Source organism: Streptomyces sp. NPDC002536 (assembly GCF_053594995.1).
Genome location: NZ_JBSFWU010000052.1, coordinates 1 through 53144, shown reverse-complemented (window position 1 = coordinate 53144; position 53144 = coordinate 1). Strand labels below are relative to the sequence as shown.

The following is a 53144-nucleotide window of genomic DNA, read 5'->3' as shown; positions in this document are numbered from 1 at the left end:
ACGCCCGGTTACATTCCGAACCCGGAAGCTAAGCCTTTCAGCGCCGATGGTACTGCATGGGGGACCGTGTGGGAGAGTAGGACGCCGCCGAACTAATTGTGATAGCCGTAGGCCCTGGTCTTTGACCGGGGCCTACGGCATTTTTGCGTTATGGCATCCCACATACGGCACGGCCGGCTCGCTCTCACCGTCAGCTTCTGTGTCCAGGGGGTCGTCTTCGCCCTCCTCGTCACCCGGATCCCGGCGCTCAAGGAGCAGTACGGGATGTCCGACGGGCTGTTACCCGTCTTCCTCGCTGCCGTGCCGGTCCTGGCCGGGGTCGGCAGCGTGGTCACCGGGCGCCTGGTGCGGAGAGTGCCGCCCGCGTACGTACTGCGCTGGGTGCAGCCCGTCGTCTGCCTCGCCCTGCCGGCGGTGGCCGCGGGGGACCGGCTGTGGCAAGCGGCCTGCGGGCTCGGGGTGTTCGGGCTTGCCGTGGGAGCGCTGGACGCGTCGATGAACATGCTCGGGGTGAGCCTGCAGCGCGCGTACGGGCGCAGCATCATGCTCGGCTTTCATGCCGCGTACAGCCTGGGAGGGATCGCCGGGGCGTCGCTCGCATGGCTGGGCGCGCACCAGGAGTGGTCGCTGGCCCGGCTGGACGTGCCCGTCGTGGCCGTCGTCCTGCCGGCGGCGTTGATCGCGAGCCGGTGGTACGTCGTCCGTACCGCCGAGGAGCCGGGCTCGGGACAAGGGGCGTCCGCACCGGGGGCCGTTCGCGGGCTGTTGCCCCTCTGCCTCGTCATGACCTTCGCCTATATCGGTGATTCGACGGTCTCCAACTGGAGTGCCACATACCTGCATTCGGTGCTGCACGGTTCCGAACAGCTCGCGACCGTCCCCTACAACGTCTATATGGCGACCACTCTCATCGGCCGTTCGCTCGGGGATCTGACGGTGCGGCGTTTCGGTGCGGTTGCCGTCGTCCGGGCCGGGGCCGTCGTCGCGGCGGGCGGTTTTGCCGTGGTGGCGGTGGCGCCCGGGGCGTGGGTGGGGATAGGCGGGTTCACTCTTCTGGGGATCGGACTGTGCGTCATCGTGCCGCAGATCTTCGCCGCCGCCGAGGACGACGCCTCCGTGGCCCGGCTCAATGTCTTCAACTACGTGGGATTCCTGGTCGGTTCGCCTCTCGTGGGTGCGGTGGGCGAGGCGTGGAGTTATCGCGGGGCGATGTGTGTGCCGATGACACTTGTTCTTGCGACGTTGTTGTACGTCCGCTCGTTCGGGGTGTTGTCCGACCGATACGGTGACGGTCATGAGCGGCCGCGCACAGCTGATGTGGGATGAGGCAGTAACGGGCTACGACTTCGGTCCCGGGCATCCGATGGACCCGGTGCGGCTCGCGTTGACCATGCGATTGGTGGAGGCCTTCGGGCTGGACAAGGCGATGCGGGTGGTGGCGGCCCCGCCGGCGGGGGAGTCGACGCTGCGACTGGTGCACCGCGAGGACTACATCGATGCCGTGCGGGCGGCTTCGTCGGATCCCGGGGCCGTGCCGCATGCCGACCCTGCGGCCTTTCTCCCTTACGGGATCGGGACCACCGACGTGCCGGCCTTTGCGGGGATGCACGAGGCTTCGGCCCTGATTGCCGGTCAGTCGGTCGCCGCGGCTGAGGCGGTGTGGAGCGGGGAGGCGGCTCACGCGGTGAATTTCGCGGGCGGGCTGCACCACGCCATGCCGGGTGGCGCCTCGGGCTTCTGCGTCTACAACGACGCGGCCCTGGCGGTGGCCCGGCTGCTCGAGCTGGGGGCCGAGCGGGTCGCGTACGTCGATGTGGACGTGCACCACGGCGACGGGGTGCAGGCGGCCTTCTGGGAGGACCCGCGGGTGCTGACGATCTCGCTGCACGAGCACCCCAGGACCCTTTTCCCGCAGACCGGTTGGCCCGAGGAGACGGGTGCCCCGGGTGCGGAGGGCAGCGCGGTGAACGTGGCGCTGCCGGCGGGGACGGGGGACGCCGGGTGGCTGCGGGCGTTCCATGCCGTGGTGCCCGAGCTGCTGGCCGCCTTCCGGCCGCAGGTGGTGGTGAGCCAGCACGGCGCCGATACGCACTTCGACGACCCGCTGGCGCACCTGGCCGTGTCGCTGGACGCGCAGCGGATGGCGGCGGAGGCGTGCCATGCGCTGGCCCATGAGCATGCCGAGGGGCGCTGGGTCGCGCTGGGCGGGGGCGGGTACGCGGTGGTGGAGGTGGTGCCGCGGTCGTGGGCGCATCTGGTGGGGATCGCGGCCGGGCGGCCGGTGGATCCGGAGACCGTGCTGCCGGAGGAGTGGCGGGGTGAAGTGTTCCGCCGGACGCGGGAGTTGGGGCCGTTGCGGATGACGGACGGGCGGACGCCCGTGTGGCGGGACTTCGGGGAGTCGGGGTACGACCCCGCCGATCGCCTGGACCAGGCGGTGCTGGCCACGCGCCGGGCCGTGTTTCCGGCGCACGGGCTGTGGCCGTAGATCATGGGAACCCCGACCACCGACGCCCTTCGCGCGCACCTTCTCTCCGCGCGGCTTGCCGGGGTTGTGGCGACCTCGCGGGAAGGGAGTCTCCAGCGGTACCGGGCGTTCGCCGCGGGGGATCCGCGGGTGCTGATCGGTCTTGAGCCTGAATGTGACTGGCGCTTCGAGGACTTGTTGCGTCTGATGAGCAACAGGTGTGGGGTTTCGGCCGATCCCCAGCACACTTCCGGGCAGGATGTGATCGACCCCGAGCGGACGATCGTGGCACTCGGTGCCTTCGCCGAGCGGCTCGGCGCGGTGGCCGAACGGCGCGGCGCGGTGCTGCTCGGGACCGGTCACCCGCACCGGCTCCTGGACTTCTACGCCGGGTTGGCCGTCGGCCTCTCGGCGGCGGGATGCGAAGTCCTCACCCCGGCGCAGGGTCGAAGTGTCGACATAACGACCCGGTTCGGGGTACGCACTTACAACCTTGACTACGTCCGAGGAGTCGCGCTGATGCGTGAACCCGGCGCGCGGGCGTCGGGGAGTGAGCCGGGCGCGCATACGCATTCACCCCTCCCGGTTCGGATCGCCCTGGCCGCTGCGGCCGAGGCCGGCGGACCCCTGCCCGACCTGGTCATCGGGGACCACGGGTGGCTCTGCGGGGCAGGTCAGCTGGGCATTGAGGCGATCGGTCCGGCCGACGCGGACGACCCTGCTCCGTTCGTCGGGGAGGCCGAGGGGAGGGTGTCGGTCGTCGTTCCGCTTGATGACACTGTGCGGTCTGATTACTACCGACCGCTTACTCGCTATGTACTCAATCGAGCGTGTCTGTCACAGTAGGCGGCCGATGGCTGCTCCTCTTCCCCACTCGCATCACCCGCCCCTACTCTGGGGAGTGAGCGCGCAGCGACGAGGAGTCACCGGAGGGGAAGCCGGTGCGCGTCATGTGCGGAAGGTTCAGGTGTGTCATGGCTGCTGGCGAAAGGCCTCTCAACGAGGTCGTGTTCCTGACCGTGGCGGAAGTCGCCGCGGTGATGCGAGTGTCCAAGATGACCGTGTACCGCTTGGTGCACAGCGGTCATCTGCCGGCGATCCGGGTGGGCAGGTCCTTCCGGGTCCCAGAGCAAGCGGTGCACGAGTACCTCCGGGAGTCCTACGTGGGGGTGGAAACAGCCTGACGGGGGCCTCGGATTACGCTGTTCGCCCGGTGCCGGGTAGGCTGGCCCGATGTAGGTCGTGTGGGCTCGGACGCCCCGCACCGAGTGAATCGATGTAAGCGAGGGTAGTCGTGGGCTCTGTTATCAAGAAGCGGCGCAAGCGGATGGCCAAGAAGAAGCACCGCAAGCTGCTCAAGCGCACGCGCGTTCAGCGTCGCAACAAGAAGTAAGCGGCTCGCCGCTGTGCTCGTCCCGCAGCCCTTCCACCGTTCACGGTGGGAGGGCTGCGGTGCGTTGCAGTGAGTGATGCCTTCGCTACGGCTTGAAATGTCGCTCCGCGCAGCGGGCGGTCATCACAGTGCAACAACGACCCGCTACGGTGGCCGCGGCAGGGCACTTCTGGTCGGGTGAGGGTGGAAGGAAGGCGCTGATCTTGGGCAAGGTCGTGCTCGTCACCGGAGTCGCGCGGCAGCTGGGCGGCCGGTTCGTCCGCCGCATCCTGCGCGAGCCCGACGTCGACCGGGTCATCGGGGTGGACGCAGTGCCACCCGAGCACCGCCTGGGCGGGGCCGAATTCATACGGGCGGACATCCGCCACCCGACGATCGGCAAGCTCCTGGCCGAGCACGCCGTGGACACCGTCGTCCATATGGACGTCAGCGCCACCTCGCTGGCCAAGCGGGGCAGCCGGGCCGTGGTCAAGGAGACCAACGTCATCGGCACCATGCAGCTGCTCGGAGCCTGCCAGAAGACCCCCTCCGTCAAGCGGCTCGTGGTCAAGTCGAGCACCAACGTCTACGGTTCCGCACCCCGCGACCCCGCCGTCTTCACCGAGACCACCCCGCCCAAGTCCCTGCCCAGCGGCGGCTTCGCCAAGGACACCGTCGAGGTCGAGGGCTATGTGCGCGGCTTCGCGCGCCGCCGGCCCGATGTGGCCGTGTGCGTCCTGCGGTTCGCGAACATCCTCGGGCCCTGTGCCGATTCGCCGCTCGCGGAGTACTTCTCGCTGCCCGTGCTGCCCACGGTCCTCGGCTTCGACCCCCGGCTGCAGTTCGTCCACGAGGACGACGCGATCGAGGTGCTGCGCATCGCCACCGGCGAGCCGGCCCGCTCCACGCTCAACAGCGGCACCTTCAACATCGCGGGAGACGGCGTTCTGCTGCTCTCCCAGGCCGCCCGGCGGCTCGGGCGCCCCACCCTCCCCTTCTTCCTGCCCAGTGTCACCTGGGTGGGCTCGGTGCTGCGCTCCGTCGGGGTCCTGGACTTCTCGCCCGAGCAGATCCGGCTGCTCACCCACGGGCGGGTCGTCGACACCGCGCAGATGCGCGAGACGCTGGGCTTCCACCCCCGCTACTCCACTGCGGACGCCTTCGCGGACTTCGCCCGCAGCCGCGGCCCGGGGCTGCTGCCGCCCGAGACCCTCGCCCGTACCGTCGACCGGATCGCGGCGCTGGTGCCAGCCGGCCGCGGCCAGAACTGAGGAGCGCACCCACCATGGCGGATGCGAAGGTCATCCCGTTCGGCGACGACCCACGGGCCAAGCGGAGGCCCAAGCGGCCCGTGCGGGCCCGGGCCGGCCGGGCGACCGCGCCGCTCGCCCCCGTACCTGCGCAGCGGGACGAGCCGCAGGAGTCCGCCGACGTGCAGCCGGCGCCGTCCGGCGCGGTGCAGGCCCCGGAGGAGGGCGGCTGGGACCGGCGGCTCGCGCACGGGCTGAGCTTTCTGAGGCGGCGGATCACCGGCGAGTACGAGGTCGACGACTTCGGCTTCGACGAGGAGCTCACCGAGCAGGTCGTGATGTCCGCGCTGCGGCCGGTCTACGACAAATACTTCCGGGTCGAGGTGAAGGGCCTGGAGAACATCCCCGACAAGGGCGCGGCGCTGATCGTCGCCAACCACTCCGGGACGCTCCCGTGGGACGGCCTGATGCTCCAGGTCGCGGTCCACGACCACCACCCGGCCGCGCGGCACCTGCGGATGCTCGCCGCGGACCTGGTCTTCCGGCTGCCCGGCGTCAATGAGATCTCCCGCAAGCTCGGGCACACGCTCGCCTGCGCGGAGGACGCCCAAGTGCTGCTGGAGCGCGGTGAGTTGGTGGGCGTGATGCCGGAGGGCTTCAAGGGGATCGGGAAGCCCTTCTCCGAGCGGTACAAGCTGCAGCGCTTCGGCCGGGGCGGGTTCGTCTCCACGGCACTGCGTGCCGGGGCGCCGATCGTGCCGTGCTCGATCGTGGGGGCGGAGGAGATCTACCCCATGGTCGGCAACGCGAAGACGGTGGCGCGGCTGTTCGGCTTCCCCTACTTCCCGCTGACGCCGACCTGGCCGTGGCTCGGCCCGCTGGGGCTGATGCCGCTGCCGACGAAGTGGACGATCCAGTTCGGCGAGCCCATCCCCACGGACGGCCACCCGGCGGAGGCCGCGGACGACCCGATGCTGATGTTCAACCTCACGGACCAGGTGCGGGAAACGATTCAGCACACGCTGTACAAGCTGCTCGTGCAGCGGCGGTCGGTGTTCTTCTGAGTCCGAGGGAAGAACACCGACCGCCGCTCGGCGGGCCGCTCTCTGCTTGTCTTCCTACTTGTCCTCCTGGCCGTGGATGCCCAGGCCCGGCAGGACGTCCGGGGGCAGCAGCGGCGGGATGACGATGGGCGGCTTACCGGACTGCTTGCCGTCCTTGCCCGGGGAGCCGGATGGGCCCGAGCTGTCGGGCGCGGGCTGCAGCAGGCCCGTACCGCCGAGGAGCCCCTCGCCCTCGTCGTGACTGCTCGGGGCGGACGAACGGGGGCTGCTGCCGGGGTGCTTGCCGTCGGTCGTGGACGGGGACTGCGGGGCGGGCGCGGAACGGCCCGCGCTGCCTCCGGCGTGCGGTGAGGCGCTGCCGCGGTCGGGAACCGCGTGCCTGCCCTTGGGCTGGTGCAGCAGACCCTGCAGCGGCTCGACCTCATCGTCTATGGCGGTGAAGACCGAACTGACCCTGTCCCCCACGTCGGTGAGCGGGAGGGGCAGCCGCTCGCGCAGCTGGCTCCAGCCCTCGCGGTGCGAGGCGGCGAACGAGGACAGCCGCCGGATGGGACCCAGGGAGCCGTCGCGCTGGTAGGCGGCGTGGAGCAGGCGGTGGCCCTCGGCCGCGTCCTGCTGCATGCCGAAGAGGGTGCGGCGGATCTCGTTGAGCGACTCGTGGTCGAGGTGCCCCGAGCGGCCGCGCTCCATGAGGCGGCGGGCCTCGGCCAGGCGCGTCGACGCCTGGTCGAGGAAGAGGCCGCCGCGGTCGGCGTCGCTGTCGGCCATGCCGAGTTTGAGGTCCTCGATGCCGCGCTTGAGCCCGTAGAGGGTGTCGCCCGGCAGGGCGTTGGAACTCGCCGACGCCACACCGCCGAACGCGCCCGCCGCCACGCCCACCGTGAGCCCGCCGGCGGCGAGCCCCTTGGACCAGCGCGAGCGCGGCCGGAGCCGGCCCAGCGCCCGGTGGGCACCGCGGCCAGCGCCCTCGCGCGGCTGGGGGACCGTGGTGCCGCCGCCCGCGAACTGGCTCTCCATGGCGGCGATCAGCTGAGCCCGCTGAACGGTTTTCACCTCGGGATCCAGCTCGGGGGCGGGCAGCTCACCGAGCCCGCTCGCCAGGGCCAGCAGCCGGGCCTGCCCGGCATCCTCCGCCGGTGGTCCGGGCCGTGCGGCCGCAGCGCCCTGGAGATCCTGGTCCTCCAGGGCCTGGGCGAAGGCGTTCGCCCGCCGGTGCGCCGAAACATTCGCGATCACGGGCGGCACCTCCTCTCGTCATGACGGTCGACTCCCCTGGACATCAGTAGGGTTGCACGCCTTGAGAGTGTCCACTCGAACGAGTGAGTAGACAGAGGTTGGGCGCGACCTCGGGAAGCCTGCATCCCGGACAACGAGTGGCGCGGCAGTCGGGTTACGCGGACGCGGGGACCTCGGGAAAGCGGTCGGGGTCGGGGGGAGCGGCGCACGGGATCAGCGGGCGTCGTCCGGCAGGAGTCTGGCCAGGGTGCGCACGGCCCGGTACTGCAGCGTCTTGATGGCACCCTCGTTCTTGCCCATCACCCGGGCGGTCTCGGCGACCGAGAGGCCCTGCAGGAAGCGGAGGGTGACGCACTCCTGCTGCTGCGGATTGAGTTTGCGCACGGCCTCCAACAGGGCTGCGTTGGAAAGGGATTCGAGGACGGAGTCCTCCGGGCTGCGCTCGACCTCGTTGGCATCGAGCATCTCTCCCGTGGTCACTTCGAGCCGGAACCTTGACGACTTGAAGTGGTCGGCGACGAGGTTGCGGGCGATCGTCACCAGCCAGGCGCCGAAGTCCCGGCCCTGCCAGGTGAAGGTGCCGATGCGGCGGAGGGCGCGCAGGAACGTCTCGCTCGTGAGGTCCTCGGCCGTGGCCCGGCCGCCCACGCGGTAGTAGATGTAGCGGTAGACGGTGTCGGCGTACTGGTCGTAGAGGCGGCCGAAGGCTTCGGCCTCGCCGGCCTGGGCGCGCTCGACCAGGTCCAGCATGCGTGCGCTGTCGCTGTCGGCGCTGGGGCGGCGGGTGGTCGTGGTCGTGGCGGCGGCACCGCCGCGGCGGGCTCGTCTGCCGACGGCCGCGCTGCTCTCGGCGAGGGCGTAGAGGGGACCGGCCGGGCCGCCGTTCCCTACGGCCGGGCCGGGTGTGGCGAGGGCGGGGACGGCATACGCGGTGGGGACGAAGCCGCGCAGACGGTCGACGACCGCTGCGCGCAGCGTAGCCAGGCCCGAGGCGTCAACCCCGACGTGTGGGTACACGGGACTCCCAGAGGCAGAGCTTCCATCACGTGCAGTGCGGGACCGTTCACTCGCCGTGGGGACAAGTGGGTACCGGTTTGCGTCTGAGGAGAATAACCCTTCGTACAGGCAGCGCTACACCGAGTTGCTCAAATCATCGTTTCCATGCGTTCTGGGCTCGATTACTGCTCGATCAAATATCGAACTCTGAACGGAAGTTGACCGGATTTGCCGATGGTGTGGCCGATTCGGCAGCGTGTTGTGGCAATCCGGACACGCCAGGACTGTCGTGGGCCATGTGGGGGTATGACAACAGGATTGCCTGCGGGGTGAAATCGGTTACGGCCCGTGGCGAGGAGGCGCGCCGGGGCTGTCGCCCGATGTGGTGACGGGGGGCAACGCCGGGGGGACGGGCCGGAGTTGCCCGTCCGTCATGGGCCCGGGGTCAGCGACGGCGCCTGTGCAGGGCGACGGCCGCCGCGGCGCCGCCCGCGAGGGCACCCACGGCCGCAGCCGCGGGAATGCCGACCTTCGCGGCCTTGCGGCCGGTCCGGTAGTCGCGCAGCCGCCAGCCGTGTTCGCGCGCGTGCTTGTGCAGCCGGCCGTCGGGATTCACCGCATAGGGGTGCCCGACGATCGACAGCATCGGGATGTCGTTGTGGGAGTCGCTGTAGGCGGCGCAGCGGGACAGGTCCAGGCCCTCGGCGGTGGCCAGCGCGCGGACGGCCTCGGCCTTGGCCGGGCCGTGCAGCAGCTCGCCGACGAGCTTGCCGGTGTAGACGCCGCCGACGGACTCGGCGACCGTGCCCAGCGCGCCGGTCAGGCCCAGCCGGCGGGCGATGATCGTGGCGGTCTCCACGGGGGCGGCGGTGACGAGCCAGACCTTCTGTCCGGCGTCCAGGTGGGCCTGGGCGAGGGCGCGGGTGCCGGGCCAGATGCGCTCGGCCATGTACTCGTCGTAGATCTCCTCGCCGATGCTCATCAGCTCGGAGACGCGGTGGCCCTTCACGATGGACAGCACGCTGTCGCGGGCGTCCTGGATGTGCTCGGGGTCCTCCATGCCGGCCAGCCGGAAATAGGCCTGCTGCCAGGCGAAGCGGAGCAGATCGCGCTTGCCGAAGAAGTGCCGCTTGTAGAGGCCGCGTCCGAAGTGGAACATGGCGGCGCCCTGCATCACGGTGTTGTCGAGGTCGAAGAAGGCGGCGGCCTTTTCGTCGCCCGCGACCGGGAATTCCGGCTCGGGCTGCTCGGGGGTCTCCGGCTCGAGCGGGGCGGACGCCTCGTCGCTCTCCTGGGCGGACTTGCGTGCTGCCTCCGCCGAGGCCTCGCCCGCCAGCACGCTGCGGGCGGTGGCGGAGCGCTTGCGGGAAAGGAGCCATCCGAGTGCGGCCATGCCGTGAGCATAGCCAGTTTGTTCGGGGTATCCGGAGCCGGGACGATGCGATGGCGTGAACACTGCGTATCCGTGGGGCTACCCGGCGGCTATCCCCCCAGTGCCTTGCGCAGCCTGTCCGGATTCACCCGCCAGAAGTCGTGCTGTTCACCGTCGACGAGGACGACCGGAATCTGTTCCCAGTACTTACGGTGCAGTTCCGCGTCCTGCTCGATGTCCTTCTTCTCCCAGCGCGCCCCCAGTTCGCCGCAGACCCGCTCGATGACGGCCTCGGCGTCGTCGCACAGGTGGCAGCCGGGCTTGCCGATCAGAGTGACGATGGAGTCGGCGGGGTTCTTGCGGGCGCTACGGCGCAGCAGCGGGCTCATGTCCGTCATTGTGCCGGGTGCTGCCGTGGGGCGGCTGTCGCGCCGGTGCCCCGTGGGGGCTCCCGCCGGCGTCCGGGACGGCGATTTCGGATGCCTGAGTCGACTATCATCGTGGGCGTTTTGTCCGGAGAAGAAGCAGCGTGGTGAGGAGTGGACGCCCGTGTCCCCGTCGACGCACCTGTGGTGCGCGTGCGGCCCGTGTGACGGTCGCAACGGCGCGGGCATTGGTTCCCGGATCGGGCCTAAAGGCCGCGTGAGCCCGGTCACTTTGCCCGGACAAAGCGGACACCATCTTTGTGCACGCGTTCACAAAGGCATAGCCTGCGTTCGACGGGGCGGTCCTGGGACGAGGCGCCGCCTGCAGCCCCGCTCTACCCGCAGGAGCACCGTGGCAACTGGCCGAACTCACCGACCGGCGACCCGAAGCCGAGGGATTCCCGAGGCCACCGTCGCCCGGCTACCGCTGTATCTGCGCGCGCTGACGGCGCTCTCCGAGCGCTCGGTCCCCACGGTCTCCTCCGAGGAGCTCGCGGCCGCGGCGGGCGTCAATTCCGCCAAGCTCCGCAAGGACTTCAGCTACCTCGGCTCCTACGGCACCCGCGGCGTCGGCTACGACGTCGAGTACCTCGTCTACCAGATCTCCCGCGAGCTCGGCCTCACCCAGGACTGGCCGGTCGTGATCGTCGGTATCGGCAACCTCGGCGCCGCCCTGGCCAACTACGGCGGCTTCGCCTCCCGCGGCTTCCGCGTCGCGGCCCTGATCGACGCCGACCCCGCCATGACCGGCAGGCCGGTCGCCGGGCTGCCCGTGCGGCACACCGACGAACTCGAGTCGATCATCACGGACAACGGCGTCTCCATCGGCGTCATCGCGACCCCCGCCGGTGCCGCGCAGCAGGTCTGCGACCGGCTCGTGGCGGCCGGGGTCACCTCGATCCTCAACTTCGCGCCCACCGTGCTCGTCGTCCCGGACGGCGTGGACGTCCGCAAGGTCGACCTGTCGATCGAGCTGCAGATCCTCGCCTTCCACGAGCAGCGCAAGGCCGGCGAGGAGACCACTGCGCCGTCCGGCGCCGGTGCCGCCGCCGCGGCGTCCGCGGCCGCGCGCCCGGCCGGGGGCGGCAGGAAGGGACCGGAGGGGGACGTCCCCGCCGTGATGCCGGCATGAGTCTTCTGGTCGTCGGACTGAGCCACCGCAGCGCGCCCGTGAGCGTGCTGGAGCGGGCCGCCCTCGCGCGCGAGACGCAGGCGCGCCTGGTGCACGACACGCTGGCCGCCGAGCCCGCCACCGAGGCGGCCGTGCTCGCCACCTGCAACCGCATCGAGCTCTACGCCGACGTGGACAAGTTCCACGCCGGTGTGGCCGAGCTGTCCACGCTGCTCGCCCGGCACTCGGGCGTCGGCCTGGAGGAGCTCACCCCGTACCTGTACGTGCACTACGAGGACCGGGCCGTCCACCACCTCTTCTCGGTGGCCTGCGGGCTGGACTCGATGGTCGTCGGCGAGGGCCAGATCCTCGGCCAGATCAAGGACGCGCTCGCCCTCGGCCAGGAGCTGCACACCGCCGGGCGGCTGCTGAACGACCTGTTCCAGCAGGCGCTGCGGGTGGGCAAGCGCGCCCACAGCGAGACGGGCATCGACAAGGCGGGCCAGTCCCTGGTCACCTTCGGCCTGGAGCGGCTCGCCTGCGGCGTGCCGGTGGCCGACTGGGTCGCGGGCAAGCGCGCCCTGGTCATCGGCGCCGGTTCGATGTCCTCGCTGGCCGCCGCCACGCTCGCGCGCGCGGGTGTGGCGCACGTGGCCATCGCCAACCGCACGCTGGAGCGGGCGGAGCGCCTGGCGGCGATCCTCACCGAGCCGGGTGCCGGTACCGCGGTCACCGCGTCCGCGGTGGAGATGCCGGCCGTCCCGGCCGAGCTGGCGCAGGCCGACATCGTGGTGTCCTGCACCGGCGCAACGGGCCTGGTGCTCACGGCAGATGAGGTGAGCGAGGCCCTGGCGGGCCGCGACGGCGCCGCACTCGCCCTGCTCGACCTCGCCATGCCGCGCGACGTCGACGCCGCCGTGCACCGCATCGGCGGCGCCCGGCTCGTCGACATCGAGACCCTGGCCGAGGCCTCCGCCGACGCACCCATGGCCGCCGACGTCGACCAGGTGCGCAGCATCGTCTCCGACGAGGTCGCCGCCTTCGGCGCCGCGCAGCGGGCCGCGCACATCACGCCGACCGTGGTCGCCCTGCGCACCATGGCCGCCGGCGTCGTGGCCGGCGAGATGGCCCGGCTCGACGGACGGCTGCCCGGCCTGGACGACAAGGAGCGCGCGGAGATCACGCAGACCGTGCGCCGCGTCGTCGACAAGCTCCTCCACGCGCCCACCGTGCGGGTCAAGGAGCTCGCCTCCACCCCCGGCGGCGCCGGCTACGCCGATGCGCTGCGGGAACTCTTCGACCTCGATCCGCAGGCCGTGGCTGCCGTCAGCCGTGCCGACTCGCGGACCTCACGGGAGCCGTCATGAACGACACCACCACACCGCTGCGCCTCGGCACCCGCCGCAGCAAGCTGGCCATGGCCCAGTCCGGGCAGGTCGCCGAGGCCGTGCAGCAGCTCACCGGCCGCCCCGTCGAGCTGGTCGAGATCACCACGTACGGCGACGTCTCGCGCGAGCACCTCGCGCAGATCGGCGGCACCGGCGTCTTCGTCTCCGCGCTGCGCGACGCGCTGCTCGCGGACGAGATCGACTTCGCCGTGCACTCGCTGAAGGACCTGCCGACCCAGCAGCCCGACGACCTCGCGCTCGCCGCGATCCCGGTCCGCGAGGACCCGCGCGACGCGCTGGTGGCCCGTGACGGGCTCACCTTCGAGGAGCTCCCGGACGGTGCGCGCATCGGCACCGGTTCGCCGCGCCGCATGGCGCAGCTCAACGCCTGGGCGCGCACGCTCGGCCGGCGCATCGAGACCGTGCCGATCCGCGGCAACATCGACACCCGGCTCGGCTACGTCGCCAAGGGCGAGCTGGACGCCGTCGTGCTCGCCGCAGCCGGTCTGACCCGACTCGGCAGGATCGGGGAGGTCACCCAGTTCCTGGAGACCGACGCAGTTCTGCCCGCCCCCGGCCAGGGGGCCCTGGCGATCGAGTGCGCCGTGACCAACGCACCCCTCGCCGCGATGCTCGCCGAGCTCGACGACCCGCACACGCGGGTCGCCGTGACCGCCGAGCGTTCCCTGCTCGCCGCCCTGGAGGCCGGCTGCAGTGCACCCGTGGGTGCACTGGCCGACCTGTTGGCCGTCGGGCAGGTTGTCACCGAAATGCGCCTGCGCGGCGTCGTCGGCACCACCGACGGCTCCACGCTGGTGCAGCTGTCCATCACCGGTCCCGTGCCGGCGTCCAGCGAAGAGGCAGTTGCCATGGGGCAGTTGCTCGCCGCGGAGATGCTCGACAAGGGTGCGGCCGGTCTTATGGGGGAGCGAGCACTTTGAACCCCACCGCCCCGAACCACCCCACGCACGGGCACGTCACCTTCCTCGGTGCCGGACCCGGAGACCCGGGACTGCTGACGCTGCGCGCCGTGGAGGCGCTGGCGGCCGCGGACGTCCTGATCGCCGATCCGCAGGTGCTCGACGTGGTGCGCACGCATGCGCGCGCCCATGTGGACATGCCTGCGCAGACGGTTACTGACGAGGCATCAAAAACCGCGGACATCCCCGTACTCAGGGACACGGCCAATCTTGTCATGTCGGCCGCGCGCAGCGGCAAGCGGGTCGTCCGTGCCGTGCTCGGCGACCCCGGGCTCGACGGCAACGCCGCCGACGAGATGCTGGCCTGCGCCGACGGCGGCATCACCTTCGAGGTGGTGCCGGGCGTCGCCACGGCCGTCGGCGTGCCCGCGTACGCCGGTGTGCCGCTGCACGACGGCCGGGGCGGTGACGTCCGCTTCGTCGACGCCCGCACCGCCACCTGCTGGAGCGAGGTCGGCGCGAGCGAGACGACCGCGGTCGTCTCCACCACGCTCGACACGGTCGTCTCCGCAGCCGGCGAACTGGTCTCCGCCGGACGCAAGCCCGAGACGCCGATGAGCATCACCGTCGCCGGCACCACCACCCGCCAGCGCACCTGGACCGCCACCCTCGGCACGGTCGCCCAGGTGCTCAAGGCCGCCAAGGTGCTGCCCTCGCCCGACGGCGGGCAGCCCGTCATAGCCGTGGTCGGCGAGCGCAGCGCTGCCGAACGGCGCGACCGGCTCTCGTGGTTCGAGTCCAAGCCGCTCTTCGGCTGGAACGTGCTCGTCCCGCGCACCAAGGAGCAGTCCGCCGCGCTCTCCGACCAGCTCCGCTCGTACGGCGCCGTGCCGCACGAGGTGCCGACCATCGCCGTCGAACCGCCGCGCACCCCGCAGCAGATGGAGCGCGCGGTCAAGGGCCTGGTCACCGGCCGCTACGAGTGGATCGCCTTCACGTCCGTCAACGCCGTCAAGGCGGTGCGCGAGAAGTTCGAGGAGTACGGGCTCGACGCGCGCGCCTTCGCCGGCATCAAGGTCGCGGCCGTCGGCGAGCAGACCGCGAAGTCGCTGATCGAGTTCGGCGTCAAGCCGGACCTGGTGCCCAGTGGCGAGCAGTCGGCCGCCGGCCTGCTGGAGGACTGGCCGCCCTACGACCCGGTCTTCGACCCGATCGACCGCGTCTTCCTGCCCCGCGCCGACATCGCCACCGAGACCCTGGTGGCCGGTCTGATCGAGCTGGGCTGGGAGGTCGACGACGTCACGGCCTACCGGACCGTGCGCGCCTCGCCGCCGCCGGCCGAGACCCGCGAGGCGATCAAGGGCGGCGGCTTCGACGCCGTGCTGTTCACCTCGTCCTCCACCGTGCGGAACCTGGTCGGCATCGCCGGCAAGCCGCACAATGTCACCGTCATCGCCTGCATCGGCCCCGCCACCGCGAAGACCGCGGAGGAACACGGCCTGCGGGTGGACGTGCTGTCGCCCGAGCCCTCGGTGCACAAACTCGCCGAGGCGCTCGCGGAGTTCGGCGCGGCCCGGCGCGACGCGGCCCTGGAGGCCGGCGATCCGGTCACCCGCCCGAGCGAGCGGCGGCCCGGATCGCGCAGAAGGGCACGGAGTTGAGCACCACGTACGGAACCTTCCCCGGATCGCGGCCGCGCCGGCTGCGCACCACGCCCGCCATGCGGCGCATGGTCGCGGAGCACCGGCTGCACCCGGCCGACCTGATCCTGCCCGCCTTCGTGCGGGAGGGCATCGCCGAGCCGGTGCCGATCTCCGCCATGCCGGGGGTCGTCCAGCACACCCGCGACACGCTGCGCAAGGCCGCGGTCGAGGCGCTGGAGGCGGGCGTCGCCGGGATCATGCTGTTCGGCGTGCCCGAGGACGCCAACAAGGACGCCCTGGGCACCGCCGGGACGGACCCCGACGGCATCCTCCAGGTCGCCATCCGCGACGTGAAGGCCGAGGTCGGCGACGAGCTCGTCATCATGTCCGACCTCTGCCTGGACGAGTACACCGACCACGGCCACTGCGGCGTGCTCGACGAACAGGGCCGTGTGGACAACGACGCGACGCTGGAGCGCTACGCCGAGATGGCGCAGGTCCAGGCCGACGCGGGCGTCCATGTGGTGGGCCCCAGCGGCATGATGGACGGCCAGGTCGGCGTCATCCGCGACGCCCTCGACCAGACCGGGCACGAGGACGTGTCGGTCCTCGCCTACACCGCCAAGTACGCGTCCGCGTTCTACGGGCCCTTCCGCGAGGCCGTCGGCTCGTCCCTCCAGGGCGACCGCAAGACCTACCAGCAGGACCCGGCGAACGCGCGCGAGTCGCTGCGCGAGCTGGAGCTGGACCTCGCCGAGGGCGCCGACATGGTGATGGTCAAGCCGGCGCTGCCGTACCTGGACGTGCTGCAGCGGGTCGCGGACTCCGTGGACGTGCCGGTCGCGGCGTACCAGATCTCCGGCGAGTACGCGATGATCGAGGCGGCGGCCGCCAACGGGTGGATCGAGCGCGACCGCGCGATCCTGGAGACCCTCACCGGCATCAAGCGGGCCGGCGCGAACATGATTCTGACGTACTGGGCGACCGAGGTCGCCCAGGGGCTGAAGCAGGGCCTGTAGCAGGGGCTGTGGGGGATGGCGGGCCGAAAGTGCCCGTCACCCACACAGGTTGAGTCTCCGGGAATCGGGCTTGATCCGGCGTTCGCAAACCAACATGACTACTGTGCGTGTCAGGATGCTTACGCTACGGAGGCGTGCATGAGTCATGATCCCGAACTCACGGATGACTGGGAGTACACGCTCCAGGTCCCTCCCGACCCCATGGCGCCGTGCATCGCACGGCGCACCCTGCGCACCATCTTCGAGGAACACGGGTTCCTCGAACTGGCCGACACCGCCGAGCTGCTGACCTCCGAGCTCGTCACCAACGCCTACCGCTACTCCGACGGCCCCGCCTCCGTCCGCGTCAAACGCGAGGGCGACCGCGTGCGCGTCGCCGTCTGGGACACCAACCCCCGCCTCCCCGCACTGGACACCGTCTCCCTCCCCGACGCCGAGACCGAGGCCGAACAGGGGCGCGGGCTCGGGCTGGTGCAGTGGTGCGCCGACAGCTGGGGCGGATTCGCCCTGCGCGACCAGCCCCAAGGACTCGTCGGCAAGCTCATCTGGTTCGAACTCGGTGCCGGAGCAAGTGCCGGTGTGCGACAGGGCCCTTCCCGATCCGGGAAGGGCCCTGTCGCATAAGGCGGTTGAGCAGACGGCTGTTACAGGCGCTCGGGCGTCCGCAGGCCCAGCAGCGCCATACCCTGCCGCAGGGTGCGCGCCGTCAGGTCGCACAGGAACAGGCGGTTCTCCACGAGCTCTGCCGACTCCGCCTTCAGCACCGGGCACTGGTCGTAGAACGTCGTGTACGCCGACGCCAACTGGTACAGGTACGCGGCCAGCTTGTGCGGCTCGTACGTCTCCGCAACGCCCGCCAGGGTCTCCGCGAACTCGTCCAGGTGCAGCGCGAGCGCCCGCTCCGCCGGGGCCAGCGCCAGCTCCGGGTGCGCCTTCGGGGCGACCTCGCCCGCCTTGCGCAGGATCGACTGGATGCGCGCGTAGGCGTACTGGAGGTAGACGCTGGTGTCGCCGTTGAGCGAGACCATCTGGTCCAGGTCGAACTTGTAGTCGCGGATCGCCGACGTCGACAGGTCCGCGTACTTCACCGCGCCGATGCCCACCTGCGCGGCACGCTCGGCGATCTCCTCCTCGGAGAGGTCCCGGGCCTTCTCGCGCACCACCGTCGCCGCGCGCTCCACGGCCTCGTCCAGCAGGTCCACCAGACGCACCGTCTCGCCCTCACGGGTCTTGAACGGCTTGCCGTCCTTGCCCAGCACCGTGCCGAACGCCAGCTGCACGGCCTTCACTTCACCGTTCAGCCAGCCCGCCCGGCGGGCCGTCTCGAAGACCATCTTGAAGTGCAGCGACTGCCGCGCGTCCACCACGTAGATCAGGGTGTCCGCGCCCAGCTCCTGCACCCGGTTGCGGATCGCCGACAGGTCCGTCGCCGCGTAGCCGTAACCGCCGTCCGACTTCTGCACGATCAGCGGCACCGGGTTGCCGTCGGGGCCCTTGACGTCCTCGAAGAACACACACAGCGCGCCCTCCGAGCGCACCGCGACACCGGACTCCTCCAGCAGCCGGCACGTCTCGGCGAGCATGTGGTTGTAGCCGGACTCGCCGACCACGTCCGCGTCGTCGATCGTCATGTCCAGCTTGTCGAAGACCGAGTAGAAGTAGATCTTCGACTCGTCGACGAACCGCTGCCACAGTGCGAGGGTCTCCTCGTCGCCCGCCTGCAGGTCCACCACGCGGCGGCGCGCACGCTCCTTGAAGTCCGCATCCGTGTCGAACAGCGCACGCGAGGCCTTGTACAGGCGGTTGAGGTTGGACATCGCCTCCTCGCCCGCGGCCTCGGCGCCCTCGTGGTCCAGCTCGTGCGGGTGCTCCAGCAAGTACTGGATGAGCATGCCGAACTGGGTGCCCCAGTCGCCGATGTGGTGGCGGCTGACCACCTTCTCGCCCGCGAACTCCAGGATCTTCACGACCGCATCGCCGATCACCGCCGACCGCAGGTGACCGACGTGCATCTCCTTGGCCACGTTCGGCTGGGCCCAGTCGATGACGGTCGTGCCCGGCTTCTCCTTCACCGGCACGCCCAGGCGGTCGTCCGCGACCCGCGCCGCCAGCGTCTCGGTGATCGCCCGGTCCGAGAGCGTGATGTTCAGGAAGCCCGGACCCGAGACCTCGATCTCCTGGATCAGGTCACCCGCCGGCAGACCCTCGACGACCTTGGCCGCCAGCTCCCGCGGATTGCCCTTGAGCTTCTTCGCCAGCGCCAGCATGCCGTTGGCCTGGAAGTCCGCCCGGTCGCTTCGTCGCAGCAGCGGGTCGGCGGAACCGGCCTCCGGCAGGGCGGCCGAAAGGGCGTCCGAGATGCGCTGCTGGAGCGTGGAAGCGAGAGAGGGAACCGAAGCCATGGGTATGGGTGCCATTCCGGTAGACGGCAGTCTGGTGATGGCACCGAGTATCCCACGCGCCCACCACGGCACCCCGGGAATTCCCGGCCCCCCGGGCAACCCCGGAACCCGTGCCGCCGTCTGGGACAATGGTCATGCCAGGACCGTCAGGAAGGAAGTGCCGTGGCTCAGGTGCAGAGCAATGAGGCCGACTGGGTCTCCCGATTCGCCGACGAGGTCATCGCCGAAGCGGAGCGCCGTGCCCCCGGCAAACCGATCGTCGTCGCCTCCGGCCTGTCGCCCTCCGGTCCGATCCACCTGGGCAACCTGCGCGAGGTCATGACCCCGCACCTGGTCGCCGACGAGATCCGCCGCCGCGGCCACCAGGTCCGTCACCTGATCTCCTGGGACGACTACGACCGTTACCGCAAGGTCCCGGCCGGCGTCCCCGGCATCGACGAGACCTGGGCCGCCCACATCGGCAAGCCGCTCACCTCGGTGCCCGCCCCGGCCGGCTCCGAGTACCCCAACTGGGCCGAGCACTTCAAGGCCGCCATGGTCGCCTCGCTCGCCGAGCTCGGCATCGAGTACGACCCGATCAGCCAGACCGAGCAGTACACCTCCGGTGTCTACCGCGAGCAGATCCTGCACGCGATCAAGCACCGCGGCGACATCGACGCGATCCTCGACCAGTACCGGACGAAGGACAAGGCCACCGGCCAGCCCAAGGCCAAGCCGCAGCAGAAGCCCGTCGACGAGGCCGAGCTGGAGGCCGCCGAGGGCTCCGGCGCCGCCGCCGAGGACGACGGCAGCGCGGGCGCCGCGGGCTACTTCCCGTACAAGCCCTACTGCGGTGCCTGCGAGCGCGACCTCACCACCGTCACCGGCTACGACGACGCGACCACCGAGCTCGCCTACACCTGCGTGTGCGGCCACTCCGAGACCGTCCTGCTCAGCGAGTTCAACCGCGGCAAGCTGGTCTGGAAGGTCGACTGGCCCATGCGCTGGGCCTACGAGGGCGTCGTCTTCGAGCCCTCCGGCGTCGACCACTCCTCGCCCGGCTCCTCCTTCGTCGTCGGCGGCCAGATCGTCCGCAAGGTCTTCGGCGGCGAGCAGCCCATCGGCCCGATGTACGCCTTCGTCGGCATCAGCGGCATGGCCAAGATGTCCTCCTCCAAGGGCGGCGTCCCCACCCCCGGCGACGCACTGAAGATCATGGAAGCGCCGCTGCTGCGCTGGCTCTACGCCCGCCGCAAGCCCAACCAGTCCTTCAAGATCGCCTTCGACCAGGAGATCCAGCGGCTCTACGACGAGTGGGACAAGCTGGAGAGCAAGGTCGCCGACGGCACCGTGCTCCCCGCCGACGCCGCCGCCCACAGCCGCGCCGTGCGCACCGCCGCCGGCGAGCTGCCGCGCACCCCGCGCCCGCTCCCGTACCGCACGCTCGCCTCCGTCGCCGACATCACCGCCGGCCACGACGAGCAGACGCTGCGCATCCTCAGCGACCTCGACCCCGAGAACCCGGTCACCGGCCTCGACGAGGTCCGCCCCCGGCTCGACCGCGCCGAGCACTGGATCAACACCCAGGTACCGGCCGAGTCCCGCACCATCGTCCGCGACGAGCCCGACACCGAGCTCCTCGCCTCCCTCGACGACCAGGCCAGGGACTCCCTGCGCCTGCTGCTCGAGGGCCTCGACGACCACTGGTCGCTCGACGGGCTCACCACGCTCGTCTACGGCGTGCCCAAGGTCCAGGCCGGCCTGGAGCCGGACGCCAAGCCCACCCCCGAGCTCAAGGTCGCCCAGCGGTCCTTCTTCGCCCTGCTCTACCACCTGCTGGTGAGCCGGGACACCGGCCCGCGCCTGCCCACGCTGCTGCTCGCCGTGGGCGCCGACCGCGTGCGCAAGCTGCTCGCGGTCTGAGCAGCACGAACCCGAGCAACACGAAAGGGCCGCCCTTCGGGGCGGCCCTTTCGGCTGTCCTGCCGGCTACTTCTTGTTGGCGTTGCCCACCGCCGTCACGGCCTGCTTGGCCGCGTCCTGGGCGTTCTTCGTCATGTCGCCGGCGTCGGGCGTCTTCGCGCCCTCGTAGCCCGCGCCGCTGTACTTCACGGTGATGACGACGTTGGCCGTGCGGGCCACGACCGTCTCGTTCTGGAAGTCGTTGTCGTCCTTCTTCGTCTGCGACGAGATGGTGGTGGCCTCGTCGCCGATGCCGGACGTCTTCTCCGACTTCGCGTCCTTGGCGCCGTCCGCCGTGGTCGCCGCGGTCGCCTGCTTCGCGGCGAAGTCCGTGGCGCGCTTCTCGCCCGTGCCGAGGGTGGGGTCCGAGGCGAATCGCTTCAGCGAGACCGTCAGCGAACGGAACTGCTGGTTCTTGACGTCCTCGGAGTTCAGGCCGCTCCAGAAGCAGCTCGCCGAGTCGTTGACGTCGCTGGAGGGTAGTGCCTTGCCCTCCTTCTTGTCGGCCTTCGGCACCAGATTGTCGATGGCCTTCTCGTCGAGGGTCTTGCAGACCTCCGGCAGCTTGGCGAACGCCGCCGCCTTCACCGTCGGCGTGGCGTTGGGCGTCGCCGACTGCGACGGCTTGCCCGATTCCTTCTTCTCGCCGCCGCCCCCGCCCGACGAGCAGCCGGTGGCGACGAGCATCACCGGTACTGCGGCGCAGGCGAGGATTCGGGCGAGTCGCGGGGCTGTACGTCGGTGCATGGGTCCTTCGCTCATTCGATGGGGGATGTGGCGTGGGAGTTGTCGCGTGGGAGATGTCGCGTCATGCGGCACGGTACGCGGCCCGCGCCCGGCGCAGGCCCGATCGGGGCGGTACTCGCCGGGGCGGTGCGCCGAAGTGCGCTAATTGCCGAAGTGCCCCGCATCGAGCTCACGGGCCAGGCCGTGCGCCTTGCCCTGCAGGTCCTGGGGGGAGGGCACGTGCTGCTTGTCCGTCGACCACTGGTCGTACGCGATCGTCACCAGCACGTTGGACGACCGGAAGACGACCGTCACGTCACGGTGCACGCCCGAGGCCGCCGTGGCCAGCCTGTCGTCGATGAACGCGTCGTCGCCGAGGTCGTCGAGCGTCCGGGGCGCGAGGGCCGGGTCGGCGGAGGGGGAGGCGGAAGCGGAGGCCGAGGGGGACGCGGCGGGGGAGGCCGACAGCTGCGGGCCGGGCGCATTGCCGGTGCTCGCACTCGGGGAGGGCGCGGAGGCGCTCGGGGAGGGCGAACCGGAGGCCACCGGGATGTGCGCGGCGGTCGACTGGCGCGCGTAGAGCTGCTGGGCGCGGGCCTCGTCGCTCACGCCCGGCTGGTACGACACCACGCGCTCGAAGTCGACCGACAGGTGCCGGGCGCCGTCCGGCGACTCCACCTTCCAGCTGCAGCCGACGCGGCGGTCGGTGTCATAGGTGATCGTGGGCTGGCCCTTGTAGATCTTGTCGGCGCCGGCATCGTCGTCGTCGGTCGCGGTCGCGCCGCCCGGCAGCATCCGGCGCAGTGTGTCGCGGTCGACGTAGCTGCACGGCTCGGGGAGGCTGTGGTACTTCCCCGGCTGCGCGGCGGGCGCCGAGGCCCCTGCGCGTCCCGGCCTGGCATCGTCGGTCCCGCCCGTGGCGCCGGACCTCGAGCTGCACCCCGCGAGCCCGGCCGCGAGCACGACCGCGGCCAGTGCGGCTGCCGGTGCGTACGCCCTGTGCTGCACTGTCCGTGGCTCCCTTCGCCCGAAAACTGGTTGCCCCCGCATGGCGGTGGCCGGGAACAATGTCTACCGCACGGGCCGCCGCGCCCGCCGGTTCGCTGTCGCGGATGAGCGGTTGGTCCGCCTTTTTGCTTTATCGACATTTTTCGGGGGAATGAGGAAGGTATGTCCTACACCGAGGTGCCCGGCGCCCGCGTGCCCATCCGCATGTGGGCGGATCCCGCCACGGTCGAGCCGGTCGCCATGCAGCAGCTGCGCAACGTCTCCACCCTGCCGTGGATCGAGGGCCTGGCCGTCATGCCGGACGTCCACTTCGGCAAGGGGGCGACGGTCGGCTCCGTGATCGCCATGCGCGGAGCGGTGTGCCCGGCTGCGGTCGGCGTGGACATCGGCTGCGGCATGTCCGCGGTGAAGACGTCGCTGACGGCGAACGACCTGCCGGGCGACCTGTCGCGACTCCGCTCGCGGATCGAGGCGGCGATCCCGGTCGGCTTCTCGATGCACGACGACCCGGTCGACCCGCGCCGGCTGCACGGGCTGCCGACGGCGGGGTGGGACGACTTCTGGGGGCGGTTCGACGGGGTCGCGGAGGCGGTCAAGTTCCGTCAGGGGCGGGCGCTTCGGCAGATGGGGACGCTTGGCGGAGGAAATCACTTCTGCGAATTTTGCATCGATGGCCAGGGGTCGGTCTGGCTCATGCTGCACTCCGGCTCCCGGAACATCGGCAAGGAGTTGGCCGAGTATCACATTGGGCGGGCTCGGAAACTGTCGCACAACCAGAATCTGGTTGATCGTGACCTCGCCGTCTTCCTGGCGGGCACCCCGGAGATGGCGGCCTACCGGCATGACCTGTTCTGGGCGCAGGAGTACGCGCGGCACAACCGCGAGATCATGATGGCCCTGTACAAGGATGTGGTCCGCAGGGAGTTCGCGAAGGCGAACGTTACATTCGAGCCGGTCATCTCTTGCCACCACAACTACGTGGCCGAGGAGACATACGAGGGTGTCGACCTGCTCGTGACCCGCAAGGGCGCGATTCGTGCGGGTGGCGGCGAGTACGGCATCATCCCGGGCTCGATGGGCACCGGCTCGTACATCGTGCGCGGCCTGGGCAACGAGGCGTCGTTCAACTCCGCGTCGCACGGCGCCGGTCGGCGCATGAGCCGCAACGCCGCGAAGAAGCGCTTCTCCGAGCAGGACCTGGCGGAGCAGACGCGGGGTGTCGAGTGCCGCAAGGACCGTGGCGTGGTCGACGAGATCCCGGCTGCGTACAAGCCCATCGAGCAGGTCATGGAGCAGCAGCGGGACCTCGTCGAGGTCGTGGCGAAGCTCAAGCAGGTCGTGTGCGTGAAGGGTTGACGGGCACGGGCGGCCGCATGGCCGCCCGGCCGATCAACACCGGGCCCGTTACGGCCAGTTGACACAACGTTCACTCCATCCCCCCTCCCCCCGACGCATACGCGCCCCGAGAGTCGGAATGGTCACTCTGTGGCTTCACCCGACTCCAGGGAGGGACATCCATGCCTGATCTGACACGCCGCAGACTTCTCGGTACGGCGGCGGGCGTGGCCGGTGGCGGTGCGGCGTTGGCGTTGTTGCCGCCCAGTGTGCAGCGGGCCGTGGCGGCGGGGGCCGTCGAGGGCGGTTCGCTCAAGGACGTCAAGCACGTGGTCCTGCTGATGCAGGAGAACCGGTCGTTCGACCACTACTTCGGCACTCTCAAGGGCGTCCGCGGCTTCGCCGATCCCCATGCGCTGAAGCTGCCGAACGGGCGCAGTGTGTTCCATCAGCCCGACAAGGAGAATCCGAAGGGCTATCTGCTGCCCTTCCACCTCGACACGCGCAAGACGAGTGCGCAGGCGATCCCGTCCACGAGCCACGAGTGGGGTGTGCAGCACGAGGCGTGGAACGGCGGGAGGATGGACCGGTGGCTGCCGGCGCACCGCAGACCCGATGCGGACGGGAAGGACGCCCCGTACGTGATGGGGTACCACACGCGCGAGGACATTCCCTTCCAGTTCGCGCTCGCCGAGACGTTCACCGTCTGCGACAACTACTTCTGTTCGGTCTTCGGGCCGACCTGGCCGAACCGGCTGTACTGGATGACGGGCACGATCGATCCGGGCGGCACCCGGGGCGGGCCCGTCGTCGACAACACCGCGCCGTCGCCGTACCGCTGGACCACGTACGCGGAGCGGCTGCAGGCGGCCGGGGTCAGCTGGCGCGTGTACCAGCAGGAGGACAACTACGGCACGAACATGCTGGAGGAGTTCCGGCAGTTCAAGCACCTCAAGCCGGGCAATCCGCTGTACGAGCGGGGGGTGCGCAAGACGCCGGAGGGGACGTTCGAGGAGGACGCCCGCAACGACCGGCTGCCGGCGGTCTCCTGGATCCTGCCGACGGGGCACCAGTCCGAGCACCCGGACTATCTGCCGGCGGCTGGTGCGGACTTCGTGGCGAAGAAGATCGAGGCCATCGCCGACAATCCGGAGGTGTGGCGGAAGACGGTCTTCATCCTCAACTACGACGAGAACGACGGCCTGTTCGATCATGTGCCGCCGCCGGTGCCGCCGAAGGGGACGAAGGACGAGTATGTGAAGGGGCTGCCGATCGGCGGCGGGTTCCGGGTGCCGTGTCTGATCGTCTCGCCGTGGACGGTGGGCGGCTGGGCGGCGGGGGAGGCCTTCGACCACACGTCGACGCTGCGTTTCGTGGAGCGGGTGACGGGGGTGCGGGAGCCGAACATCAGCGCCTGGCGGCGGCGGGCCTTCGGGGACCTGACGTCGGCGTTCGGGTTCGGGGCGCCGGCCGGGAAGGCGCCGGGCGTTCCGGGTGACACCGCGGAGCAGCTGCGGCAGGCGGAGTGGGAGGTCTCCCACCTGCCGAAGCCGAAGCTGCCGGGGGCCGACCAGCACGAGCCGCGGCAGGAGCCGGGGACCCGGCCCCGGCGGTGACGACCCCGTTCAGTCCGTCCGGTCCCGCTGTTCGTACTCGTGGCGCAGTTCGCGCCAGCGGTTGAGGGTCCAGCGGGACCAGTCGGCGGGGTGTCCGGCCAGGGACATGAGCAGGTACTCGAAGTGGTGGTGCCAGCCCGCGAGGCAGTCGAGGCGGTCGTCGGTGGTGCCGGTGCGCTCGTTGGTGAAGTGCAGCAGGGTGCCGCCGACGCTGGCGGGGGCGTGTTCGAGGTCGAAGCGGATGCGGCCGTGGACGGCGACGGTGTATTCGACGCGCCGCGGCGGGTCCCAGGCGGTGACGTGGCCGGGGGCGACCGTGGCCGTCCCCTCGGTGTCGGTGTTGAGCCAGCGCAGCGTGATGGCGCCGCCTTCGCGCTGTTCGAAGGGCTCGGCGGCGGCCAGCCAGGCGGGCAGGCCCTCGGGTGTGGCGATGGCCTGCCAGACCTGGTCCAGGGGGTACGGGAGCGACAGTTCGTACCGCAGGGTGTGGCTGTCGCCCTCCGTCTCGGACGTGCCGTACGGGGAGGGGATCTCCATGGTCCAGACCTACCATGCAGGCCTGGACCGCGCCGCTCAGACTCCGGCGTAGGAGTGCTTGCCGCCGAGGAAGATGTTCACCCCGTAGTAGTTGAAGAGGTAGCAGGCGAAGGCCAGCAGGGCGAGGTAGGCGGCCTTGCGCCCCTTCCAGCCGGCGGTGGCCCGGGCGTGCAGGTAGCAGGCGTAGGCGACCCAGGTGATGAAGGCCCAGACCTCCTTGGGGTCCCAGCCCCAGTAGCGGCCCCAGGCGGCCTCGGCCCAGATGGCGCCCGCGATGATCGTGAACGTCCACAGCGGGAAGACCGTGGCGTTGATGCGGTAGGCGAACTTGTCGAGCGTCGCGGCCGAGGGCAGGCGGGACATGACGTTGCCCCAGGCGCCGCCGGCGTCGCGGCTCACGGCGAGCTTGGCCTCGTAGCTGTCGCGGAAGAGGTAGAAGAGCGTCGAGACCGAGGCGACCCACATCGCGGCACCGCAGAAGATCGCACAGGAGACGTGGATCCACAGCCAGTACGAGTGCAGGGCGGGCACCAGCTGGTCGCTGGCGGTGTAGAGCACGGAGACGGCGAGGCCGAGGTCGAGCAGGATCGAGGTGACCAGCGGCAGGCCGAGCCAGCGGACGTTCTTCTTCGCGACGAGCAGTCCGAGGTAGACCGCGACGGCGACCGAGCCGAAGGTGGTCGAGAACTCGTACATGTTGCCCCAGGGGGCGCGCTGCACGGACAGGGCCCGGCTGAGCACGCCGCTCACGTGGAGGGCCCAGGCGAGGACGGTGAGCGAGATGGCGATGCGGCCGTAGAGGTCGCCCTGCTCGCTGGTGCCGGCGGCGCCGGGGCCGTCGGGGACGTCCCGGCTGCCGGGGGCGGAGCGGGTGACGACCTTGGGGCGCTCCAGGACGGCGGTGCCGCCGCCCTGTTCGGCGCTGCGCGTGGTGACGGTGACCGTGGTGGTCTCCTGCGCCTCGGTGGTGATGGCGGCTGCCGTGCGGCCGACGGCGCTGCGGCTGCCGAAGACCCACTCGGTGATGTGCGCGAGGAAGGCCAGGGTGTAGACGGCCATGGCCGAGTAGATCAGATAGTTGCTGAGGTGGGCCAGGTTCTCGTTGGTTGCGGCGGCGAGGGTCACGCGCGCGCTCCTTCGGACGGTTCGGCGGGGTCTGCGGAGTCGGTGGGCGCCGGGGAGCCGTCGGCCGCGACCGGGGCGTCGGGCTGCAGGGCGGCGGCGATGTCGGCGAGCTCCTCGGGCAGCTTGGCGGACTCGCTGCGGCCGAGGCCGGCGAGCTCCACGACGGTGCGGCCGTCGGTGCCGGGCAGGGCCCGGATCCAGACGCGGCGGCGCTGGACGAACAGCGAGCCGATGAGGCCGAGGACCGCGGCGACGGCGCCGGCGAGGGCCCACTCGTCGCCGGGCTTCTGGGAGACCTGGAAGGTGGCCCACTGCTTGATGCCGTCGAAGTGCAGGGTGCCGGCGCCGTCGGGCAGCGTCATGGTGTCGCCGACCGTGAGGAGCTTGGCGAACGGCGAGCCGTCCTTCTCCGTGTACTGCTTCATCTTCGACACGTCGAGCTGGTAGACGCTCTGCGGGACGCCGGAGTCGACGCCGAGGCTGCCCTTGTAGGCGGTGAGGACCAGGCCCGGGTTGTCCAGGGCGGGGAACTGGGACAGCATCGTGCCGGTCTTCAGGTCCAGGGTGGGGACGAAGTTGCCCTTGAAGCCGATCTGGACCTTGTTGCCGTCCTTGTCCCGCATGTCGGGGACCTTGGCGACGGTGGTCTCGGTGACGTTGCTGTCGAGGGGCAGCGCGGGCATCGGGCCCTTGAAGGCGACGTTGCCCCGGCCGTCGCGGAAGGTCACCATCGGCGCGTAGCCGTGGCCGATCAGGTAGACCTTGGAACCGGCCGTCTCCAGCGGTTCGTTGACCTTGATGGTGGCCTTGCGGGTGCTGCCGTCGGAGCCGTCCGAGTACGTGATGTGGGCGGCGTAGTCGCGCGGGGTGCCCTTCTGCGGGCCGGTGCGCTCGTAGCTCCCGGAGAAGCTGTCGAGGCTGAAGCTGAAGGGGTCGAGGTCGTCGGCGCGGAAGAGCGAGCCGGACTTGAAGTCGTCGTACTGGGTGAGGGTGTTGGCGAAGCCGTCCCCCTCGACGACGAGCTTGCCGCCCTCGGACTTCCACAGCTGTCCGGCGGCGAAGGCGAGCAGCAGGACGATGAGGGAGATGTGGAAGAGGAGGTTGCCGGCCTCGCGCAGGTAGCCCTTCTCGGAGGCGACGGCGGTCCCGGAGCGCTCGACGCGGAAGCGGCGGCGGCGCAGCACCTTCTCGGCCGCGGCCAGCACCTGCTCGGGTGCGGCGTCGGTGCGCCAGGTGGCGTGCGCGGGCATGCGGGTGAGCAGGCGGGGGGCGGCCGGGGGGCGGCCGCGGAGCTGGCCGACGAACTGCCAGGTGCGCGGGATGATGCAGCCGATGAGCGAGACGAACAGCAGGATGTAGATCGCGGAGAACCACACCGAGCTGTAGACGTGGAAGAGCTGGAGCTTCTCGTAGACCGGCGTCAGCGTCTTGTGGCTGTCCTTCCACGCCTGGGCCTTGACCTCGTCGACGCTGCTCTGCGGGACGAGGGAGCCCGGGATGGTGGCGAGGGAGAGCAGGAAGAGCAGGATCAGGGCGACCCGCATGGAGGTGAGCTGCCGCCAGAACCAGCGGGCCCAGCCGAGGCCCTCGCGGGCGGTCCAGGCCAGGGCGCCGAGGACGCCGGGCCTGCGGACGCCGCCGAAGGAGCCGGGCACGGCGGTGCCGGTGCCTCCGGCGGTGTCCTCGGCCGGGGCCGTGGACAGGGCGGCGCGTGCGGCGGTCTCGTCCGCCGCGGCGTTCGACGGGGCGTCGGTGTCTGCGGTGCCCGCGGTATCCATGGTGCTGTCGCTCCTGGCCATTGTCAGATTCCCGGGGTGAAGTTCGCGGTCCACGTCTGCATCTCCTGGACCATGCTGTCCCACACCCCTGTCACGAGGAGCACGCCGACCGCGACGAGCATCCCGCCGCCCAGCCGCATGACCCAGGCGTAGTGCCGCTTGACCCAGCCGAAGGTGCCGAGTGCGCGGCGGAAGGCCACTGCGGCGAGCACGAAGGGCACGCCGAGTCCGGCGCAGTACGCGACGGTGAGCAGGGCTCCCCGTCCGGCGCTGGCCTGGTTCTGGGAGAGGGTGAGCACGGCGGCGAGCGTCGGGCCGATGCACGGTGTCCAGCCGACGCCGAAGAGCACGCCCAGCAGCGGTGCGCCGGCGAGGCCCATCGTGGGTCTGGTGTGGAAGCGGAACTCGCGCTGTCCGAAGCGGTTGAGGACGCCCATGAAGGCGAGGCCCAGCACGATGGTCAGCGCGCCGAGCACCGTGTTGATCTGCTCCTTGTAGTCCTGCAGCGTCTGCCCGAAGTAGCCGAAGGCGGCGCCGGAGGAGACGAAGACGGCCGTGAAGCCGAGCACGAAGAGCGAGGCCCCGGCGACCATCCGGCCGCGCCGGGCCTCGGCGAGGTCGGTGCCGCTGACGCCGGTGACGTAGGAGAGGTAGCCCGGCACGAGCGGCAGCACGCACGGGGAGAAGAAGGAGATGAGGCCGCCGAGCACCGCGACCGGCAGGGCCAGCAGCAGGGCGCCGGACAGGACGGTGTGGTTGTACCCGTCGGAGGCGGCAAGGGTGATCACGGGAGCCACGGAGGTCACCGGGTCACTTCTCCGCGATCAGCGGGTCGAGCGTCTCGCGCAGCTCGTCCTCGCCGAGGCCCTTGAGCGCCCGGGCGGCGATCCTGCCGTTCCGGTCGATGAAGATCGTGGAGGGGATGGCCTGCGGGTTGAGGCTGCCCTTGGGGAAGCGCAGCAGCAGCTTGCCGGAGGAGTCGTGCAGGCTCGGGTACGGGACCTCGAACTCCTTCTCGAAGGCGATCGCGGTCGCGGGGTCGGGGTCGCGGGTGTCGAGCCCGACGAACTGCACGCCCTTGTCCTTGTAGTCGTTGGCGACCTTCACGAGGTTCTTGGCCTCGGCCCGGCAGGGCGAGCACCACGAGCCCCAGACGTTGAGGACGACGATCTTGCCCTTGAACTCGGGGTCCTTGGCGACGTCGAGGTCCTTGCCGTCGAGGGTCTTGCCGGACAGGTCCGGGGCGTCCTGCCTGCCGTCCTTGTCCTTGACCAGTTCGACGCCGCCCGAGCCCTGTACGAACTGCGTCTGTCCGCCGCTCTTGGGGCCGCCCGACCCGCAGGCGGTGAGCACGAGGGCGGCGAGGGCGGAGCCGGCGGCCAGCAGGGTGGTACGACGGCGGGAAGGGTGGCGTCGAAGGGCGCGGCAGGCACTCATGTGAAAAGTTTCGCATGGGCGATTCGGGGATCTTCCGCGCCCCCCTCACCGGCTCTTCAGTGGCCTGCGGCACTCCACTTCTCGCCGACCTCCAGCGTGCGCAGGTGCTTCATGACCTTCGGGTCCTGGACGTCGAGCCAGTCGACGAACTGCCGGAAGGAGACCAGCCGCACGTCCTTGTGCCGTTCGTCGGCGATGTGTTTGAGCGCTTCTTCCACGGCGTCCATGTAGATTCCGCCGTTCCAGTCCTCGAAGTGGTTGCCGATGAAATAGGGCGCCCGATTCGTTTCGTACGCCCGCTCGAAACCGGAGATGAAGGAATCCGTGGCCTGCTGCCGCCAGTTCGGATAGTGGTCGGTGCGGCCGTGCAGGCTGTTCTTCGACTGGTTGGCGAGGATGTTGTAGTCCATGGAAAGCACCTCGAAGGAGTGACCCGGGAAGGGGATCTGCTGCAGCGGCAGGTCCCAGATCCCGTGTCGTTTCCGCGGCCAGATCTGTTCTCCGCCGGGGTTGCTCGCGTCGTAGCGCCAGCCGAGCTTCCGGGCGACCGGCAGCAGACTCTCCTGGTTGAGCAGGCAGGGGGTGCGGCCGCCGACGAGTTCCTCGCGATAGTCGAAGGGCAGCGGTTCGACGTCGGTGAATCCGGTGTGGGTGCGCCATTCGGTGACGAAGGAGACCGCCTGTTCGATCTCCCATTCCCAGTCCTCGGGTTCCCAGTGGGCGACCGAGCCGCGGCCGGAGCAGAAGTGGCCGTTGAAGTGGGTGCCGATCTCGTGCCCCTCCAGCCAGGCCGCACGGATGTTGCGCAGGGTCTCCTTGACGTGCTCGTCGGAGAGATAGCCGATGTCGGAGGCGCCGCGGGGATTGTTCGGGGGGCGATAGGCGTGTCGTCTGTCCTCGGGCAGGCAGTAGATTCCGGAGAGGAAGAAGGTCATCCGGGCGCCGTGATTCCGGGCCAGTTCCCGGAAGCGCGGGAAAAGGCCGTTGCCCACTTCTCCGGCGCCGTCCCAGGAGAAGACGACGAACTGCGGCGGTCTCTCGCCCGGCTCCAGCTGTTGGGGCGGGGGCGGCTGATTGGGCTGTTCGGCGAGGACGGCCGCGGAGCCGTCGCCGATCCGCCGGGGCTTCGCGCGGGTGCTCGGTTTTGCGGCGGGGCCGTCGGACAGACCCGCCGTACATCCGGCGACCGCCGGTGCAACGGCCGCGACCGCTCCCCATCCGAGGAGATCCCGCCGGCTGATCCCGCCCATGTCGCTCTCCCTCATTGCTCCCTGTGTCGCCCATACAAGACGACTTCGGGTGAGAGGGCGCGTCGGAATACGGCAAACGCCGGACGGTCTGCTATTGCAGCCCGTCCGGCGTCTGTCTGCGTCTTCCGGTGAAAACGGCTCAGGCGCCGAACGCCTTGGCCCCGCCCTTCACCGGCTTGGCGCCGGCCAGGAGATGAGCGGGCACCAGATCGCGGGCCGGCTCGCTGTAGCCCACCGAAACGATCTTGTCGCCGCGGTAGGTGAAGGTCGTCAGGCTCGCCAGCGTGCACTGCCGCTTGCGCGGGTCGTGCCACAGCCGCCGCTTCTCCACGAAGCTGCGCACGATCCAGATCGGCAGCTGGTGGCTCACGCACACCGCCTCGTGGCCGCGGGCCGCGTCGCGCGCCCGGTCCAGCGCGGCCATCATCCGCACGACCTGCTCGACGTACGGCTCGCCCCAGGACGGGCGGAACGGGTTCGTCAGGTGCCGCCAGTTGGCGGGCTTGCGCAGCGCGCCGTCGCCCACGCCGAAGGTCTTGCCCTCGAAGACGTTCGCCGCCTCGATCAGCCGCTCGTCCGTGGCCAGGTCCAGGCCGTGCGCCTTGGCGATCGGCGTGGCCGTCTCCTGGGCGCGCTCCAGCGGGGACGCCACCACGTGCGTGACGTCCCGGTCGGCCAGGTGCTCGGCGACCCGGTCGGCCATCTGCCGGCCCAGCTCGGAGAGGTGGTAACCGGACCGGCGGCCGTAGAGCACGCCCTCGGGGTTGTGGACCTCGCCGTGCCGCATCAGGTGCACGACAGTGATGTCGTCGTTGCTCACTTCGCCTCCTCCGTCGCCTCGGCCGCCGCCCGGGCGGCGGCCGGCAGTGCCGCCGCGATCCGCTCGACCGCCGCGCTGTCGTGGGACGTCGAGACGAACCAGGACTCGAAGGCCGACGGCGGCAGGTACACGCCGTTCGCCAGCATCGCGTGGAAGAAGGCGGTGAAGCGGAAGGACTCCTGCTCCCGGGCCTCGGCGTAGTTCGTCACCCCGGCCTCGGTGAAGAAGACCGAGAACATGTTCCCCGCGGTCTGCAGCCGGTGGGCCACGCCCGCCTTGGTGAGCGCCTCGGTGACCAGGCCGCTGATCTCCGCCGAGACCGCGTCGACCTTGTCGTACGCCGCGTCGTCCAGCAGCCGCAGCTGCGCCAGGCCCGCGGCCGTGGCGACCGGGTTCCCGGAGAGCGTGCCCGCCTGGTAGACCGGGCCCGCCGGGGCCAGGTGGGCCATCACGTCCGCACGGCCGCCGAAGGCCGCCGCCGGGAAGCCGCCGCCCATGACCTTGCCGAAGGTCATCAGGTCCGGCGCGACCCCGTCGATCCCGTACCAGCCCGCCTTCGAGACGCGGAAGCCGGTCATCACCTCGTCGGAGATGAACAGCGCGCCGTTCTCCGTGCAGGCCGCCTTCAGGCCCGCGTTGAAGCCCGGCAGCGGCGGGACCACGCCCATGTTGCCCGGCGACGCCTCGGTGATCACGCAGGCGATCTCGCCCGGGTGCGCACGGAAGGCCGCGCGCACCGCGTCGAGGTCGTTGTAGGGGAGCACGATGGTGTCCCCGGCCTGGGCGCCGGTGACGCCCGGGGTGTCGGGCAGCCCGAAGGTGGCCAGGCCCGAGCCGGCCGCGGCCAGCAGGGCGTCCACGTGGCCGTGGTAGCAGCCCGCGAACTTGACGACCTTGGCGCGGCCGGTGAAGCCGCGCGCGAGCCGGATCGCCGACATGGTCGCCTCGGTGCCGGAGGACACCAGGCGCACCTGCTCGACGGGCGCGATCCGGGCGACGATCTCCTCCGCCAGGGCCACCTCGCCCTCGCCGGGCGTGCCGAAGGAGGTGCCGCGGGAGACGGCCTGCTGCACGGCCGAGAGCACCTCGGGGTGGGAATGGCCGAGAATCATCGGTCCCCACGAACACACGAGGTCCACATATTCCCGGCCGTCCGCGTCGGTCAGGTACGGGCCGCTGCCGGACACCATGAACCGGGGCGTACCGCCCACGGCGCGGAACGCGCGCACGGGAGAGTTCACGCCACCGGGCGTGACGGCCGCCGCGCGGTCGAAGAGCGTCTGCGAGACTGGGGCTTGGTATGGGTACGGGTAGCTCACACCAGCCATGGTCTCAGAGCGGTACGAGCGGTTGCGTCCGGGCGTTTCGCACGTCGTGCACGGGGGAGGTCTCTGAGACGATGATCGGGTTGCGCGGCGGGGGCTGTGCTGGCTGAAAAAGCGGTCGGGTGGAGATATGCATCGCGGTGGCGGATTGGGCGAGGGCACCGATGACCTGGGGCCCGAGCGCGCCGAGCAGACCCGCAGGGGACGGCACCGGCGCGCCGGCGGCCACGAGGAGCAGAGCCCGGAGCCGGTCCCCGGGAGCACGGCAGGCACGGAGAGCACGGAAAGCAGGAGTGGCCGGGTGGGGGTGACCTACAAGTACTTCGGGGCCCCCAACGGTGCGACCGCTGCCCGCGTCCCCATCTCCATGCGCCCCGAGGAACTCGGCGGTGACGAGCTGGGCATGGGCGGCATGTTCACCAGGATCAAGCCGGAGACGGTGGCCGCCATGGTCCTCACCGGCATCGAGGGCATACCCCTGCACAAGGTTCCCCCGCTCGAACTGGTCGTCCTCCACCCCGACTACGCGGTGGTCAAGCTGCCCATGACCGTCGTCGACCCGCTGCGCGGCATCGGCGAGGAGGCGGTCGGCGCCGCCGCCTTCATCTGGTCCACCGTCCCCGACCGGGGCGGTCCGCGTGACGCCTTCACCGTCTACAAGCTGCTGCACGAGTGGCAGGACTTCTCGCACCGCCTGCATGAGGCGGGACATCAGCCGTATTGCCTCGTCTGGCCGTAGCGGTTCGTCTGCGGCTCGTTCGTGGTTGCTCGCGCAGTTCCCCGCGCCCCTTCGGGGCACGGAACCGATTAGCCTGCCCGGCATGCTTGCCGCACGCTCCATCGCCCTCTTCGTCCTCGCCGCCCTCCTCGAGATCGGCGGAGCCTGGCTCGTCTGGCAGGGCGCCCGCGAGCATCGCGGATGGGCGTGGATCGGGGCCGGGATCGTCGCGCTGGGTGCGTACGGATTCGTCGCCACGCTCCAGCCGGACGCCCACTTCGGCCGCATCCTCGCCGCGTACGGCGGGGTGTTCGTCGCCGGCTCGCTGGCCTGGGGCATGGTCGCCGACGGGTACCGGCCCGACCGCTACGACGTGATCGGCGCCCTGGTCTGCCTGGCGGGCGTCGCCGTGATCATGTACGCGCCGAGAGGGCGCTGACGGCTTATCCTGCGAGCGATCACGCGCGAATGCGTCCCGCCGTCCCCAGGAGGCCCGTTGTGAGCACCCGTACCGCCGTCATCACCGGCGCCAGCAGCGGCATCGGCGCCGCCACCGCGCGGCAGCTGGCCGCCGCCGGGTACCGGGTCGTGCTCACGGCGCGCCGCGAGGACCGGATCCGGGCGCTGGCGGCGGAACTGCCGAACGCGGTGGCGCAGGTGCTGGACGTGACCGACCGGGCCGCCGTCGACGCCTTCGCGGCCTCGCTGGACCGGGTCGACGTGCTGGTCAACAACGCGGGCGGGGCGATCGGTGCGGACCGGGTGGCCGACGCCGATCCGGCCGACTGGCGCACGATGTACGAGACCAACGTGCTCGGCGTGCTGAACGTGACGCAGGCGCTGCTGCCCGCACTGCGGGAGAGCGGCGACGGGACGGTGCTCGTCGTCTCCTCGACGGCGGGGCTCTCCACCTACGAGGGCGGGGGCGGGTACGTCGCCGCCAAGCACGGTGCGCATGTGATCGCCGAGACGCTGCGGCTGGAGCTGTGCGGGGAGCCGGTGCGGGTCGTTGAGGTCGCGCCCGGGATGGTGAAGACCGGTGAGTTCGCCCTGACCCGCTACCGCGGGGACGAGGAGAAGGCGGCCGCGGTCTATGCGGGCGTCGCCGAGCCGTTGACGGCCGAGGACGTTGCGGAGACGATCACCTGGGCGATCACTCGCCCGTCCCATGTGAACATCGATCTGCTCGTCGTCCGCCCCCGTGCCCAGGCGTCCAACTACAAGGTGCACCGCGAGGGCTGAGGGCCGACGCCGGGCCGCACGACCGAGGAGCCGTCCTGCCATGCGCGTCATCGACTTCGATCACCTCGTCCTCAACGTCTCGGACGCCGAGCGGTCCCTGGCCTTCTACTGCGGCCCGCTCGGGCTGGAGCCGGTGCGGGTGGAGGAGTGGCGCGCGGGGCAGGTGCCGTTCCCGTCGGTGCGGGTGAGCCCGACGACGATCATCGACCTGGTGGAGGGGCCGCGCGGGGAGTCCAACGTGGATCACCTGTGCCTGGTCGTTGAGCCGCTGGACTGGCAGGGCGTGATCGATGCGGGCGTCTTCGACGTGGTCCGTGGGCCGAGCCACAACTTCGGTGCCAGGGGAATGGCGGAGTCGCTGTACGTCCGGGACCCGGACGGGAACGTGGTCGAGCTGCGGTGGTATCCGCAGGACCGGGTGGGCTGAGCGTTCGGGTGCGGGTCGTTCGTGGTTGCTCGCGCAGTTCCCCGCGCCCCTGACGGGGCGCGTCCCGTACCGCCTCAGTCCTTGTCCTTGTCCAAGGACCGCAGGAAGTCCGGGTTGTCGTCCGGCGCGACCCACTGCCGTTCGGTCGCCCGTGCCGGTGCACGGCGCGGGCGGCCCGCCGCCAGCCACGCCACCGGGCCCACCAGGACCTCGCCGAAGAGCAGGATGACGAACACCCAGGCGATCTTCGGCAGGCCCCGCACCTCGTTCTCGGGGGTGTTCAGGCAGTCCACGAAGGCGTAGATCCACAGCGCCAGGATCAGCAGGAACGGCAGATACCTGAGCATGGAGGCGGCCCCCGGAGTGCGGTGCTGCGGGGCCGCGCGGCAGCCCCAGTGACGGGTCCAGGGTAGTGCGTGCTCGATACTGGAACGCATGGCTTACGACGATCTGCGTTCGTTCCTCAGGGCGCTGGAGCGCGACGGTGACCTCAAGCGCATCAAGGCCGAAGTCGATCCGTACCTGGAAGTCGGGGAGATCGTCGACAGGGTGAACAAGGCCGGCGGGCCCGCCCTGCTCTTCGAGAACGTCAAGGGCTCGGCCATGCCGCTCGCGATGAACGTCTTCGGTACCGACCGGCGGCTGCTCAAGGCGCTCGGGCTGGCGTCCTACGACGAGATCTCCGAGAAGATCGGCGGTCTGCTCAAGCCCGAGCTGCCGCACGGCTTCACCGGTGTCCGCGAGGCCTTCGGCAAGCTCGGTGCGATGGCGCACGTGCCGCCGCGGAAGGTGAAGGAGGCGCCCGTCCAGGAGGTCGTCCTCACCGGCGACGACGTCGACCTCGACCGGCTGCCCGCGCTGTTCACCTGGCCCGAGGACGGCGGCTCCTTCTTCAACCTCGGCCTCACGCACACCAAGGACCCCGAGTCGGGCGTCCGCAACCTGGGTCTGTACCGCCTGCAGCGGCACGACAAGCGCACCATCGGGATGCACTGGCAGATCCACAAGGACAGCCGCAACCACTACCAGGTGGCGGCCCGGCGCGGGGAGCGGCTGCCGGTCGCCATCGCCTTCGGCTGCCCGCCCGCGGTGACGTACGCGTCCACCGCGCCGCTGCCCGGCGACATCGACGAGTACCTGTTCGCCGGGTTCATCCAGGGCAAGCGGATCGAGATGGTCGACTGCAAGACCGTTCCGCTGCAGGTCCCGGCCAACGCCGAGGTCGTCCTGGAAGGCTGGCTGGAGCCCGGGGAGATGCGGCCCGAGGGCCCGTTCGGCGACCACACCGGCTTCTACACGCCGCAGGAGGACTTCCCTGCGCTGACCATCGACTGCGTCACCATGCGGAAGCGTCCGCTGCTGCAGTCGATCGTGGTCGGGCGGCCGCCGACGGAGGACGGCCCGCTGGGGCGGGCCACCGAGCGGTTCTTCCTGCCGCTGCTGAAGGTCATCGTGCCGGACATCGTGGACTACCACCTGCCGGAGTCGGGCGGCTTCCACAACTGCGCGATCGTCTCGATCGACAAGAAGTACCCCAAGCACGCGCAGAAGGTGATGCACGCCGTCTGGGGTGCGCACATGATGTCGCTGACCAAGCTGATCATCGTGGTCGACGCGGACTGCGACGTCCACGATCTGCACGAGGTGTCCTGGCGGGCCCTCGGCAACACCGACTACGCCCGTGACCTCACCGTCGTCGAGGGCCCGGTCGACCACCTCGACCACGCCTCCTACCAGCAGTTCTGGGGCGGCAAGGCGGGCATCGACGCGACCGCGAAGTGGCCCGAGGAGGGCTACACGCGCGACGGGGGCTGGCCGGAGATGGTGCAGTCGGACCCGGACGTCGCCGAGCGCGTGACCAAGCGCTGGAAGGAGTACGGGCTGTGACCGCCCCTGCCGCTGCAGTGCCCCAGCCGGGGCGCACGAAGGCCTTCCTGCGCCTGGTGATGATCGAGCACTCCGTCTTCGCGCTGCCCTTCGCGTACATCGCCGCGCTGACGGCGATGTTCCAGAGGAACGGCACGGTCGACTGGTGGAAGCTCTTCCTCGTCACCGTCGCGATGGTCGGCCTGCGCACGTTCGCCATGGCGTGCAACCGCATCATCGACCGCGAGATCGACGCCCGTAACCCGCGCACCGCGAACCGCGAGCTGGTCACCGGTGCGGTGTCGGTGCGTTCGGCGTGGACGGGTGCGCTGGTCGCCGTGGTGTTCTTCATCGGCGCGGCCGGGCTGCTGAACCCGCTGTGCCTGGCGCTGGCGCCGATCGCCGTGATCCCGATGGTGGTCTATCCGTACGGCAAGCGGTTCACCGACTTCCCGCACGCGATCCTCGGTCTGGCCCAGGCGATGGGCCCGGTCGGCGCGTGGCTGGCGGTGACGGGGTCGTGGTCCTGGGAGGCGGTGATCCTCGGGCTCGCGGTGGGCATCTGGATCGGCGGCTTCGACCTGATCTTCGCGTGCCAGGACGTGGCCGCGGACCGCGCGCACGGGGTGAAGTCCACCCCGGCCCGCTTCGGCATCCCGGCCGCGCTGCACGGTGCGCGGGTGTGCCACGTCATCACCACGGCGCTGCTGGTCTGGTACGGCGCGGCCATCCATGCGGGCATCTTCTGGTGGGTCGGCCTGGTGGTGGTCGGGGCGGCGTTCGGCTACGAGCACACGATCGTGCGGCCGCACGACCTGTCGCGGCTGAACAGGGCGTTCTTCACGGTGAACGGTTTCGTCGGGATCAGCCTGTTCTTCTTCGCCCTGCTCGACCTGGTCGCCCGCGGCCTGGGCTGGTAGGTCCGGACCTGCACCGGCCGCGGGCCCCGCGGCCGGACGGTTAGGCTCATCGCGTGGAGCCGTACGAACACACAACGCGACGTCAGGAACGCCGGCCCTGGGTGGTCGGCGTGTCCGGCGCTTCCGGCACGCCGTACGCGGCGGCCGTGGTGCGCGGGCTGCTGGAGGCCGGGGAGGCCGTGGACCTGGTGGTCAGCCGGGCCGCGCGGCTGACGTTGCTGGACGAGACCGGGATCGGGTTCCGGGACGCGCACTGGCGGGACGATCTGCGGGAGTGGCTCTCGCGGGGGGCCGACGGCAAGCCGTTCCCGTTCGACGACGACCTGTCGGACGTGCGCCACTGGGCGGCCGGCGATCTGGCCGCCGGGCCGTCGTCCGGCTCGTACCCGGTGAAGGGGATGCTGATCGTCCCGGCGAGCACGGCCTGTGTGGCCGGAGTGGCGCTGGGACTGTCGAAGGATCTGCTGCAGCGCACCGCGAGCGTGACCCTGAAGGAGCGTCGGCCGTTGATCGTCGCGGTGCGGGAGACGCCGCTGAGCGGTCAGACGCTCAGGCAGCTGGTGGCCCTGGACGAGGCGGGCGCTGTGGTGCTGCCCGCCTCTCCGGCGTTCTATGCGGGGGCGACGCACATCCAGGATCTGGTGGATTTCGTCGCCGGGCGGGTGCTGGACGCGGCAGGGGTGCCGCACCGGCTGTACCGCAGGTGGAAGGGAGAGCTCGGTGGCTCACGGACCCTCGGGGAGGGTTAGCCCTTCTTGGCGCGCAGGGTGCGGAACTTCGACCCGGTGCGGCGCTCGGTCGTTGCGGACTTGTGGGCACGCGAGCGGTTGGCCAGGTCCTGCAGCTCGCGCATGCGGGCGTAGGCCATCTCGATCGAGTACACGGGGACTCCACTCCTGAAGGATCGACGTTGATTCTCTGAGCTGATGAAAGATTTGCGGGGTATTGAGCCCCGTACGCCTTAGATTCTACACGCAAGACGGCAAGTTCGCTGATTATTGAAAGGTGCCAGGCTATGGACGCGGTGGACAGGCAGCTCATCCAGGCCCTGCGGGAGAACGGCCGGGCCTCGTACGCGGAGCTGGGCCGGCTGGTCGGCCTCTCCGGGCCGAGCGTCACGGACCGGATCAACCGCCTGGAGGCGGCGGGCGTCATCACGGGCTACCGCGCGACCGTCAACGCCGCGTCGCTCGGTCTCGGGGTCACGGCCCTCATCGGCATCCAGCTCTCGGACGCCGCGGACCACGAGGACGTGGCGCGCCGGCTGCGCGACCTGGAGGAGATCGAGGACTGCTGGTTCATCGCCGGCGACGACTCGTACATGCTCAAGGTCCGCATCGGGGACGTGGACGGCCTGGAACGCACCATCCGCCGGCTGTCGGGCACCAAGGGCGTCGCCCGCACCCGCACCACGATCGTGCTCTCCACCAAGTGGGAGAACCGGGTGGGCGAGCTGCCCGAAGAGGTCTGAAAACAGGGGAGTAGTCTCGACGGGGTTGCGCATCGGAAGTGACCCGGAAAGACATCGGAGAGGCGGACGCGGCATGGACGTGGGGCTCAAGCGCGAGCTGGAGGAGAAGGTCCGCGCGGGCGAGCGGCTGACCCGCGAGGACGGCATCGCCCTCTACGCGTCCGACGACCTGGCCTGGCTGGGCGGCCTCGCCCACGAGGTGCGCACGCGCAAGAACGGTGACGTCGTCCACTTCAACGTCAACCGGCACCTCAACATGACCAACGTGTGCACCGCGTCGTGCGCGTACTGCTCGTTCCAGCGCAAGCCGGGCGAGAAGGACGCGTACACCATGCGCATCGAGGAGGCCGTCCGCCTCGCCAAGGCCATGGAGAACGACAACCTCACCGAGCTGCACATCGTCAACGGCCTGCACCCGACGCTGCCGTGGCGCTACTACCCCCGCTCGCTGAAGGCGCTCAAGGAGGCCCTGCCGCAGGTCTCCCTGAAGGCCTTCACCGCGACCGAGATCCACCACTTCGAGAAGATCTCCGGGCTGTCCGCCTCCGAGATCCTCGACGAACTGATCGACGCCGGGCTGGAGTCGCTGACCGGCGGCGGCGCCGAGATCTTCGACTGGGAGGTCCGGCAGCACATCGTCGACCACGAGACCCACTGGGAGGACTGGTCGCGCATCCACCGCCTCGCGCACGAGAAGGGTCTGAAGACCCCGTGCACGATGCTCTACGGGCACATCGAGGAGCCCCGCCACCGCGTGGACCACGTGCTGCGGCTGCGTGAACTGCAGGACGAGACCGGCGGGTTCCAGGTCTTCATCCCGCTGCGCTACCAGCACGACTTCGTGGACATGAAGGACGGCAAGGTCCGCAACCGGCTCCAGGCCCGGACCACCATGGCCACCGGCGCCGAGGCGCTGAAGACCTTCGCCGTCTCCCGGCTGCTCTTCGACAACGTGCCGCACGTCAAGGTCTTCTGGGTCATGCACGGCGTCCAGACCGCCCAGCTCGCGCTGCAGCACGGTGCGGACGACATGGACGGCTCGGTCGTCGAGTACAAGATCACGCACGACGCGGACAACTACGGCACGCCCAACAAGCTGACTCGCGACGATCTGCTGGAGCTGATCCGCGACGCCGGCTTCCGCCCGGTCGAGCGCAACACGCGCTACGAGATCATCCGCGAGTACCCGGGCCCCGACGCGGAGCGGCGCGAATCGCCGCAGCCGATGCGGGTCTGAGACGGCTTGTGTTTGACTGGAACAGACCGTTCCCCATGAGCCCGAGAAGAAGGTCCCGTCCGTGAACAGCAACAAGTTCGCATCGCTCCGCTACACCGCGCTGCGCGTGGCCTTGCTCGTCGCCTGCTTCGGGGTCGTGTGGGTGCTCTGCTACTTCCACGTCATCCCGCTGGGCGTGGGCGGTTCGAACGTGTTCTGGATGGTGCTCCTCGCGCTCGTGATCTCCGCACCGCTGAGCTTCGTGCTGCTGCGCAAGCAGCGGGACGCGATGTCGGTGCAGATCAGCGAGCGGGTGGACCGCGCCAAGGCCCGCCTGGAGGCCAACGCGGGCCAGGAGGACGGGGCCTGACCCGTCCGGCCCCGGGGGTGTAACCCTCGTCACATCGTATGTGCGCATGCCGCGCCCGGAGTTTCCCAACTCCGGGCGCGGCATGCGGCGTTTTGGGCGATTCGAGAGTCCTTTGCGGCCCCTGATCCCAAAGTAATGCTTTGAGGTGCTCAAAGTGCGGGTGTTAACGTGTTCGACATGAAGACAACAGCAGCGCACCGCATCCCCACGGGCCCCCGGCTCGTGGCGCGCCTGCACGTCGATCTCTGCCGCTGCCTCTCCGCGGCCTGTTGCAGCCGCTGACGTCGCTCTTCCCCTGACTTCCCGTCTGCATCCGGAGTTCTCCGTTGTCCTCGACGCCCTCGTCCGCCCTGCGCGGCCGCATACCCAAGGTCCCGTTCTGGGCCCAGATCCTGCTCGCCCTGGTGCTGGGCGCCCTGCTCGGCTGGGTCGCCAAGAGCGGTGACGTCCACTGGCTCCAGGTGACCCTCGACAAGATCGGCAGCCTCTTCGTCCAGCTGCTGATGGTCGTGGTCGCCCCGCTGGTCTTCTTCGCCATCCTGGTGTCGATCACCAATCTGCGGAACGTCGCCAACGCCGCCCGGCTGGCCACCCGCACCCTGATGTGGTTCATGATCACGTCGCTGATCGCGGTCAGCATCGGCCTGGCGATCGGCCTGCTCACCCACCCCGGCTCCGGCACCGGCCTGACCGCCGCCGACGGCGCCGAGCCCAAGAAGCACGGCTCCTGGCTGGACTTCATCACCGGCATCGTCCCCACCGACGTCATCACGCCGTTCACGCAGCTGAACGTGCTGCAGATCGTCTTCATGGCCGCCGTCGCCGGCGTCGCCGTCCTGCAGATCGGCGAGAAGGCCCAGCCGCTGCTGACCTTCTCCGAGTCCGTGCTGGAGCTGCTGCAGAAGGTCCTGTGGTGGGTCATCCGGCTCGCCCCGCTGGGCAGCCTGGGTCTGGTCGGCCGGGCGATCTACAAGTACGGCTGGGACCTGATCGGCAAGTACGCGACCTTCACCGCCGACATCTACGTCGGCTGCGCCATCGTGCTCTTCGGCGTCTACCCGCTGCTGCTCGCCACGGTCGCCAAGGTCAACCCGCTGCAGTTCTTCAAGGGCGCCTGGCCCGCCATCCAGCTCGCCTTCGTCTCCCGCTCCTCCGTGGGCACGATGCCGCTGACGCAGAAGGTGACGGAGCGCCTCGGGGTGCCGAAGGAGTACACCTCCTTCGCGGTGCCGTTCGGTGCGACGACCAAGATGGACGGCTGCGCCTCCATCTACCCGGCCATCGCCGCGATCTTCGTGGCGCAGGTCTTCGGCGTCCCGCTGCAGCTGCGCGACTATCTCCTGATCGCCTTCGTCTCGGTCATCGGCTCGGCCGCCACGGCCGGCCTGACCGGTGCCACGGTGATGCTGACGCTGACCCTGTCGACGCTGGGCCTGCCGATGGCGGGTGTGGGTCTGCTGCTGGCGATCGACCCGATCGTGGACATGATGAGGACGGCCACCAACGTGGCAGGCCAGTCGGTCATCCCGATCATCGTCGCCGCGCGGGAGAACATCCTCGACCGCCGGGCGTTCGAGACGGCCGACGGCGCCAACCTGGAGGCGGAGCCCGCCCCGGTCGCCGCGTAGCCGTTCCGCGTAGTCGTTCCGCTACGGCTTGATCTCCACCCTTGACGTCCCTCCGCTCCGTGACATTACCTGTCGGTAATGTAGCGGGGGCGGAGGGACGTTTTGTCGTGACTACTGCACAGAAGGCCAGGCCTGTGACCACGGGCAAGGCCAAGCGCATGCCCCGGGCCGTACGCGAGCGCCAGATGCTCGACGCCGCCGTGGAGGTCTTCGCCCGGCGCGGCTACAGCGCGGCCTCGATGGACGAGATCGCCGAACTGGCCGGGGCCTCCAAGCCCTTGGTGTACCTCTACCTGAACTCCAAGGAGGAGCTGTACGGCGCCTGCATCCGGCGCGAGTCGCGGGCGCTGCTCGATGCCGTGCAGTCCGCCGCGGACCCCGAGGACTCCGCCGACCGGCGGCTGTGGTGCGGGCTGCGGGCCTTCTTCGCGCACACCGCCGCGCATCCCTCGGCCTGGGCGATGCTCAGCTGCCAGGCGCGCATCCACGGTGAGCCGTTCGCCCTCGCCCTGGCCGAACTGCGCCAGGAGATCGTCGACTTCGTGGCCCGGCTGATCGCGGCCGCCGGCGGGGATCAGGAGCGGGCCGGAGCGCCCCTGGACGCCCAGGAGGTCTCCGGCCTCGCGCACGCCCTCGTCGGTGCGGCCGAGTCGCTGGCCGGATGGGCCAACACCCGTGCGGACGCCGCCCCTCCCGCGAAGGAGACGGCGGCGACGCTGATGAACGTGACGTGGGCGGGGCTGGAGAACCTGCTGAACGGGCAGCGCTGGGCGCCCGTCCGTCCGTGATCCTCCCGGGGCCGCTCAGCGCTCCGTGCCGGGGCGGCGGCGGGCCAGCAGGACGCCGGTGCCGCCCAGGACGCCGGCCGCGGCGAGGGCGCCGCCGATGAGGGCGGGGTCGGTGTCCGCCGAGCCCTGACCGGGCGCCTCGCCCGCGGCCACGCCGCCCTTCGGGAGCTTCTTGCCGGTCGAGGGGGACGCGGTGTCCTTGGCCTGCTCCTTGTCCTTCGAACCGCCCGTCGTGGACTGGGTGATCCTGCCGGTCTTCTGGTCCAGCGTGACCTTCAGGCCGCCGTCGAGGGCGAGGGAGGGGGACGAGGCGGTGAGGGTGCCGAAGACGAAGCCGTCCGGGCCCGTGACGACGGCCTTGTACGAGCCGTCGGCGAGCTTGGTGATCACGGCGTACTTGCCGTCCTTGAGCTGGACGGTGCGGGAGGACGTGTCCTTCTGCTTCTCGTCCTTCTTGTCGTCGCCCTGGGTCTTCGCCGGCTTTGATGCCGTCGCGGAGCTGCTCGGGGACGAGTCCGTGCCCGCGGCGAACGCGGCGGTGGGGGCGGCAACGGCGCCGGTGAGGACGGTTGCGGCTATGGCGGTGCGGAGGGCGGTGCGCCGGTTGGTGTGCATAAGGCTCTGCGTCTCCTCACGGAGTGGGGGGTGTGACGCGGACAACGCTATTTCGGGCGCAATGCCGCACGGATCGGCAAAAAGGGCAGGCGTGTGCTGGCCGTAAGGACTAGAGGCGGGGTGGAGGAGGCGGGCCTTCAGGCGTACATTCACCGGGAAATTACCGCTGAGTAAGGCAACTTGTGGGTCTCTGGAACAGGAGCCGCACGTGTCCGTACCGCACAGCGTCACCACCCCCGCGCTCGTCCCGCCGCGGACGACGGCCGTCGACGGCACCGTCCGCGAGGCGCACGTCCCCCCTCTCGCCCCGCCCGTCCGGCAGGGTTCGCTCGGCGACCTGCCCTTCCTCAACGCCGCCGAGGCACCGCTGGACGTCGTCCTCGGCCGCAAGCAGGACGACGGCACCTGGCGCGACGTGACCGCCGCCGCCTTCGCCGCCGAGGTCGCCGGCGTGGCCAAGGGCCTGATCGCCGGAGGGCTGCAGCCCGGCGACCGGCTCGCGATCATGGCCCGCACCCGGTACGAGTGGACCCTGCTGGACTGCGCGGGCTGGGCCGCGGGCCTGGTCACCGTCCCCGTCTACCCGACCTCCTCCGCCCTGCAGGTGCGCTGGATCCTCCAGGACTCCGGCGCCGCCGCCATCGCCGTCGAGGGTGCCGAGCAGGCCGCACTCGTCGAGGGCGAGCGCGCGCAACTGCCCCGGCTCGCCCACGTGTGGCAGTTCGACGGCGGATGCATCCCGCAACTCATGGACGCCGGGCGCCCGTTGCCGGACGCCGCCGTCACCGAGCGGCGCGCCGAGCGGCGCCCCGAGGACGTCGCCACCCTCGTCTACACCTCCGGCACCACCGGGCGTCCAAAGGGCTGCGTCCTCACCCACGCCAATTTCTTCGCCGAGGTCGACAACACGACCGAACTGCTGCACCCGATCTTCACGTCCGTGAGCAGGGAGCCCGCCTCCACCCTGCTCTTCCTGCCGCTCTCGCACGTCTTCGGGCGGATGGTGGCCGTGGGCTGCCTGCGTGCCCGCGCCCGGCTGGGCCATGCGCCGTCCCTGCGGACCGAGGAACTGCGCGCCGATCTGGAGGGGTTCAGGCCGACGTTCCTGCCCGCCGTCCCCTACGTCCTGGAGAAGGTCTTCAACAACGGCAGAGCCACCGCCGAACGGCTCGGCCGCGCCGCCGTGTACGACAGGGCGGCCGCCGTGGCGCGGGAGTACGGCGAGGCCGTGGAGGCCGGCCGTCACGGCACCGGACCCGGGCCCGGACTGCGGCTGCGCGCCGAGCGGGCGTTCTACGACCCCCTGGTCTACCGGAAGCTGCGCGCCGCCCTGGGCGGGCGCGTGCGCTATGTCCTGACCGGCGGCTCACCGCTCGGCCGGCGGCTCGGCGCGTTCTACACGGGCGCCGGCATGGAGGTCTTCGAGGGTTACGGCCTGACGGAGACCACGGCCGCCGCGACGGTCACCCCGCCGCTGCGGCCCAAGCTGGGGACGGTGGGGTGGCCGCTGCCCGGGTGCCGGGTGCGCATCGCCGACGACGGCGAGGTGCTGCTGTCCGGGAGCCACGTCTTCCCCGGCTACTGGGACGCGGAACGCGGCGCGGCGGTGCCGTCCGCTCCGGGGGAGTGGTTCGCCACGGGCGACCTGGGGGTGCTCGATGCCGAGGGGTACCTGACGATCACGGGCCGGAAGAAGGAACTGCTCGTCACGAGCGGCGGCAAGAACGTGGCCCCGGCACCCCTGGAGGACCGGCTGCGGGCCCACCCGCTGGTGGGCCAGGCGATCGTCGTCGGCGACGACCGTCCTTATGTGGCCGCGCTGTTGACGCTGGAGCCGGACGGGCTGGCGCACTGGCAGAAGATGCGGGGGATGGAGGGGGTGCCGGTGGAGGAGCTCGTCTGCGACGCCGGACTGCGGGCCGATCTGCAGGAGGCGGTCGACGAGGCCAACCGGCTCGTGTCGCGTGCAGAATCGATACGGCGGTTTGCCGTGCTGCCGGTTGATTTCACCGAGGAGGCGGGGCATCTGACGCCTTCGCTCAAGCTGCGGCGCGCGGTGATCGCGCGGGACTTCGCGGAGGAGATCGAGGCGTTGTACGTCAACTGACGGCTGGCTGTGGCTGGTCGCGCAGTTCCCCGCGCCCCTTTGGGGCGCGGGGCCCGTAAGACTCAGCAGTTGCCCTCCGCCGGTTCCCCGGCAAAGCGGGCTGCAAGCCAGTTCGCCGCCGGCACCGACCCCGCCACCGCGCCCACCACATGTCCGGTCAGCGGCAGTGACCTCCAGCGCACCGTCGCGCCCTTGGCGCACCAGTCGGCGCGCAGCTGCTTGCCCACCGCGTACGGGATCAGTTCGTCGATCGCACCGTGGTACAGGTACACCGGCCGGTCCGGCGCGTGCGTCCCCAGCTGCGACAGGCGCAGTACCCGCTGCCAATCCGGTTCGTACAGCGGGTTCTTGACCGTCACGTCCGAGATGCGCTTGAAGAGCCCCGCCGCCGTGTTGATCACCACGCAGTGGTTCTTCAGGAAGTCCACGTAGGAGCGGCCGCGGTCGTTGAGGTACCGCTCCAGGTGGAGTTCGGGATAGGCCGCGTTCTGGCCCACGGCGGCCATGAGGATCAGGCCCGCGCCGATGTTGCCGTTGTTGAAGTCCGCGGTCTTGAGCAGGTCTGCCGGGACACCGCCGGTGGCCGTGCCCTTGACGTTCAGCTCGGGGGCGTACGAGTCGTGCAACTCGGCGGCCCAGCTGGTGGCCTGGCCGCCCTGTGAGTAGCCCATGATGCCGACGGGCGTGTCCGGACCGAGCCCGGTCCCGGGCAGTCGCAGCGCGGCCCGGGCCGCGTCCAGGACGGCGTGGCCTTCGGACGGGCCGACCGTGTAGGTGTGGTCGCCGGGGGTGCCCAGGCCCTCGTAGTCGGTGACGGCAACGGCCCAGCCGCGCCAGGTGAGTTGCTGGATCAGGTTGGCCTCGACCGTCGTCCCGTACGGGAAGCCCGCCGAGGGTGCGCAGGAGTCGGCCATGCCGACCGTTCCGACGGCGTACGTGACCAGCGGGCGGGGGCCCGTGCGGCCGTCCTGGGGGACGATCACCGTGCCCGACACGACGTTCGGCGTGCCCTTGGCCGTGGTCGAGCGGTAGGTGATGTGCCAGGCCCGGGTGTCGGTCGGCTGGCCGGGCAGCGGGTGGAAGGAGGTGGGCGCGGAGGCGACGATGTCGCCGGGCGTGCCGTCGGTGCCGACGGCGGCTGCTCTCGCCGGCAGGGCCGCGGGCAGGGCCAGTGGGACGGCCAGTGCGGCGACGGCGGCGAGGGTGGTGCGCAAGCGGTGCAGGGGCATGCGGCTCTCCCAACTGACCAGTGGCGCCATGCGAGTTGGGATGACCGTAATGTCCGGCGGGCGGGATCGATGCTGGTCGGAACGCTCAGATTTCCTGACCCCGGTACCCGCGGTACGCGCCGGGCGTGGTGCCCGTCCAGCGGCGGAACGCCCGGTGGAAGGCGGTGTCCTCGGAGAACCCGAGCCGCACCGCGAGCTGCGCGATCGGCTCCCGCCCCTCCGCGAGCCCGGCGATGGCCGCCTCGCGGCGCACCTGGTCCACCAGCCGCCGGTACGAGGTGCCCTCCGCCTGCAGCCGCCGCCGCAGCGTCGCCGGGCTCACCGCCAGCCGCTCCGCGATCTGCGCCACTTCCGGCAGCCGGGTCGGCCGCCCCTCGCGCAGCGCCCGGACGAACGAGCGGCGTACCTGTTCGGCGACGGTCGTGCCGTACTCGCGGCGGCTGAGCAGCTCGGCCGGGGCCCGGCGCAGCAGCTCCGCCACCCCGGTCTCGTCCCGCACCACGGGCGCCGCCAGCCATCGAGCGTCGAACCCCGCACCGGTGTGCTCCGCCCCGAACCGCACCGGGCAGCCGAACATCGTCCCGTAGTCCGCCGCGTAGGGCGGGGCGGCGTGTGCGAAGGCGGCCCAGTGCAGGACGATCCGGTGGCCGATCAGCCAGCTGGCCAGCCGGTGCCAGATGATCATCAGGCACTCCGCGAGGAAGCGGCCTTCGGCCCGCTCCCGCAGGTCGCTGCGGACCGCGAAGACGGCCTCCCCGCCGTGGTGTTCGAGGACCAGGTCCGGTCCGCCGGGGAAGAGCCCGTAGAACCGCGCGGCCCGCTCCAGCGCCGCGCCCAGGTCCCGGCAGCCGATGCAGGCGTGGCACATCATGGCGAACGTCCCGGGCCGGCTCGGCGCCGTGCCGAGCCCGATGAACTCGTCGCCGGTCGCCCGGTGCAGCCCGTGCACCAGCCGCGCGAACTGCTCGGGCGTCACGTGCGCCCGTTCGTCCCCCAGCAGCAGCGGCGCGATCCGCGCCTCCTGCAGCAGGGGCACGGTGTCGATCCCGAGCCGCTGCGCCCCGCCCAGCGCGGCCCGTACGCAGTGCACGGTGATCGTCCGCCCGCTCATGCGGGCACGGTAGCGCCGTTGGGCGTTCACGTCAGTGGCGCCGACCGTTCCTGAAACTCCGCCGGGCGGCGAGCGCGGAACGCCATGCGGCCGAAATCGATGTGTTGTGCGAACGTACGGCGAAAGGGGCAACAAAAGGAGGTACAAAAGCGTTCGGGAAACCAGTGAAAGCAGTGACGCCAGTGGGTGAATAGCAGGTAAAGCCGGAAAGTCGCCGCCCGCCCCGCCCGGGAAAAGGCAGGAGCCCTGCCCTCGCCGAAGCGGGGGCAGGGCTCCTTGGGTACTGCACGTAGACCGCGAACGGTCCGCAGGAGGTCAGCCCTGCGGAGTGACGTTCTCCGCCTGCGGGCCCTTCGGGCCCTGCGTGACGTCGAAGCTGACCAGCTGGTTCTCCTCGAGGGAGCGGAAGCCGGCGGCGTTGATCGCGGAGTAGTGGACGAAGACGTCGGGGCCCCCGCCGTCCTGGGCGATGAAGCCAAAGCCCTTTTCAGCGTTGAACCACTTCACGGTTCCGGTAGCCATAAGCCCTCCTATGGGCCAAAGGGTTGCCCTGCTCCAGAACCTGCGAGAAGTCTGAAAACTACAAAAGCCTGCGGGTCACATGCTCCGCAGGCTCTGTACTGCAAGGGAAACCAAACTGCAACTTGCGGCGAGCCTAGCACGCGGGCTTCTCGCGGGGAAAGAGTTGAAGATCACGCCCAAGGTGGGTTTTCGGGGCCGTCCCGCCGGAAAAGATCCCTCTTCGGTCCGGTGCGCGGGGGGACCCCGGCACAGCGCCCCCGAGGGGGCGGGGCTAGCCTCCGGATGTGGACAATTCAGCCTCGGATGTAGCGATCGCGGCGGACCCGCAGGACGGGCCCCCGAGCCTCCGCAGCCGCCCGCGCGTCGGCCACATCCAGTTTCTCAACTGCCTGCCCCTCTACTGGGGCCTCGCCCGGACCGGCACGCTGCTCGATCTGGATCTGACCAAGGACACCCCCGACAACCTCAACGACCAGCTGGTCCGCGGCGACCTGGACATCGCGCCCATCTCGCTGATCGAGTTCCTGAGGAACGCGGACGACCTCGTCGCGCTGCCGGACATCGCCGTCGGCTGCGACGGCCCCGTGATGTCCTGCATCATCGTCTCCCAGCTGCCCCTGGACCGGCTGGACGGGGCGCGCGTCGCCCTCGGCTCCACCTCGCGCACCTCCGTGCGCCTGGCCGAGCTGCTGCTCGCCGAGCGGTACGGCGTGCAGCCGGACTACTACACCTGCCCGCCGGACCTCGGCCTGATGATGCAGGAGGCGGACGCCGCCGTCCTGATCGGCGACGCCGCACTGCGGGCCTCGCTGCACGACGCCCCGCGGCTCGGGCTCGAGGTGCACGACCTGGGACAGATGTGGAAGGACTGGACGGGCCTGCCGTTCGTCTTCGCCGTGTGGGCCGCGCGCCGCGACTACCTCGCCCGTGAGCCGCACATCGTCGCCAAGGTGCACCAGGCCTTCCTGGAGTCCCGGGACGTCTCCCTGGAGGAGGTCACCAAGGTGGCCGAGCAGGCGGCGCGCTGGGAGGCCTTCGACGCGGGGCTGCTGGAGCGGTACTTCACCACGCTGGACTTCCGCTTCGGCCCGGACCAGCTGGCCGGCGTGACCGAGTTCGCGCGCCGCACGGGGCCCACGACGGGCTTCCCCGCGGACGTGCGGGTGCAGCTGCTGAAGAGCTGACCGGCAGGACCGTACGACCGACGCAGTGGAGCACGACACGGCGGAGCCCCCGGGGAACGTTCCCCGGGGGCTCCGCCGCGTCATGTCCTTGTGCGGATCAGGAGGAGGGCGTCGGCCCCTCCATGTGGTCGCTGATCCACTTCATGGAGCTGTCGCCCATGCCCTTCACATAGGTCTTGGCGTTGTGCTCGCCGCCCTGGATGACCTGCAGGTGGGTGTGGATCGGGCCCTTGCCGTAGGTGGCGATGAACTTGTCCACCTTCGGGATCACCGAGGTCTCCTTGGTGCCGTACTGGAAGGCGAGGTAGACGTCCGGTCCCTTGGTGTCGATCAGCTTCTGGGCCAGCAGCTCGGGGTTGTTGGCGGCCTTCTCCTGGTCGTGGCCGGCCCACAGCGGGGAGTCCGGGACGATGTCCGGGCCGGAGGCGATCACGGCCTTGAACTTGTCGGGCTTCTGCAGCACGGCCTTCAGGCCGGAGAAGCCGCCGGAGGAGGAGCCCATGAACGCCCAGCCGTCACGCGACTTCAGCGTACGGAAGTTCTCCCGCACCAGGTCCGGGACGTCCTCGGACAGCCAGGTGCCCATCTTGGGCTGGTTCGGGATGTCACTGCCGTCGTAGTAGTTCTTGTTGTCCGGGTTGAGCACCGGCATCACGACGATGAAGGGCTGCGACTTGCCCTCCTCCGACCACTGGGCGATCGACGACTCGAGCTTGAGGTCGGTGCCCATCCAGTAGTTCATCGGGTAGCCGTTGCCGCCGGGGAGCGCGACGAGGACCGGGAAGCCGCTGTTCTTGTACTTCGGGTCGTTGTACTGCTTCGGCGCCCAGACCCACACCTTGCCGGTGAAGCCGGACTTCTTGCCGGTGTAGTTCGTGACGGCGATCTTGGTGCCGTCCTCGATGGTGTTGGCGACCTTGAAGTCGGCCGCCGGGCCCGTCGGCATCACCGTCTTGGAGTCGGCCGGCGCACCGTTGTTGCCGCCCGCCTGCCCGCCGCCGGCGGCCGCGCCGCCCGGAGCACCCTGGCCGAAGGAGACCGACTCGCCCTTGTCCGAGAACACGTCGAAGTAGTTCAGGACGGGGTAGGCGATCGCGCCGAGCACGGCTATGCACGCCACGAGGAGGATCCATCGTTTGGCGCGGGAGGCCCGGCGGTGGCCCTGGGACTGGTAGGCCCCGTTGGCTGAGTGCGTCATCGCGTCGCTCCGGACGATTTGCTGCCCCGAAGGACATGACGGTGGGTGTTCCGACCTAGGTGATGGGCAAACCTCGAGCCCGGGTTCCCGATCGGCCGGTGAATTGCGTCATAGGCTAATCGGGGGGCGCGCAGCCCCGTCCGGGGGGAGGCGAAGAGCCCGAATGCAACCGCTTTTGCCAGAAGATCCGCAGGTCGTCGGCGCCTATCGGCTGCTGGGCCGGCTCGGGGCCGGCGGGATGGGCCGGGTGTATCTCGGGCGCAGTGCGGGAGGACGCACGGTCGCCGTCAAGATCGTCCATCCGCATTTCGCCGCGGATGATCAATTCCGGGAGCGATTCCGGCGCGAGGTGCGGGCGGCCCGCAGCGTGGGCGGCGCATGGACGGCGCCCGTGCTGGACGCGGACCCGGAGGCCGCGGTGCCCTGGGTGGCGACGGGCTACGTGGCCGGCCCCTCGCTCTCCGAGGCCGTCGCCGGCGCGGGCCCGCTGCCCGCGCCCGCGGTACGGGCCCTGGGGGCCGGGCTCGCGGAGGCGCTGACGGCGGTGCACGGGCAGGGGCTGGTGCACCGGGACGTCAAACCGTCGAACGTGCTGCTGGCCCTGGACGGCCCCCGCATCGTCGACTTCGGCATCGCGCGGGCCACGGAGGCCACGGCCTCCCTCACCTCCACCGGGGTCTCCGTCGGCTCGCCCGGCTACATGGCGCCCGAGCAGATCCTCGGCCGGGACGTGACGGGCGCGGCCGACGTCTTCTCGCTGGGCGCGGTCCTCGCCTACGCGGCCACGGGCGCGCCGCCGTTCCCCGGGGACAGCTCCGCCGCACTCCTCTACAAGGTCGTCCACGAGCCGCCGGTGCTCGGCCCGGCGCTCACGGGCGAACTGCGGTCGCTGGTCGCGGACTGCCTCGCCAAGGAGGCCGCCGCCCGGCCGTCCCCGCAGGACCTCGCCCGCGCGCCGCCGTCCGCGGG

General features: G+C 70.6%; 53 protein-coding genes and 1 rRNA gene. 32 read left to right on the top strand and 22 right to left on the bottom strand.

Features of this window, described 5'->3' with window-relative positions; genetic code table 11:
• The 8 genes from rrf to ACWD4B_RS20050 form a co-directional block, all read left to right on the top strand.
• Positions 1–93: ribosomal RNA gene (gene rrf / locus ACWD4B_RS20085) — 5S ribosomal RNA — on the top strand; the annotation flags it as partial.
• Positions 94–150: 57 nt separating this feature from the next.
• Positions 151–1326 (top strand): MFS transporter, encoded by a 1176-nt coding sequence (locus tag ACWD4B_RS20080; RefSeq protein WP_451421995.1) that lies wholly within the window; start codon positions 151–153, stop codon positions 1324–1326.
• The gene (locus ACWD4B_RS20075; protein ID WP_451421994.1) at positions 1295–2488 is read left to right on the top strand and encodes an acetoin utilization protein AcuC; all 1194 of its coding nucleotides are present in this window, start codon (positions 1295–1297) and stop codon (positions 2486–2488) included. Before ACWD4B_RS20080 ends, ACWD4B_RS20075 begins: the two co-directional genes overlap by 32 nt.
• A gap of 3 nt (positions 2489–2491) precedes the next feature.
• Complete coding sequence (locus tag ACWD4B_RS20070; protein ID WP_451421993.1) at positions 2492–3313, top strand: phosphatase; 822 nt, start codon at positions 2492–2494, stop codon at positions 3311–3313.
• 128 nt (positions 3314–3441) lie between these two features.
• Positions 3442–3651, top strand: a complete 210-nt coding sequence (locus ACWD4B_RS20065; protein ID WP_067299677.1) for a helix-turn-helix domain-containing protein — start codon at positions 3442–3444, stop codon at positions 3649–3651.
• 110 nt (positions 3652–3761) lie between these two features.
• Positions 3762–3860 (top strand): 30S ribosomal protein bS22, encoded by a 99-nt coding sequence (locus ACWD4B_RS20060; protein ID WP_003948845.1) that lies wholly within the window; start codon positions 3762–3764, stop codon positions 3858–3860.
• 203 nt (positions 3861–4063) lie between these two features.
• On the top strand, positions 4064–5110 hold the full coding sequence (locus ACWD4B_RS20055) for an NAD-dependent epimerase/dehydratase family protein (RefSeq protein ID WP_451421992.1): 1047 nt from the start codon (positions 4064–4066) through the stop codon (positions 5108–5110).
• Between the two features lie 14 nt (positions 5111–5124).
• The gene (locus ACWD4B_RS20050) at positions 5125–6153 is read left to right on the top strand and encodes a 1-acyl-sn-glycerol-3-phosphate acyltransferase (protein WP_451421991.1); all 1029 of its coding nucleotides are present in this window, start codon (positions 5125–5127) and stop codon (positions 6151–6153) included.
• A gap of 54 nt (positions 6154–6207) precedes the next feature.
• On the opposite strand, the gene ACWD4B_RS20045 is transcribed toward ACWD4B_RS20050, so the two are convergent.
• The 4 genes from ACWD4B_RS20045 to ACWD4B_RS20030 all read right to left on the bottom strand — a co-directional run bounded on the left by ACWD4B_RS20045 (position 6208) and on the right by ACWD4B_RS20030 (position 10146).
• Positions 6208–7389 (bottom strand): DUF5667 domain-containing protein, encoded by a 1182-nt coding sequence (locus ACWD4B_RS20045; RefSeq protein ID WP_451421990.1) that lies wholly within the window; start codon positions 7387–7389, stop codon positions 6208–6210.
• Positions 7390–7602: 213 nt separating this feature from the next.
• Positions 7603–8406 (bottom strand): ECF subfamily RNA polymerase sigma factor, BldN family, encoded by an 804-nt coding sequence (locus ACWD4B_RS20040; protein WP_451421989.1) that lies wholly within the window; start codon positions 8404–8406, stop codon positions 7603–7605.
• 424 nt (positions 8407–8830) lie between these two features.
• A complete protein-coding gene (locus tag ACWD4B_RS20035) occupies positions 8831–9778 on the bottom strand; it encodes an HAD family hydrolase (protein WP_451421988.1) in 948 nt (315 codons plus the stop codon).
• An 89-nt stretch (positions 9779–9867) separates the two neighbouring features.
• Positions 9868–10146, bottom strand: a complete 279-nt coding sequence (locus tag ACWD4B_RS20030; protein WP_171085663.1) for a glutaredoxin family protein — start codon at positions 10144–10146, stop codon at positions 9868–9870.
• A gap of 388 nt (positions 10147–10534) precedes the next feature.
• Between ACWD4B_RS20030 and ACWD4B_RS20025 the strand changes: the two genes are divergently transcribed.
• From ACWD4B_RS20025 to ACWD4B_RS20000, 6 genes are all read left to right on the top strand, one after another.
• Positions 10535–11314 (top strand): redox-sensing transcriptional repressor Rex, encoded by a 780-nt coding sequence (locus tag ACWD4B_RS20025; protein ID WP_451421987.1) that lies wholly within the window; start codon positions 10535–10537, stop codon positions 11312–11314.
• Complete coding sequence (locus tag ACWD4B_RS20020) at positions 11311–12660, top strand: glutamyl-tRNA reductase (RefSeq protein ID WP_451421986.1); 1350 nt, start codon at positions 11311–11313, stop codon at positions 12658–12660. Before ACWD4B_RS20025 ends, ACWD4B_RS20020 begins: the two co-directional genes overlap by 4 nt.
• Positions 12657–13622, top strand: a complete 966-nt coding sequence (hemC, locus tag ACWD4B_RS20015; RefSeq protein WP_451421985.1) for a hydroxymethylbilane synthase — start codon at positions 12657–12659, stop codon at positions 13620–13622. The genes ACWD4B_RS20020 and hemC overlap by 4 nt, the downstream gene beginning before the upstream one ends.
• Positions 13619–15262: a uroporphyrinogen-III synthase gene (locus ACWD4B_RS20010; protein WP_451421984.1), complete on the top strand. Its 1644-nt coding sequence runs from the start codon at positions 13619–13621 to the stop codon at positions 15260–15262. The genes hemC and ACWD4B_RS20010 overlap by 4 nt, the downstream gene beginning before the upstream one ends.
• Positions 15259–16263 (top strand): porphobilinogen synthase, encoded by a 1005-nt coding sequence (gene hemB / locus ACWD4B_RS20005; protein WP_451421983.1) that lies wholly within the window; start codon positions 15259–15261, stop codon positions 16261–16263. Before ACWD4B_RS20010 ends, hemB begins: the two co-directional genes overlap by 4 nt.
• A gap of 138 nt (positions 16264–16401) precedes the next feature.
• On the top strand, positions 16402–16887 hold the full coding sequence (locus ACWD4B_RS20000) for an ATP-binding protein (RefSeq protein WP_414168679.1): 486 nt from the start codon (positions 16402–16404) through the stop codon (positions 16885–16887).
• A gap of 20 nt (positions 16888–16907) precedes the next feature.
• Here ACWD4B_RS20000 and argS read toward each other — a convergent pair whose 3' ends face one another.
• A complete protein-coding gene (argS, locus tag ACWD4B_RS19995) occupies positions 16908–18665 on the bottom strand; it encodes an arginine--tRNA ligase (protein WP_451421999.1) in 1758 nt (585 codons plus the stop codon).
• 162 nt (positions 18666–18827) lie between these two features.
• Here argS and lysS point away from each other — a divergent pair, with 162 nt between their 5' ends.
• Positions 18828–20567: a lysine--tRNA ligase gene (lysS, locus tag ACWD4B_RS19990; protein WP_451421982.1), complete on the top strand. Its 1740-nt coding sequence runs from the start codon at positions 18828–18830 to the stop codon at positions 20565–20567.
• Between the two features lie 66 nt (positions 20568–20633).
• Here the strand turns inward: lysS and ACWD4B_RS19985 are convergent, their stop codons facing one another.
• Positions 20634–21353: a hypothetical protein gene (locus ACWD4B_RS19985; RefSeq protein WP_451421981.1), complete on the bottom strand. Its 720-nt coding sequence runs from the start codon at positions 21351–21353 to the stop codon at positions 20634–20636.
• 141 nt (positions 21354–21494) lie between these two features.
• Positions 21495–22340: a hypothetical protein gene (locus ACWD4B_RS19980; protein ID WP_451421980.1), complete on the bottom strand. Its 846-nt coding sequence runs from the start codon at positions 22338–22340 to the stop codon at positions 21495–21497.
• A 162-nt stretch (positions 22341–22502) separates the two neighbouring features.
• On the opposite strand from ACWD4B_RS19980, the gene ACWD4B_RS19975 reads away from it, so the two are divergent.
• Positions 22503–23696, top strand: a complete 1194-nt coding sequence (locus tag ACWD4B_RS19975) for an RtcB family protein (protein ID WP_451421979.1) — start codon at positions 22503–22505, stop codon at positions 23694–23696.
• Between the two features lie 161 nt (positions 23697–23857).
• Complete coding sequence (locus tag ACWD4B_RS19970; RefSeq protein WP_451421978.1) at positions 23858–25291, top strand: alkaline phosphatase family protein; 1434 nt, start codon at positions 23858–23860, stop codon at positions 25289–25291.
• Positions 25292–25300: 9 nt separating this feature from the next.
• Here the strand turns inward: ACWD4B_RS19970 and ACWD4B_RS19965 are convergent, their stop codons facing one another.
• The 8 genes from ACWD4B_RS19965 to hemL all read right to left on the bottom strand — a co-directional run bounded on the left by ACWD4B_RS19965 (position 25301) and on the right by hemL (position 33566).
• Positions 25301–25828 carry an SRPBCC domain-containing protein gene (locus tag ACWD4B_RS19965; RefSeq protein WP_451421977.1) on the bottom strand — a complete coding sequence of 176 codons (528 nt, stop codon included), beginning with the start codon at positions 25826–25828 and terminating at the stop codon, positions 25301–25303.
• A gap of 36 nt (positions 25829–25864) precedes the next feature.
• The gene (gene ccsB / locus ACWD4B_RS19960) at positions 25865–26953 is read right to left on the bottom strand and encodes a c-type cytochrome biogenesis protein CcsB (protein WP_451421976.1); all 1089 of its coding nucleotides are present in this window, start codon (positions 26951–26953) and stop codon (positions 25865–25867) included.
• Complete coding sequence (gene resB, locus ACWD4B_RS19955) at positions 26950–28731, bottom strand: cytochrome c biogenesis protein ResB (RefSeq protein ID WP_451421975.1); 1782 nt, start codon at positions 28729–28731, stop codon at positions 26950–26952. The genes ccsB and resB overlap by 4 nt, the downstream gene beginning before the upstream one ends.
• Before the next feature lie 23 nt (positions 28732–28754).
• Complete coding sequence (locus tag ACWD4B_RS19950) at positions 28755–29528, bottom strand: cytochrome c biogenesis CcdA family protein (RefSeq protein WP_451421998.1); 774 nt, start codon at positions 29526–29528, stop codon at positions 28755–28757.
• A gap of 13 nt (positions 29529–29541) precedes the next feature.
• A complete protein-coding gene (locus ACWD4B_RS19945; protein ID WP_451421974.1) occupies positions 29542–30168 on the bottom strand; it encodes a TlpA family protein disulfide reductase in 627 nt (208 codons plus the stop codon).
• A 56-nt stretch (positions 30169–30224) separates the two neighbouring features.
• Positions 30225–31418 carry a hypothetical protein gene (locus ACWD4B_RS19940; RefSeq protein WP_451421973.1) on the bottom strand — a complete coding sequence of 398 codons (1194 nt, stop codon included), beginning with the start codon at positions 31416–31418 and terminating at the stop codon, positions 30225–30227.
• A 139-nt stretch (positions 31419–31557) separates the two neighbouring features.
• Positions 31558–32205 (bottom strand): histidine phosphatase family protein, encoded by a 648-nt coding sequence (locus ACWD4B_RS19935; RefSeq protein ID WP_336413209.1) that lies wholly within the window; start codon positions 32203–32205, stop codon positions 31558–31560.
• Between the two features lie 29 nt (positions 32206–32234).
• Complete coding sequence (gene hemL, locus ACWD4B_RS19930; protein ID WP_451421972.1) at positions 32235–33566, bottom strand: glutamate-1-semialdehyde 2,1-aminomutase; 1332 nt, start codon at positions 33564–33566, stop codon at positions 32235–32237.
• 127 nt (positions 33567–33693) lie between these two features.
• On the opposite strand from hemL, the gene ACWD4B_RS19925 reads away from it, so the two are divergent.
• The 4 genes from ACWD4B_RS19925 to ACWD4B_RS19910 all read left to right on the top strand — a co-directional run bounded on the left by ACWD4B_RS19925 (position 33694) and on the right by ACWD4B_RS19910 (position 35950).
• Complete coding sequence (locus ACWD4B_RS19925; RefSeq protein ID WP_390780706.1) at positions 33694–34302, top strand: hypothetical protein; 609 nt, start codon at positions 33694–33696, stop codon at positions 34300–34302.
• Between the two features lie 82 nt (positions 34303–34384).
• Positions 34385–34720 (top strand): YnfA family protein, encoded by a 336-nt coding sequence (locus tag ACWD4B_RS19920; RefSeq protein WP_336413161.1) that lies wholly within the window; start codon positions 34385–34387, stop codon positions 34718–34720.
• 59 nt (positions 34721–34779) lie between these two features.
• Positions 34780–35523, top strand: coding sequence for an SDR family NAD(P)-dependent oxidoreductase (locus tag ACWD4B_RS19915; RefSeq protein ID WP_451421971.1), 744 nt, complete (start codon positions 34780–34782; stop codon positions 35521–35523).
• 40 nt (positions 35524–35563) lie between these two features.
• A complete protein-coding gene (locus ACWD4B_RS19910) occupies positions 35564–35950 on the top strand; it encodes a VOC family protein (protein WP_451421970.1) in 387 nt (128 codons plus the stop codon).
• Between the two features lie 74 nt (positions 35951–36024).
• On the opposite strand, the gene ACWD4B_RS19905 is transcribed toward ACWD4B_RS19910, so the two are convergent.
• Positions 36025–36387: a PLD nuclease N-terminal domain-containing protein gene (locus ACWD4B_RS19905; protein ID WP_451421969.1), complete on the bottom strand. Its 363-nt coding sequence runs from the start codon at positions 36385–36387 to the stop codon at positions 36025–36027.
• On the opposite strand from ACWD4B_RS19905, the gene ACWD4B_RS19900 reads away from it, so the two are divergent.
• From ACWD4B_RS19900 to ACWD4B_RS19890, 3 genes are all read left to right on the top strand, one after another.
• Positions 36386–37837: a menaquinone biosynthesis decarboxylase gene (locus ACWD4B_RS19900; RefSeq protein ID WP_451421968.1), complete on the top strand. Its 1452-nt coding sequence runs from the start codon at positions 36386–36388 to the stop codon at positions 37835–37837. The two genes, ACWD4B_RS19905 and ACWD4B_RS19900, sit on opposite strands and share 2 nt — an antisense overlap.
• Positions 37834–38736, top strand: coding sequence for a menaquinone biosynthesis prenyltransferase MqnP (gene mqnP / locus ACWD4B_RS19895; RefSeq protein ID WP_451421967.1), 903 nt, complete (start codon positions 37834–37836; stop codon positions 38734–38736). The genes ACWD4B_RS19900 and mqnP overlap by 4 nt, the downstream gene beginning before the upstream one ends.
• Positions 38737–38846: 110 nt before the next feature.
• Positions 38847–39485 carry a UbiX family flavin prenyltransferase gene (locus ACWD4B_RS19890; RefSeq protein ID WP_451421966.1) on the top strand — a complete coding sequence of 213 codons (639 nt, stop codon included), beginning with the start codon at positions 38847–38849 and terminating at the stop codon, positions 39483–39485.
• On the opposite strand, the gene ACWD4B_RS19885 is transcribed toward ACWD4B_RS19890, so the two are convergent.
• A complete protein-coding gene (locus ACWD4B_RS19885) occupies positions 39482–39619 on the bottom strand; it encodes a hypothetical protein (RefSeq protein WP_451422000.1) in 138 nt (45 codons plus the stop codon). The genes ACWD4B_RS19890 and ACWD4B_RS19885 overlap by 4 nt on opposite strands.
• A 132-nt stretch (positions 39620–39751) precedes the next feature.
• Between ACWD4B_RS19885 and ACWD4B_RS19880 the strand changes: the two genes are divergently transcribed.
• From ACWD4B_RS19880 to ACWD4B_RS19860, 5 genes are all read left to right on the top strand, one after another.
• Entirely contained in the window at positions 39752–40207 is a 456-nt protein-coding gene (locus ACWD4B_RS19880) for an Lrp/AsnC family transcriptional regulator (RefSeq protein ID WP_336413154.1), read from the top strand.
• Between the two features lie 73 nt (positions 40208–40280).
• Positions 40281–41444: an aminofutalosine synthase MqnE gene (mqnE, locus tag ACWD4B_RS19875; protein ID WP_336413153.1), complete on the top strand. Its 1164-nt coding sequence runs from the start codon at positions 40281–40283 to the stop codon at positions 41442–41444.
• Between the two features lie 61 nt (positions 41445–41505).
• The gene (locus tag ACWD4B_RS19870; RefSeq protein ID WP_336413152.1) at positions 41506–41793 is read left to right on the top strand and encodes a DUF4229 domain-containing protein; all 288 of its coding nucleotides are present in this window, start codon (positions 41506–41508) and stop codon (positions 41791–41793) included.
• A 326-nt stretch (positions 41794–42119) separates the two neighbouring features.
• Complete coding sequence (locus ACWD4B_RS19865) at positions 42120–43421, top strand: dicarboxylate/amino acid:cation symporter (protein ID WP_451421965.1); 1302 nt, start codon at positions 42120–42122, stop codon at positions 43419–43421.
• Between the two features lie 158 nt (positions 43422–43579).
• Positions 43580–44209 (top strand): TetR/AcrR family transcriptional regulator, encoded by a 630-nt coding sequence (locus ACWD4B_RS19860; protein WP_451421997.1) that lies wholly within the window; start codon positions 43580–43582, stop codon positions 44207–44209.
• A 15-nt stretch (positions 44210–44224) separates the two neighbouring features.
• On the opposite strand, the gene ACWD4B_RS19855 is transcribed toward ACWD4B_RS19860, so the two are convergent.
• On the bottom strand, positions 44225–44824 hold the full coding sequence (locus tag ACWD4B_RS19855; protein WP_451421964.1) for a hypothetical protein: 600 nt from the start codon (positions 44822–44824) through the stop codon (positions 44225–44227).
• Positions 44825–45032: 208 nt separating this feature from the next.
• Between ACWD4B_RS19855 and ACWD4B_RS19850 the strand changes: the two genes are divergently transcribed.
• The gene (locus ACWD4B_RS19850) at positions 45033–46931 is read left to right on the top strand and encodes an AMP-dependent synthetase/ligase (protein ID WP_451421963.1); all 1899 of its coding nucleotides are present in this window, start codon (positions 45033–45035) and stop codon (positions 46929–46931) included.
• A gap of 62 nt (positions 46932–46993) precedes the next feature.
• Here the strand turns inward: ACWD4B_RS19850 and ACWD4B_RS19845 are convergent, their stop codons facing one another.
• The 3 genes from ACWD4B_RS19845 to ACWD4B_RS19835 all read right to left on the bottom strand — a co-directional run bounded on the left by ACWD4B_RS19845 (position 46994) and on the right by ACWD4B_RS19835 (position 49793).
• Positions 46994–48160, bottom strand: coding sequence for a lipase family protein (locus tag ACWD4B_RS19845; protein ID WP_451421962.1), 1167 nt, complete (start codon positions 48158–48160; stop codon positions 46994–46996).
• A gap of 85 nt (positions 48161–48245) precedes the next feature.
• Positions 48246–49271, bottom strand: coding sequence for an AraC family transcriptional regulator (locus ACWD4B_RS19840; RefSeq protein WP_451421961.1), 1026 nt, complete (start codon positions 49269–49271; stop codon positions 48246–48248).
• 315 nt (positions 49272–49586) lie between these two features.
• A complete protein-coding gene (locus tag ACWD4B_RS19835) occupies positions 49587–49793 on the bottom strand; it encodes a cold-shock protein (protein WP_171085604.1) in 207 nt (68 codons plus the stop codon).
• 311 nt (positions 49794–50104) lie between these two features.
• On the opposite strand from ACWD4B_RS19835, the gene ACWD4B_RS19830 reads away from it, so the two are divergent.
• Positions 50105–50977 carry a menaquinone biosynthetic enzyme MqnA/MqnD family protein gene (locus ACWD4B_RS19830; protein WP_451421996.1) on the top strand — a complete coding sequence of 291 codons (873 nt, stop codon included), beginning with the start codon at positions 50105–50107 and terminating at the stop codon, positions 50975–50977.
• Between the two features lie 97 nt (positions 50978–51074).
• Here ACWD4B_RS19830 and ACWD4B_RS19825 read toward each other — a convergent pair whose 3' ends face one another.
• Positions 51075–52175, bottom strand: a complete 1101-nt coding sequence (locus ACWD4B_RS19825; RefSeq protein WP_451421960.1) for an alpha/beta hydrolase — start codon at positions 52173–52175, stop codon at positions 51075–51077.
• A 163-nt stretch (positions 52176–52338) separates the two neighbouring features.
• Here ACWD4B_RS19825 and ACWD4B_RS19820 point away from each other — a divergent pair.
• Positions 52339–53144 (top strand): serine/threonine-protein kinase (locus ACWD4B_RS19820; protein WP_451421959.1); only part of this gene is annotated, 806 nt, incomplete at its 3' end.

Bases quoted from the DNA above. Each gene is read 5' to 3' on its own strand.
- ACWD4B_RS20080 (WP_451421995.1), top strand. From the start codon at position 151: ATGGCATCCCACATACGGCACGGCCGGCTCGCTCTCACCGTCAGCTTC.
- ACWD4B_RS20075 (WP_451421994.1), top strand. From the start codon at position 1,295: ATGAGCGGCCGCGCACAGCTGATGTGGGATGAGGCAGTAACGGGCTAC.
- ACWD4B_RS20070 (WP_451421993.1), top strand. From the start codon at position 2,492: ATGGGAACCCCGACCACCGACGCCCTTCGCGCGCACCTTCTCTCCGCG.
- ACWD4B_RS20065 (WP_067299677.1), top strand. From the start codon at position 3,442: ATGGCTGCTGGCGAAAGGCCTCTCAACGAGGTCGTGTTCCTGACCGTG.
- ACWD4B_RS20050 (WP_451421991.1), top strand. From the start codon at position 5,125: ATGGCGGATGCGAAGGTCATCCCGTTCGGCGACGACCCACGGGCCAAG.
- ACWD4B_RS20035 (WP_451421988.1), bottom strand. From the start codon at position 9,778: ATGGCCGCACTCGGATGGCTCCTTTCCCGCAAGCGCTCCGCCACCGCC.
- ACWD4B_RS20030 (WP_171085663.1), bottom strand. From the start codon at position 10,146: ATGAGCCCGCTGCTGCGCCGTAGCGCCCGCAAGAACCCCGCCGACTCC.
- ACWD4B_RS20020 (WP_451421986.1), top strand. From the start codon at position 11,311: ATGAGTCTTCTGGTCGTCGGACTGAGCCACCGCAGCGCGCCCGTGAGC.
- hemC (WP_451421985.1), top strand. From the start codon at position 12,657: ATGAACGACACCACCACACCGCTGCGCCTCGGCACCCGCCGCAGCAAG.
- ACWD4B_RS20000 (WP_414168679.1), top strand. From the start codon at position 16,402: ATGAGTCATGATCCCGAACTCACGGATGACTGGGAGTACACGCTCCAG.
- argS (WP_451421999.1), bottom strand. From the start codon at position 18,665: ATGGCTTCGGTTCCCTCTCTCGCTTCCACGCTCCAGCAGCGCATCTCG.
- ACWD4B_RS19985 (WP_451421981.1), bottom strand. From the start codon at position 21,353: ATGCACCGACGTACAGCCCCGCGACTCGCCCGAATCCTCGCCTGCGCC.
- ACWD4B_RS19975 (WP_451421979.1), top strand. From the start codon at position 22,503: ATGTCCTACACCGAGGTGCCCGGCGCCCGCGTGCCCATCCGCATGTGG.
- ACWD4B_RS19970 (WP_451421978.1), top strand. From the start codon at position 23,858: ATGCCTGATCTGACACGCCGCAGACTTCTCGGTACGGCGGCGGGCGTG.
- ACWD4B_RS19965 (WP_451421977.1), bottom strand. From the start codon at position 25,828: ATGGAGATCCCCTCCCCGTACGGCACGTCCGAGACGGAGGGCGACAGC.
- resB (WP_451421975.1), bottom strand. From the start codon at position 28,731: ATGGATACCGCGGGCACCGCAGACACCGACGCCCCGTCGAACGCCGCG.
- ACWD4B_RS19945 (WP_451421974.1), bottom strand. From the start codon at position 30,168: ATGAGTGCCTGCCGCGCCCTTCGACGCCACCCTTCCCGCCGTCGTACC.
- ACWD4B_RS19940 (WP_451421973.1), bottom strand. From the start codon at position 31,418: ATGGGCGGGATCAGCCGGCGGGATCTCCTCGGATGGGGAGCGGTCGCG.
- ACWD4B_RS19935 (WP_336413209.1), bottom strand. From the start codon at position 32,205: ATGCGGCACGGCGAGGTCCACAACCCCGAGGGCGTGCTCTACGGCCGC.
- hemL (WP_451421972.1), bottom strand. From the start codon at position 33,566: ATGGCTGGTGTGAGCTACCCGTACCCATACCAAGCCCCAGTCTCGCAG.
- ACWD4B_RS19925 (WP_390780706.1), top strand. From the start codon at position 33,694: ATGCATCGCGGTGGCGGATTGGGCGAGGGCACCGATGACCTGGGGCCC.
- ACWD4B_RS19920 (WP_336413161.1), top strand. From the start codon at position 34,385: ATGCTTGCCGCACGCTCCATCGCCCTCTTCGTCCTCGCCGCCCTCCTC.
- ACWD4B_RS19910 (WP_451421970.1), top strand. From the start codon at position 35,564: ATGCGCGTCATCGACTTCGATCACCTCGTCCTCAACGTCTCGGACGCC.
- ACWD4B_RS19900 (WP_451421968.1), top strand. From the start codon at position 36,386: ATGGCTTACGACGATCTGCGTTCGTTCCTCAGGGCGCTGGAGCGCGAC.
- ACWD4B_RS19905 (WP_451421969.1), bottom strand. From the start codon at position 36,387: ATGCGTTCCAGTATCGAGCACGCACTACCCTGGACCCGTCACTGGGGC.
- ACWD4B_RS19880 (WP_336413154.1), top strand. From the start codon at position 39,752: ATGGACGCGGTGGACAGGCAGCTCATCCAGGCCCTGCGGGAGAACGGC.
- mqnE (WP_336413153.1), top strand. From the start codon at position 40,281: ATGGACGTGGGGCTCAAGCGCGAGCTGGAGGAGAAGGTCCGCGCGGGC.
- ACWD4B_RS19860 (WP_451421997.1), top strand. From the start codon at position 43,580: ATGCCCCGGGCCGTACGCGAGCGCCAGATGCTCGACGCCGCCGTGGAG.
- ACWD4B_RS19855 (WP_451421964.1), bottom strand. From the start codon at position 44,824: ATGCACACCAACCGGCGCACCGCCCTCCGCACCGCCATAGCCGCAACC.
- ACWD4B_RS19845 (WP_451421962.1), bottom strand. From the start codon at position 48,160: ATGCCCCTGCACCGCTTGCGCACCACCCTCGCCGCCGTCGCCGCACTG.
- ACWD4B_RS19840 (WP_451421961.1), bottom strand. From the start codon at position 49,271: ATGAGCGGGCGGACGATCACCGTGCACTGCGTACGGGCCGCGCTGGGC.
- ACWD4B_RS19835 (WP_171085604.1), bottom strand. From the start codon at position 49,793: ATGGCTACCGGAACCGTGAAGTGGTTCAACGCTGAAAAGGGCTTTGGC.
- ACWD4B_RS19825 (WP_451421960.1), bottom strand. From the start codon at position 52,175: ATGACGCACTCAGCCAACGGGGCCTACCAGTCCCAGGGCCACCGCCGG.